Source organism: Nonomuraea sp. NPDC051191 (genome assembly GCF_044455665.1).
GTDB lineage: Bacteria > Actinomycetota > Actinomycetes > Streptosporangiales > Streptosporangiaceae > Nonomuraea.
The window spans coordinates 163,422-218,692 of sequence record NZ_JBITEZ010000013.1 but is presented as its reverse complement, the minus strand read 5'-3'; the positions used below and the strand labels follow the sequence as shown (position 1 = coordinate 218,692).

The window sequence follows — 55,271 nt, the reverse complement described above, 5'->3', positions numbered from 1 at the left end:
CACGCGGTAGACCACGCTGTTCGAGGTGTCGGTGACGTAGAGCGCGTCGTCCGGGCCGAAGGCGAGGCCGTTGGCGAAGCCGATCGGCAGCGCGGCGTAGAGCTCGGCCTCGCCGTACGAGGTGATCCGCCAGATGCCGTTGGTGGCGGCCTGGCCGGAGTTGAGCGCGGCGTAGACGTTGCCGCGCCGGTCGGTGGCCAGGCCGTTCAGCTTGCCTTCGCCGATGGGCAGGGCGGCCAGCAGGCTGTCGGTGCCCGTGCTGTCGACCTTCCTGATCTCGCCCTTGGTCAGCAGCCCGACGTAGATCGTGCCGTCCGGCGCGACGGTGACGCCCTCGGTGAGGTCGGCGTAGGGCTGCACGACGATCGGGCGGAGCGCGGCGGCCTGGGCCGGCGTGGCGACCAGCGTCAACAGCGCGACGGTGGACAGAAAGAGGGGGATGCGCTTCATGGTGTGATCCTGTCGCCGCAAGATCGCCATGACGTCACCGCCACTTCCGCGAATCATCATGTGATCGGCACACCACGCGAGCCGACGGCCTCCTCGCTCCACTCGAAGTCGGTGAGGTCGCGCAGGCGCCGGACCGGCGACGCCAGCAGGACCAGCGGCACGCAGACGGCCGCGACGACGAAGATCAACAGGGTGGCCCGGGCGCCGAGCAACCCGGCGACCACTCCGGCGACCAGCCCGCCGACCGGGATCGCGCCCCAGGAGACGAAGCGGACCGTGGCCATCACCCGGGCCAGCAGCTCGGGCGGGCTGGCGAGCTGCCGGTACGTCCGGGTCACCACGCTGAGCACCACGACCCCCGCCGCGAACACCACGTTGCCGACGGCGAACGCGGCGAAGCCCTGCCAGCCGCTGCCGAGAGGGATGACGAGCGCCCCGGCCACCGACACGAAGCCCGCGGCGACCAGCGTGCGGGCGGTGCCGAACCTGGACGTGAACCGGCTCGTCAACGCCGCGCCGATCAGCGTGCCGACGCCCTCCACCGCCAGCAGCAGGCCGACGAGGCCGGGCTCGGCGTGCAGCTCGCGTACCAGGTAGAGGGCGTAGAGCGCGTGCTGCGCCCCGCAGACCGTGTTCACCGCGGTGGCGGCCCACATGCACGGGCCCATGACCGGGTGGCGGACGACGAACCGCCAACCTTCGCGGATCATCTCGCGCATCGGCGGCCGGCGGTCGGCGGTCTCGGGGCGGCGTTCGGGCAGGGTCCGCAGCAGCAGGGCCGAGACGAGGTAACTGGCCGCGTCCACGAGGAGGGTGGGCACCGCACCGAGCACCTGGACGACGAGACCCCCGACCGACGGCCCGCCGAGCTGCGTGGTGGCGTGCGTGCCGGACGTCAGGCTGTTGCGCGACTGCAGTTGCTCCTTGCTCACGATCGACGGCAGGAAGGTCGAGTTGGCGACGTCGAAGAGCACGTTCGCGAAGCTGGTCACCAGCGCCACGATCACGAGCTGGGCGACCGTCAGCCGGTCCAGCCACCAGGCCAGCGGGACGGAGGCGACCGCCGCCGCGCGGGCCAGGTCGGCGGCGACCTGCACCGTTCGCATGGGGAGCCGCTGCACCAGCACCCCGGCGGGCAGGCCGATCACGATCCAGGCGACGTACCCGGCGGCGGCGATCAGGCCCATCTCGAACGCGGAGGCGTCGAGCACCGTCAGGGCCGTCAGCGGCAGCGCCACCGCGCTGACCGCCGAGCCGACCGCGCTGGTCGTGCCGGCCGTCCACCACCGCCAGAAGACGGCCGCGCCACCTCCGCTGTCGATCCCCATCCTGGCGCTCCTCACCGAGTAAGTTCCAAACTGGAACGCACTATACTGGAGCCTGTGAAGCGCGCCGATCTCCACGACTCCGACTGCGGCATCGCGCAGGCCCTCGGCGTCATCGGCGACTGGTGGACTTTCCTGGTCGTCCGTGACATCGCCGGCGGCACCACCCGCTTCGACGGCCTGCAGCGCGAGCTCGGCGTCAGCCGCCGGGCCCTGGCCGAACGCCTGGCCAAGCTCGTCGAACACGGCGTGCTCGAACGGCGGCCCTACTCCACCCGCCCGCCGCGCCACGACTACGTCCTGACGGCGAAGGGCGAGGGTCTGCTGCCCACGCTGATCGCCCTGCAGGATTGGGGCACCCGGCACGTGATGGGCGACGGCGCCCTCACCGCGACCAGCGAGGACGGCTCCGCCGAGAGCCGCCGCGTGCACGACCTGGTCGACCGGAGGCTGCCGGACGTCGTGCTGGAACGCCACGACGGCGAGCCGGTCGCGCCCAACGCGCCGGGCGGCGTCTGGACCGTGCTCTACTTCTTCCCCGGCGCCTTCGCCCCCGACGCCCACGACTACCCGCCCGGCTGGGCCGACATCCCGGGCACGAAGGGCTGCACCCTGGAAGCCCTCACCTACGCGTCACGGTTCGCCGACTTCGAGGCGGCGGGCGCCGCGATCCGGGGCGTGAGCACCCAGCGCCCCGACCAGTTGGCGGCCTTCGTCACGCATGCCCGGTTGCCCTATCCCCTCCTGTCCGACCAGGACGACAGGCTCGCCGCCGGGCTGCTGCTGCCCACCTTCCGCACGGCCGGCGTCGACCGCTTCAAGCGCCTCACCCTGCTGGTCGATCCCGACGCGGTCATCCGGGCGGTGCAGTTCCCGATCAGCGATCCGGCCGGGTCGGTGGACGAGATGCTCGCCCTCGTCCGCAGCCGCTGACGGCCGTCAGCCGAGGGAACCGTCTCCCAGGAGGCGGATGTCCCGATCGCGGAAAATCACCCCAGAGGGGGACACCGCGTCAAAGGTTGCTTTGACGACCAGAAACGGGATGACTTCTACCGTTCTGTCCATGGTCATCAACACGAACTCGTTCCGCCGCACGGCCGCCGGCCTCGGTCTCGTCCTCACCGCCCTCGCCTTCCCCGCCGCCACCCAGGCCGCCGCCCAGGCCGCCACGGCGCAGGCCGCCACCACCCCGGTCATGGTCGGCGTCTACCCGACGTCGGACGCGTGCGCGCGTGCGGCCGCCCCGTACACCGCCGCCGGGAAGACCGCTTCCTGCCGTCCGAGCAGCATCTACGCCAGGCCCCCCTACTGGATGCTGTACGTCTCCTGAACCGGCCGCGTCACCGGGCCTGGCGGGCGTACAACGTGGTGAGCTGGGCGGCGAGCTTCGCCAGCTCGTCCTGGACGGTCTGCGGGCCCTCCACGACGACGAGGTCGCCCCAGCCCGCGAGCTGGCGGGCGATGTCCAGCGCGGTCGGCGCCGTGAGCGCGACCCGGACCCGCTCGCCCTGGCCCTCGGTGGGGAGCACCTCGCAGTGGCGGCCGAAGCGGTCGCGCAGAACGCGCAGGTAGCGGGCCTCGATGGTGGCGGTGGCGGTGGTCGTCGCGCGCCGCGCCTCCATCGCGGTGACGACGGCGTCCCAGGCCGCCGCGAGGTCGAAGTTCGCCGGACGGTCGGCCGGTTCCTCCGTGACCTCGGCGTCGGTGACCCGGTCGACGCGGAAGGTCCGCTGCCCGTCGGGGGTTCCGGCGATCAGGTACCAGGTGTCGTCCTTGTCGACGAGGCCGTACGGGGCGACGACACGCTCCCGTCCCGAGTAGGTGAGCCGGACCGCCCGGCGCCGGACCACCGCGTCCTCCAGCAGATTGACGAGCGCGGGACGCGTGCGGCGATGCTCGCCCCAGCGGGCCGGATCGACCACGACCGCGTCCGCCGCCGCCTCGGCCTCCTGCCGGAACGTCGACGGCAGCGCGCGCACGAGCTTGCGCAGCGCCGCCTTGGCCTCCGGCGCGATCGCGGCGGCCGGGCCGAGCAGCAGGAACAGCGCCCTGGCCTCGGAGGCCTTGAGCCCGGACAGGTCGGTACGGGCGCCGCCGAGCAGGGCCCAGCCGCCGCCCCGCCCGGCCTGCGGGTAGACGGGGATGCCCGCGGCCGACAGGGCCTCCAGGTCACGGCGGGCCGTCGCGACCGAGACCTCCATCTCGGCGGCGATGTCCGCCGCCGTCACCCGCCCGCGCGCCTGCATCAGCAGCAGGACGGCCACCAGTCGATCCGCTCTCATGTTTCCCACGATGTCAGAAAAAGTGCTCATTCGATGAGCACTTTGGCTGGCAGCATGGTTCTCACAAGCCACCGACCGGAAGGCGCAGAGAACATGCTCCGCGGACTCACCACCATCAGCTTCTACGCCCAGAACGTCGCCGCCGCCCGCGACTGGTACGCCGACCTCCTCGGCATGCGGGCCTACTTCCAGCGTCCCGAGCAGGGCGACCCGGTCTACGTGGAGTTCCGCGTCGGCGACTACCAGCACGAGCTCGGCATCATCGACGCCCGGTTCGCTCCGGAGGGCTGGAGCGCCGAGGACGGCGGCGCGATCGTCTACTGGGCCGTCGACGACCTTGAGGCGACCTGGGAGCGGCTGCTGGAGATGGGCGCCACCCCGTTCGACAAGCCGACCGAGCGCGGCCCCGGGTTCGTCACCGCCTCGGTGCGCGACCCGTTCGGCAACATCCTCGGCATCATGATCAACCACCACTACATGGACGTCCTCGCGGGCCGGAAGGGCTGACCCGATGACCGACGACGCCCTGCTCCTGGACGACGCCACCGCCTGGAAGTCCTGGCTCGCCGAGCATCACGGGACGGCCCCCGACGTCTGGCTGCTGATCGCCAAGAAGAACAGCGACGCCACCAGCGTCACCCTCGACGAGGCCCTCGACGAGGCGCTGTGCCACGGCTGGATCGACAGCCACCGCAGGGCCTTCGACGGCGACTACTACCTCCAGCGCTACTCGCCCCGCACCCGCCGCAGCCCCTGGTCCCGCATCAACGTCGCCAGGGCCGAGGCGCTCACGGCCGCCGGGCGCATGCGCCCGGCCGGCCACGCCGCGATCGAGGCCGCCAAGACCACCGGCCGCTGGCCCGCGAGCCTGCCCGCCTGAACCATCTTCGACCCCGACGACTCCCACAACGTATGGAGAAGCGGTTACGAACCCGGACCATGGTGCGGCGGTTGGCCCCATTGGCCGGTGTCCTCTTGCTCGCGGCCTGCGCGACGGTCAGGCCCGTGCCACCGGCGTCCACGGCCACCCCGTCCCCGTCCGCGTCCCCCAAGCTGGACGTGCTGACCGACCGGCTGGGACCGCCGATGACCAACCTCACGGGCACCTGCCCGTCCCCCGGCAGAACGGTCGACCAGCTGAACCCCGCCACCCTGCCCCGCTCGACCTGGCGACTGGCCTCGGCGGGAACGGAAGAGGGCGAACTCGACCAGGCGACGGTCACCCCGGACGGCACGCTCTGGGCCCTCCGAGGGAGAGGCCCCACCCAGAGGCCGGTGCGGTGGACCGGCTCGTCCTGGCAGGACCTCCCCGCGTTCCCGGCCGGAAAGGATCCCCTGGTCAGGCTGGGGGCCGCGGCGGCCGACCTGGCCTGGGTGATCGTCCAGAGCGGGTCCCCCGACGACTCACCGGCGAACTACGTCGTGTCCACCTGGGACGGCCGGGCGTGGCGGAGCCGGCCGGTGGACCTGGGCGTGCCGCCCGTCAGCGGCGAGGAGCTGGCGGCGCAGGGAGCCTGGGTGCTGCTCGGCGACCGCGCGATGCGCTGGAGCGGCACGGCCTGGCAGACCGCGCCCCTGCACTCCTACAGCGACAAACTGTCGGGCAGCACCGAGGATCCATGGGTGATCGCCTCCCCCGACCCGGACGAGGAGATGAAGATCCAGCTGTCGAGATGGACGGACCAGGGCTGGCAGGCCGTCCCCTTTCCCGACGGGATGACCCTGCCTCCGGGCACCGAGGCCATCCACCCCGACAAACCCTCCACGCGGATCGCGGGTGTGGCGCGGACCGGGCCGGAGGAGTTCTGGGTCGTGGGCACGTACAGCTGGGGCGAGCACGAACCCGTGGACCAGGAGGACGTCATGGTCTCCAGGAGCGTGCTGATGCGCAACGTCGCCGGCCGGTGGAGCTGCTGGTGGGGGCCGGCGGGCGACCAGCCGGACCCGTTCGTGGACGCGGTGGCCGACGGCCGCGGCGGGCTGTGGGCGGCCACCGGGCTCGGCATGTTGTGGCACCTGTCGGACGGACGCTGGACCCGCGAGCGGGCGCCCGTCGACAAGGGGGTGCCGGTGATCAGGGATCTGGCCGGCTCACCGGGCGGCGCCATCTACGCGCTCGGCGGCATCGGCTCCGGGCCATGGGACGAGGACATCAGACCCGCACTGTGGCGGCTCGAACCGTGAGCGCCTCCTCCGCCACCCCCTTGTGACCTGTGCCTTTCACGGCACCCGAAGCCGTGTCAGAACGATGTCAGTGCCGTGTCGGGCCGCCCGGCCACGATTGCCGGCATGGACACAGCAACGCGGCCCCCGGCCGGCGCACACCCGACAGGCTTCGTCGCGAAGCTCCTCGCGGACCGTCACTCCGTCCCGCTCTCCATCGCACTGCACCTGGTGCCCGGCGCGGCCATCGTCGCCGTGTACGCGTTCGTCGCCGCCCCGCTGGTGCGGGCGATGGGGGCGCCGATCTTCGCGGCCTGGGCCATGGCCCTCGCGATCGTGCTCTTCCCGATCCAGCTGTTCCTGCTGTGGCTGGGCAAGAAGCAGACCGGCCGCTTCACGATGAAGGGCGTCGTCCGCTACCGCGACAAGCCGCTCTCGCGCGGCAAGGTCATGTGGCTCGGGGGCGCGTGCCTCGTGTGGATGACCGTCGTCTCGCTCTCGCTGACCCCGCTGGACAACCTCGTCTACGACTGGTTCTTCACCTGGGTGGACTACCAGGGCGCCGGCCCCGGTGGCACCACCTACCTCCAGGGCTACCCGCAGGCGGTCGTGCTCACCACGCTGCTCGTCTGCGGGCCGTTCACCGGCTTCACCCTGCCGCTGATCGAGGAGTACTACTTCCGCGGCTTCCTGCTGCCCCGCCTGCCGCAGCTCGGCAAGTGGGCCCCGATCTTCAACACCCTCCTCTTCTCCGTGTACCACTTCTGGGCCCCCTGGACCGTCCTGTCGAAGCTCGTCTTCCTCTACCCGGGCGTCTGGCTCGCCTGGAAGAAGCAGGACATCCGCATCTCGATCACCATGCACCCCGGCACGACGCTCCTGATGACCGTCGTCGGCATCGTCGCCCTCGCCTCCGGCGCCGCCTCGACGTGAGACGCACCCCTCCCTGGAACGACTACGGCCACGACCCCACCCAACACCGTGGGGCCGTGGCCGAACGATTTCCCCTACTGGATGAACACGCTGGTGCCGACGATCTCCTGGCCCTCGTTCGGCGGCACCGTGCCGGTCACCGGCCCCCGGCAGTTCGGCCCGAGGAACGCGATGGCCACGCCGTCGGTCCGGTTGTAGACGAAGGGGTTCGCGCTGTCGGAGGTGTAGCAGCCGCTGGGGTCGTCGTACTGCGCCCGGTTGATGTAGAGGGTGCCGGTCGCGGCCGAGGCGGGGGTCGCCAGGCTCAGGACGAGTGCGGCGGCGGTGGCGAGGCCGGTCAGGCTGGTCGTGGTACGGAGCATGAGCGCGTTCCTGTCCCTTGAGGTACGGCGCCGTGGCGCCGGCGTCCTCACTCATCTTTCACGCTTTGCAGTCGTTCAACTACTATCCGTGACGACAGGGTCGGTGCTGCTCGACGAGCGGCTACTCGGGACGCAGCAGTTCCCCGCGCCTGGTCAGCAGCCGCGACTGCTCGTCCAGCAACTGGGCCCGCCGCCCCCTCAGATGCGCCCTGGTCTGGCGCACCCACTGCGCCAGCTTCCGCACCTCGGCCCTGGTCTTCTCGATGCGCTGATGCTTGAGCACGTCGCTGATGACGTTGTCGAAGAAGGCGTCCACGAACCACCGCGTGTCCACCTTGGGCATCACCGGCCGGGCCGCGATCCCGGTGTCGGCCAGCTCACGGGAGAAGACGTCCAGAGCCCTTTGGGCGTGCCAGGCGGCCTTGTCGGCGCTGGTCAGCCTGTCGTGCTCGAAGGCGTCGGCGATCAGGCCGCCGCCGAACACGTCGAAGGTGGAGGCCGTCCTGGCGGAGTCGAGCAGGCGCAGCACGACGGCGAGCGCCTCGTGCGCGCCCTGCCCCGCCTGGTGGGCCTCGTCGCACTCCCGCACCTCGGCGCTCAGCCGGTCGAGCGCGGCGGCGAGGTCGGCCAGCTCCCGCGCCCGCGGATCGCCGCTCCGGATGAGCTGCTGCTCCTTCTCGACCAGCAGCCGCGCGTACTCGCGGGAGGCGGGGTCGAGCACGGCCAGCTCGGCGTCGGCCGCGGCGACGTCGGCTTCGAGCTGCGCGAGCCGGGCGCGGTGCCCGTCCACGCGTTCCCTGGCCACCACCACCTCGGCGCGCTCGCGCGCCAGCCGCTCCTCCCGGTTGCCCAGCATGCGGGACAGGACGGCGGACAGCCCGCCCTCCAGCCGGGCGACGTCGCGCTCCTCGTCGGCCAGCTCGGACTCCAGGCCCTTCAGGGTGCCGCGGACGTCCGTGATCTGCTGCGCGGCGTTCCTGCGCAGGCGCCGGACGTGTTCGGCGCGGTGCATCCTGGCGGACGCCTCGCGCAGCCGTTCGTCGAGTTCCGGGGAGAGGGGCACGCAATGACGACGAACGGCCCGAACCAGACGTTCCTCGGACCGTTCAGCCTCGCGATCCGGAACCCCACCGGCTTGACCTTGACGCGACGGCAGGGGAACAGGGTCTGACATGGTCTGAAGGAGTCAGACGGGGAGCCTTCCACCTGCCTCATCGTCACTGCCGGTCTCGTGATGTCGCTCTTGGTCGGCGGGCGTTGGCTCCCTTCTCTGGCTCCCCGAACCACTGTCCGTTGCCCGTCCCAGCGCGTCCGAGAATCAACGAGCAGGAGATTCGTCCGCTACCGATCTGCGGGCCCATTCGCTGGGTGGGGCATGCGAAGGCAGCCATCATGCGAGCACCTCATAACTTTCCTCTGCCTGCCACCCGCGCCTCGGGATCCTCCCCACGTGCGCGGGGAGCACCGCAGAGCGGCGTACGCGGCCGTAGGGTTCCGGGGACCATCCCCGCGTGCGCGGGGGGCACTCTGTCAGCGTGTCGCGGTCGGGTGCGACGTCGGGACCATCCCCGCGTGCGCGGGGAGCACCACACCATTACAGGGGCGCGCGTGCCCACGTTGGGACCATCCCCGCGTGCGCGGGGAGCACAGGGACGGCGCCACATTGGCCATGAGCCAGTCGGGACCATCCCCGCGTGCGCGGGGAGCACCTCGTACTCGTTGAGTTCGTGGCGGCCCATCAGGGACCATCCCCGCGTGCGCGGGGAGCACCCGGGGTTGTGGGCGCGGGCGAACTGGTTGCCGGGACCATCCCCGCGTGCGCGGGGAACACCGGTACCAGAGGCCGGTGTACTCGGCCTTCAAGGGACCATCCCCGCGTGCGCGGGGAGCACACCAGCTTGAACGCCAGTTGAAACCACTCTTCGGGACCATCCCCGCGTGCGCGGGGAGCACGGGCTGAACCCTCCGATGGCTTCGCGGTACTGGGGACCATCCCCGCGTGCGCGGGGAGCACACCCCGTCACGGTGCTTGACCAGGTCACGAGCGGGACCATCCCCGCGTGCGCGGGGAGCACCTTCGCCAGGTCCCGCGGGTCGTACGTGTGCATGGGACCATCCCCGCGTGCGCGGGGAGCAAGGGGCGACAGCCAACTACGCCGGCTATGTGGAGGGACCATCCCCGTGTGCGCGGGGAGCACACAGCCGGAGGGCAGGCTCTCACCGTCGCCTCGGGACCATCCCCGCGTGCGCGGGGAGCACACTGGAAGCGACTACAGCCTGGTTCCGCCCACGGGACCATCCCCGCGTGCGCGGGGAGCACTGCTCACGCCTCACCCCCGAATGTAGCCAGCGGGGACCATCCCCGCGTGCGCGGGGAGCACACTTCCTGACCTTGAGCGCTGTTGACGAACTCGGGACCATCCCCGCGTGCGCGGGGAGCACCGCTTAGGCGTCTTGGGGATCGCCTCGTCAGCGGGACCATCCCCGCGTGCGCGGGGAGCACTGTACTCGCTGTCCCACGCGTTGCGGAGTGTGGGGACCATCCCCGCGTGCGCGGGGAGCACCTGACGGAGGTCGCCAAGTACCTTGCGCAGGCGGGACCATCCCCGCGTGCGCGGGGAGCACCCGCGGGTCTTGGCCTGGACGAACTCGTGCACGGGACCATCCCCGCGTGCGCGGGGAGCACGGACGGGGGCTTCATTGCGTTGTGCGGGGAGCGGGACCATCCCCGCGTGCGCGGGGAGCACACGCCGTTTTTCCGCGGCCAGCTCGCCGCGGTGGGACCATCCCCGCGTGCGCGGGGAGCACAGAAGACGACCGAAGTCGACCGGTTGAAGTCGGGGACCATCCCCGCGTGCGCGGGGAGCACAGGTCGGGCCAGTATTCGATAGCCCATTCCAGGGGACCATCCCCGCGTGCGCGGGGAGCACCGGTCGGCACCTGGTACTACGTCGGCGTCGCAGGGACCATCCCCGCGTGCGCGGGGAGCACCAGGTCGGGACGTCGGAGCGCTTCACGCACGGGGGACCATCCCCGCGTGCGCGGGGAGCACGCGAACCGGGGCAGGCCGGTCGAGTTGGAGCCGGGACCATCCCCGCGTGCGCGGGGAGCACCCGATGACGCCGCCCCGGTACTGCGACGGCCGGGGACCATCCCCGCGTGCGCGGGGAGCACCTGGACATGGTCATGATGCCGGGCGTGACTTCGGGACCATCCCCGCGTGCGCGGGGAGCACATCGCCTCCTCGAAGTCGAGCATCGCCCTCTTGGGACCATCCCCGCGTGCGCGGGGAGCACGACTTGAGGACATTGCCCACCGCGTACTCGCGGGGACCATCCCCGCGTGCGCGGGGAGCACTTGGCCCGGCGCCGGCGCTGACGCTCCGCCTCGGGACCATCCCCGCGTGCGCGGGGAGCACGGAGGAGCGGGATCAACGTCGTGCCGGGTCACGGGACCATCCCCGCGTGCGCGGGGAGCACTTGGTGTAGGAGGGATCGGTAGAAGGAGCTTCGGGACCATCCCCGCGTGCGCGGGGAGCACTTGAAGCCGGACTTGATGGCGATGTTCACCTTGGGACCATCCCCGCGTGCGCGGGGAGCACACTCGATGACCTGCATCGTTAACCGTCACGAACACCCAGATTGAGCACTTCTAAGGATTCGGACATTTAAGACATCTACCGGCCTGGCGTGCGGAGAACAAGAACACTGCCATGACGCTGCATCAAGCCGCCAGACGGAATGCCGTCGATCAACGCTGCCCATAGCGTCGTCGTTTTGATGCGTTGCTCCATCCGGCCGGAGGTGTAGATGACGAAGTGGTGGGCCGATCCTTCGGCCGGCGTATCAGGACAAGGCCATCGTGATCGATGGGATGCCACTTGTGGTCGTGGGTCTCGAAGGCGAACCCCTGCTCGTTGTTGGTGCTGTAGGCCAGTAGTGCCCGGCCGGTATCCGCGTACTGCTGAACCTCCAGCCACAACGCTTCCCGGATGCGCGCAGTCGGACCGCCGATGAACACCCCAGGCGAGATTTCCATCAGCCAACGCGTCAGGAGGCCGCGCAGCCCAGCGGGACAACGCGTGAGCACGATGACCATCACCAGGGCACCTCGTCGACGAAGTCGTTGGCGAAGTTGTGCCCCGATTCCAATTCGAGCCCGTGGTCACTCTGCAAGGTGACGCGATCCTGATCCTCCGGCACGGCATCAGTGACACCATCGCTCAGCAGCAGGTGCTTGATGTCCTCAACGCATCGCTTCAACAGGCCGACTTTGTTGACGTGATCGCGGATTGCCCTGCGAGTACGAGATCCGACATCCTCCGGATCTTCGGCGGCCACGTCGAAGGCGATGGGGATGGCGATTTCCGTTTTGTAGAGGTCCGCGATATCGAGCACGAAGGCCAGTTCATGTCCAGAATGAATGAACCCGAGGCCAGGGGCACACCCCAAGGCAGTGACCGTAGTCTGCGCGATGCCGTACATGCACTGAGCAGCCGCAGTGATTGCTTGGTTGAGCGGGTCCGTGGCGCTGAAATCTCCAGGCACGTAGACCCTGCCGTTCCAGGGGAGATCCACCCTGGCTGCGTGTCTGCGGTAGCACTCCTTGACCCTGTGCCCTTCCCGGCCAAGGAGTTCGTGCCGCGTGAAGCGATCCGGATCTTCACCTGGGAAGCGCATGCGGTACATCTCCCGCGCCACCTCAAGTCGAGCGCGGCGGTTCGCCCACTTGGTCGCCTGCGCCTCGACCATGGAGGAAGAGCGGTTGAGGGACCGACCACCGGAGTAGAAGCGGACGCCCTGCTCCCCTACCCACACCACTCCCGCGCCACATTCGCCCAGCACGCTCATCGCCTGATGGGTCACGCGTGTGCCGGGGCCTAGCAGCAGCGTGCCGATCGTGGCGGACGGTATGTGTGTGATGCCCTGAGCGTCTTCGGCGGTGATCGCGTTGTCTTCCCGGTGCAGAATGCAGCGCTCCAAGTAGATGAACGAGATCCGGTCCCCCATGCGGGTGAGTTCGCGGGGTGAGGAGGCGCCGCGCTGCCCCACGGTGGCCATGGCTATGCCTCCGCCAGCGTCATGAGGCCACACCCATACGCCTTTGCTCTACCGAGCCCCATGGTGAGGGTCCGTCGTAGCGCGTCCGGATCAGTGACTTCCAGGCGCCCGTCAAAGGTCACGGTGACCAGCGTGACGGGTTTCTGTTGCCCGCTCTTCTTGAAGGCGAGTTGCCGGCGATCATGGACGATCGCCTCATGCTGATCCTGGCCGGGGACGAGTTGCCGTTCGACGGGCTTTTCCAGCACCTTGAATCCCGCGCTGTCCTGGCGCTTCAGGAGCCAGCCCAATTGGTGCCGAAGCCCGACGTGAGCCGTGACCTTGGTGGGCTCCTCATCATTACGACGGGCAGTGTGGACCGGGTTGGCGGTGAGCCGAAATGCCCACCGATCCCCCGCTGCCAGACGTGCCAGGAAGGGCTCGTAGTCGTAGGTCTGCCACCGTCCAGTCTCTGGCCAACCCGCCTGCTCGACCAGGTGAGTGAGATCAGGTTTGTCGGGCCCGACGATGTAGAGGCAGGTCTCGGCTTTGCTGTTACGGTCGACCCTCCACAGCACCCGAGGTGCGTGCTCCCCCGCCGGAGGCAATTCGGCGAATGAGGACAACACCCCTGCGTGCAACATCTGCGGGGAGGACAACAGGCGACGAGCGCCTAGACGTGCCGTATTCAGACGAAAACGGGTCAGGTACATCAGGCACCTCCCAGCACGGAGGTTGGGTCATGGTCAGGGCGCGTGGCAGCCGGGTTGGCCACCCTCTCACTGGTACGACGGACTCCGCGTAGTGCATACCTGCGGTGCAGCGGGTCGAAGCTGACCGGTTGGTCGCGCAGGCTGTCGACCGGACCGTCCTCGGGCGTCGCCTCAAGGAAAATCTCCAGCTCGATCTGCTGTTCCTTGCGTCTGCGACGCTGATACCAACCAGCTGCCTGCCATTCCTGCCGCCGAAGGACCTGCTCCAGCGCGTGGTCATGGTCGACGCCCATCGCTATCGAGCGAGCGGGTGGACATGAACGTCGCCCCAGGTAGGGCAAGAAGACAGGGGCGAGCAGCGCGTGGTGCAGTTGGTCGATCAGGTCTCCGTCGCCTTCCACTCCGGCCACGAAGACTGCATCAGCCAGGTAGAACCGCTCCGAGACCGGCATCGCCTCTCCCCCCACGAAGTGATGTGCCGTCTGAAAGTCGCGCAGCACCGTGCCGGGCTGATCTATGCGGACCCCGAAGCGCAATGCACCGAGGTCGGCGAGATCGTCGGTCCGCTCGCGTCCCTGCGCCGCGGCGAGCAGCCCCACCACGGCGCTCTTGGTGGGCGCCGCCTCGGTGGAACGGCGCGCGAAACGAGAGGAGGCCCCCCAAGACTGCAGAGGGCCGGCCAACTGCATCAGCAGGACGCTCATGCCCCGTCCTGCCGGCGCATGATCTCCTCGCCGATAGCCGGAACGAGTTCGGGTAGCGACACCTCGACGCCGAGGGCCGACAGCGCCTCGGTGTTCTTACCGACACGCAGCACCCAGCTGGGGGCGTCGGAGTGGAGGCCGTACGCCTGCTCGACCTCGGGAATGTAGGCAGCCAATGCTTGCGATGCCTGCAACAGGTGCCCGCCGGTCTCCGGCTCGGCCCGGCACGGTTCCTCGAAGGCGCCGACGAAATTGATGGGGCGGGCTGAACGCACCTTGACCACTACTGCGTCGGGGAGGGTGTGGTTACCGAAGGTGTTGATCTTCCCGGTCGGCAGAGAGGTGAGGAAGCTCTGCACGAACGCCTCCACGGCGCGGCGGACGGGCTGTGTGAGAGGTTCGTCATCGCGAAGTCCCTTGCCAAGGTTCCTGCGAAGCAGATCGACATCGACGGCGGCGTAGCGGTAAAGAGTGGCGGAGTTGAACTCCACTGTGCCGATCATTCCGGCGCGCAGGTCGTCGGTCTCTCTGCTCTTGTAGTCGTCGACCGCCGTGTAGTAGTCGGACTCGTTCTCCACCTGATGGACGCTGATGGCGTGCGCGACCTGCGCCGCGGCGTCGACGTTGATGTCTGCGCCATCGGCGACCATGCGGCCGAACAGCGCGATGTCGACCGAGTGCCGACCGTTGGCAATCTGCTTGGCCTGCTCCTTGACCGCCCTGTCCTTGAAGAAGTCCTTGCCCGCACCGCGCGCCTTGACCGCGAGCTCAGCCAGACCGTCCAGCTGGTGGGCGCTGAGGAACATCAAGTACTTCGACTCCGGCGCAGGCTCGGCCTCCGACTTGCTCTTGGCGTTGCGCTTGGGCGTCTCGATCTTGGAGCCGGTCGCGACCTGGATGGTCTCGGCGGCCAGCGTCCACGCCTCTGCCTGCTCGATCGTTCCGTCCAACCGGTTAATCCGCTCCGCGAGCAGCTCGGCCACCTTGCGCGTGCGTACCCCAAGCTCGCTGGGGTCGAGCAGGTCGTGAAAGCTGCGTCGAGTGGCGCGCTTCCACGCCTGGCTCGAGACTCGGGCGCGACGTACGCCGCCGTAGACGGCGGTCTTCGGTGTCCCGGTGTCGTCGCGGTTGAGGCAGCTCGGCGGAACGGTCTGCAGGACATGGAGCTCGAGGACGGTTCGGGTCATCAGCTGTCCTTCTCGGGGGATGCAGGGTGAACTGGGCTGGTGTCGGAGGGCTGGTCAGCGGGACGGTAGGCGTGGAAGCTACGGCCCCATCTCTGACGTACCTGGCGCATTCCATCCGGAAGCTGCGCGCGGTAGAGCTGTTGGGCGAGGAGCGCGTAATCAAGAGGGATCGACTGCCCGCGAAGCAGCATGATGACCTCGCGCAGCCGATAGGCGAGTGCCTGACGGGTGCCAGCGGTTCCGACTCGAACGAAACGGCGCCTGATCGGCTCGTCCAGAGCACCACCGGGCATGAGCCGGCGCACGGCGGCGCCCAGTTCGACACCGCTACGGTGCATGCCCTGCTTGGGACGCGACTGCTGGTGCAAGGCGTAAAGGGTGACTGCTAGAAACAGCCCGGCCTCGGCCATCTCGGACTCTCTAGATGACAGCTCCTGCTCGGCATACAGGCGCTCCGTGCCGGCCATGCCCCACAGCTCGGGTACTTCCTCCGGAAGCTTGCCCGCACCGCGTCTGAGCTGTGCCAGAGTGGCGACAGCTTGGCTGCGCTCGGCGAGATATCCCCGTTGCAGCTCACTGATGTACTCCTCAGCGATCTCTGCGACAAGATCGGCCACTGCACGCCGGTTGGAGGAAGGAGCTGAAATCATGAGTGCGCCTCCACGTCTTCGAGCTGATCGCCATGGGAGAGATCGGGCACCGGTTCTTCCACTCCGGCCAACGGCAACGCCGAACGCAGCCGGCCGCGAAAAATCAGACGAGCTTGGGAATCGGTCAGCCAGAACTCCTGACCTTTCCTCGTTTCGATCACACGCCCTTGCCAGGCCGCATCTCCGGCCTCACGCAGGAGGTCGTCCCCCAGCTGGCTGATGATCTGATGGGCTTGTCGCTGCCACGCTGACCGCTGCCCTTCGGCATCATCGCCGTCCCGGAGGCGCCCCAGCCACGTGCGGAACGGTCCGTCGAGGGAGCTGAAGCCGAGATGGCGGGCCTCGGCCTTTGCTGACTCGGTTTCCGCGCCGGAGGCCCGCGCCAGGTCGAACGCCAGATCCCCCAGTGCGGCCACCGCGCCCTCGGCATCACTGGCTGCATCGATCGCGCACTGGCCAAGACCATGGTGTCGGTCGTACAACAGGACGACCGGCATGGTCACAGCGTCATCAATGAGCTCGTCAATGACGGACTGCTGCGTGCCGTAAACCGCGCCGAACAGCCGAGCGCGGATCAGGAAGTCCGGTAGCAACTCGCTTTCCACTGTCAGACGGGCCACCCAGTCGAGAATGCGTGGCCGTACGAACTCCGCCGCCTCCCCCCGCTGATCGGCTCCAGCAGCGCGACCGGCGATCAATGCACCGAGCCCTCGCCAGGCGCTCCGACTGGAATCGTGTTCCCGAGGCATATATGCCTGGGCCAGGCCGAGCTTCTTCTCTTGGGCAGGGCTACGGCGCCAGCCGGTCATCGGCTCGTGCTGGTGCCTGTTGACGGGAGAGAGCGGATCGCCGTAAGTGAGCACCACCCCAAGGACACTGTCGCCGTCGTGGACGAGCCGGGCACGCCGTGATTGCCAGGTGTAGAGGTCGCGTAGCCCGGCCGGCCGCGTGCTCAGTTTCAGTGCGTCCATCTGTCCGGGTCCATCCGGCTGCCGCCGCCACGCGGGCACATCCTTCTCAGGGACAGTACGCAAGTTGTGGGTGTCAAAGGCGATCAGGTTGAGTAGTAGGGTCTCTCGCAGGTTGTGCCCCTCCACCAGGACGCCTCCCAGTGTTCCCGCCCATGCCACTCCTTGCGGATATGCCCGGCCGCCCTTGACTCGCGGATCGCCGACCACGCCCGTCTTGATGCCGGACGTGTCGAAAGCGTGGGCGTGCACCAGCCAACGGGCCGCCTCAGCGAAGCTGAGCCTCTCAGCGCCACGTGCGCGCATCGTGAAGTACGGTGCTCCGTTCGGCACATCTGCTACCAGCCGATCCAGGCTGGCGATCTCGCCTGAGGTCGCGCGCAGGCCGGGAGTCTGGAAGAAGGGCTGCTCGGGGTGCAGCAGATCCAACCGTTCACGGTGCTGATTCAGATAGTCGGTGATGCGATCGAGCGGCAGCCCCCCGTCCCACATCTCCTGCCACTCTTCAATGTCCTGTGGTCCGTCGATGGCATCGTGAACGATCGCCAGCAGCAGACGTAGGAGCCCGAACTCCTGCGTCGGAACGTCTCCCACCAATCGCCGGAGGTCAGCGGCCTGGGCGAACACTTCGCGCAGGGACAGTTCCTCCTCGCTACCGTCGACATGCTGCACCGGCAGCCACTGCCGGCATGTCAGATCGAACGACGGAATCGCGGAGTCACTCGGCACGGGCTACCTCCAGGCCATCTTCCGGCGTGTAGTGCAGGTCGTAGCCTGCCAACCGGGTACGACAGTTCTCGTCCAGCACCAAGATCAGCTCTCCCGCCAGCCAGTGGCAGTCTTTGTTCTGCCAGGCAGCGACATATTCCTTCTCCAACTCATCGATCGCCCGGTCCAGAACCCTGGGGAAGGAGAAGTGGAAGGGCAGGCGCAAACTGCAGGAAGCGACGATGCGCGCGAGGTTGGGCTCCGGCGTCGAATCTGTCGGCAACTCCAATCCGCCGCGCCCGTTGCTCAGATGACGCAGTGTCGCCAGGGTGCCGTCTGCGAGTCGCTGAACGACCAGTACCTCCAGCGTCTCGGGACTGTCCCGGACCTGAGCATGACCGCGGCGTGAGTCATCGGCGTCCCCAACCCCGGCGTCGATCCACCCGACCAAGGCGCGCCCCGCCTTCCCGACAGCATTGATCTGGAAGTCGTGTGCCTTGCCATCCTGTGTCGCCTGATACACGTCGTGTTCCCTCCCTGCTCTCTGCAGCGCCTCCTGCCACTGCGGCGGTCCCACCGGACCGCCCCCGTATGCGGCTTGCACGAGCGGGTTGATGTCCTGAGGCAACCGCACCACATGCCCTGTGCCAGCAGTTCCGGATAGGTACGGCTCCAAAACGGCGGCCGACCGCAGCAAGGGATACATCCGATAGACCCGCTTGGCGCCTTCTACTGGCTCAACTGGAGTGGAGTCCCAATCGGCGCCCATCAAAAGACATTGAGGTGTCCGCAACCTGGATGGGCGATCCTCCTGTCCTTCGCCTCGCACATGTCGATGTAGGCGCCCCATTCGCTGAAGCAGCAGGTCGATCGGACACAGGTCTGAAACCAGGAGATCGAAATCAATATCAAGCGACTGCTCAGCGACCTGACTGGCCACCACGATATGCATGTCCCTAGGGCGATGAGCCGCGCTCGCCTCGGGCGGGCCGAAGCGTGCCAGCAGATCAGCGTCCTTATCCGCACGATCGAGGTCGACGAAACGAGCATGGGCTACGCTGACCCTGCCCTCGCCGAACCGCTGTCTTAAATACGCTGCTGTTTCCATGACGCGATCAACGGTGTTGCGGACGATCAGGGCACATCCACCCTCTACAAGCTTTTCTTCCAGCGTGTCACCGAGTTCGTTCAGGTCATCGTTCAGCTGCTCAAGATGCACTCTGGTCTCACGGCCGGATGGGGCAACCACTTCGGTCAGGACCGGTCGACCAGGTTCGACCGCTGTCAGCAGCGGATACCCCTGAGCGTTCTCGACCGAGGCGAGCTCTTCACTGCTACCCACCGCTCCCGCATACGCCTCGACAAGCTCACGGCGGCGTCCGGCGGGCAGCGTCGCCGACAACACCACAACGGGAACGCGGTAGGCGCCCAGCCACGACAACGCCCTGTCCAGGTAGGAGTTCATGTAGGTGTCATATGCGTGGGCCTCGTCAATGACGACGACCTTTCCTGCCAGAGCGAGATGACGCAACGCCAAGTGGCGGCTCTTCAACCCCATGAATAGCAACTGATCGATCGTCCCCACAACGAACGACGACAACATGCCTTTTTTGCGCCCTCGCAGCCATCGATGGGCGACCAGCTCAGCTGATGCAGCTCTATGGTCGCCTCGATGACGGTATTCGTCCCTGTTGCCGTCCACCTCGATCGCACGCACTCCGTGCCGGCCCGCACGGATCAACTGGGCGTAGTCCTCGTTCAGCGCCGCTTTGGAGTGCGCAAGCAGCACAGAGCGTCGATGCGACCGCTTGCGAGCGTCAGGAAGTCGGCCAAGCCATTTCAACAAGCGTGGAAACATAGCGTTGCCTGTCGCCATTGTCGGCAACGCCACGAAGCAGCCGCCCGCCCCGGAAAGAGCAGCGAAAATCTCCGCAACGGCCAAGGCTGCCTCAGTCTTGCCCTCACCCATAGGTGCCTCGATTATCATCAATCCAGCCGAGGACATGCGCTGCGCCACCTGAACTGCACACTTTTGCACCGGCCGGATGCGACTACCGACCGGCAGCCGGAAACGCGAAGCGAACAGCTCTTGAGGGGGACCGTCGACAGCACACGCTTCCCACGGCTCCGGAAGGTCAAGACCTTGCCAGGCCGCTTCAACCCGCTCCTTGTCGCTCTGACGGGGCGCTTGAGGAAAGTACGGGAACAGGTCGGGATTGCTCGCGATCCAGTCTGCGACGATGACCAATCCCGTGAGTAGGGCCTGTGCGGGCTGCGAAAGCTTGGCCTCTCGCCAACTTTGCAGGGTCACCACGACGTCGCAAGCTTGCGCGCAACGATCCATGAGTTCCCACTGCACGCTCCGCCACAGCGCTGCACATCCTGGCGTACGCAACAGCCGCCCATGAACAGCCAACGCCTGGATATCAGAATGGGTCGGCGGCACTCCATGATGACCACCCACGATGATGCCAAATTGCACCGTGGCCGATCGCGGCCATCCATACCTATCCGACAGCCACTCCTGCAATAACATCTGGCCCGCAAGTCCGTGAGGGGCGAGTTTGCGGTCAGGGAATTGACTGTATGACGGCATATCTAGCCCAGCTGCTCGCATGAGGTCAGCAAGTGACTCCACCTGGCACGCGAAGGCCGGTGTTGCCTTGCCGACATCGTGGGCTGCCGCTAACCACACCGCAAGCCGACGTCCGTCATCCAGCCCGCCCGGCAGCGCGTCGGCGATCACCCTCTTCACCTGCAGGGGCAGCCAACTGTCCCACAGCAACCCAGCCACCGCGCTACTGTCCGCGAGGTGTCGCCACAACGGCAGCCATCCACCAGTTGCTTGATCATGCTTGGCCCAAACACTGCGAGCAGCAGCAGTCAACCCCGTCCCCCACAGGGTGACGGATGGCTCTTCATCGAGCATGAAGCCATTAAAGAGCATCACCTCGGACAACAGCTCAATAACTGGGGATTTCTTCCGCCTACCTCGAGGTGAACACCCCTTCGATCATTTGTCCGCTACATCCGCTTTGCCCCATATCCCCGCATACGCGGGGAGCATTTGACCGTTGGCGCGGTTGTCCCGCCTCCCGTGGGGCCATCCCCACCTGTGTGGGGAGCACATCGCGCCTGCAGGCTACCAACCTGCAGGCGACGCATCTAACGGTCATGCTCGCGACTGACAGGAGAGGCGCTCCTCAGAGATCAGCCTCTTCCCCTCACCATCACCATCGCCAAAAGAAGTCCCGTGCCAGCCGCCGCCCCAGCAGCCATCAGGGCCTGCGGAATTGTTGCATCCGACATCCAAGTCAGGATGCCTGCCGCACTGCCCACCATGGCCGCGAACAGCAGCAGCACGAAGGCTTCTAGATCCAGTAAGGGCCGGGGCTCCTTATTCATGGAGACCTCTCTCTGTTGGACGATGAGGCTGTTCCGCCTCCCGTGTTCGTGGAAGCGCTGGGACGCGACGATATCAGCCCAACCGTCGCCTCGATGGGAGTTCCTGTATGCATGGCAAGAAGCCATGCATAGCTGAGACTCGCTCAGCGCGTGATAACGGACGTACGCCGTGCATCAGTGCCATTCCACGCGATTAGGGAGTACCAGATACAGCAGTTCACTTGCATGGACAGTAAGGACCATCCCCGCGTGCGCGGGGAGCACGTCCTCGCGGTGATCTCGAACGTGGCGGCGTCGGGACCATCCCCGCGTGCGCGGCGAGCACCCCGTGCCGTGGCTGGCCTGGGTGTCGATGGCGGGACCATCCCCGCGTGCGCGGGGAGCACGCGTCGCGAAGCTTCGCCTTCCCTCTTGCATAGGGACCATCCCCGCGTGCGCAGGGAGCACGGCGTGACCGCCCTCGAACCCTTCAACGTCACGGGACCATCCCCGCGTGCGCAGGGAGCACAAAGCAGCGTGACCTTGACGCTGGGGCCCAAGGGGACCATCCCCGCGTGCGCGGGGAGCACTCCTCGCCGGCCTCATAAGCCGGAGACCACTGGGGACCATCCCCGCGTGCGCGGGGAGCACTCGGGCTTTCGGCCGGTTCATGCCGCGGTCCCGGGACCATCCCCGCGTGCGCGGGGAGCACCCTCCCGATACGGCGGCGACCCCGACGTACGCGGGACCATCCCCGCGTGCGCGGGAGCACCGCCGGTCTACCTCATGGATGTTCGCGCTTTGTGGACCATCCCCGCGTGCGCGGGGAGCACGACTGGCACACCACGTTCGCGCCGTGGGGCACGGGACCATCCCCGCGTGCGCGGGGAGCACAGATCAACGCGCTAGCCGTGGCGATCGGCCTGGGGACCATCCCCGCGTGCGCGGGGAGCACTGCTTCCTCGACATGGCCTGTTCGAGTCCCGTGGGACCATCCCCGCGTGCGCGGGGAGCACTCGTAGGTGCCATGGCCTGTTGACCTGGTGACGGGACCATCCCCGCGTGCGCGGGGAGCACAGCGCGACCACGGCGGCCTGCCCGGCCTCGCTGGGACCATCCCCGCGTGCGCGGGGAGCACAGTCGCTGACCCCGCAGCTTGTTCGGGATCTTGGGACCATCCCCGCGTGCGCGGGGAGCAGGGGCGTCAGGGGTGGAGTGGCCCAACCTGGGCGGGACCATCCCCGCGTGCGCGGGGAGCACGTCCACTCGACCTGCTCGCTGCTGCCGCAGCCGGGACCATCCCCGCGTGCGCGGGGAGCACAGGCCGCCAGAGCCTGATCAGGTGTCGAGGTCGGGACCATCCCCGCGTGCGCGGGGAGCACGGAGTTCGAGCAGGACGCGGCTGACTACTTCGGGGACCATCCCCGCGTGCGCGGGGAGCACGACCCAAGCTGCTTAATGAGCTTGGATACCTCGGGACCATCCCCGCGTGCGCGGGGAGCACTTCTCGAATTGCGGATCATTCCACCCTAGGTAGGGACCATCCCCGCGTGCGCGGGGAGCACGCAGAGACACCGCAGGGCGAGCCGTACGGCTTGGGACCATCCCCGCGTGCGCGGGGAGCACTAACGAGGACGCTCCAAAGAGCAAGACGTTTGAGGGACCATCCCCGCGTGCGCGGGGAGCACACTCAATGACCTGCATCGTTAGCGTTCACGGATGCCAGAATCGAGCACTTAAGAATTGAGACATTGGCGACACAGGAAAGGACCAACGCCGGCGCGGCGAACTTAGCTCGAGGACGGCGGTGTGGACCGTACGCCAAGTTCGGTTACAAAGCTGCCCATGCCGGGTTCCGTCCTGATGAATCCGTCCTTGCGCAACGCTCTGTGGACCTTCTGGCCAGTCGCCGTGGCGATCCCGTAGAGCTGCTGGAGTCTCAAGACAGACGGCACCTGGTCTCCAGGCGCAAGCTCGCCACTCTCGATCTTGCCTTTGAGGTCGTCGTACACCTGAACCCAGCGGGGAATGCCGGGCTTCCACTCCAACTCGTGATCAGCCACAAGCACACGCTAGGCAGGGCATAGCGTGGCAAGCGAGATACACCATGCCTGGTGAGCTATAGCATGGTGTAGTACAGTGGCGCTCATGAACGGTCCGCAGGCTCGACCGCACATGCCCTCCATGCTCAGCCGAGCGCCAGTGCTGGACACACGCCTCACCGGCCGCGTCAACCACTGCGCCCCTGGCGGTCACTTCTGGGCGGGACGCCAGCCATGAAGCCCATCTCACGAGTGCTGCTGAATGACATTGCCGGCCTGCGCGCCAAGGGACTGAGTCCGGGCCAAATAGCCAGGGAAATTGGCGCAAATATCGACACCATCACCGAGGCCATCAAACGCATCGACCGAAGGGTCTCGCCGAAGCGGGCAAAGCCGACGGCATTGCCGCAGCAGCCGCCGGGGCGTGACGTGGCGGACCGCTTGGGAAAGCACGATGCAGCCCAGCCAGCGTTGTCGCGAGTCGAGTTCCTCGACCGTTTCGATCTGAATGTTGATGACATACGTGACGGACACAACGCTACCGCGCTGTGGCACATCTATTTGGATTCTCGCGCTCGGGCGCGCGGATATTGATCACAGAAGTAGAGGAGATTAGATCAATTGAACGACAAAGACGATTCTTCCAGAGAGCGGCACCCGGAGCTTGTTGCAGTGAGACGTGCCTACGAGAAGGCTGATGCGGCGCTCCAAGATATAGGAGACGCCGAGCAGGCATACCAGATGGCAACGCAACTAGCAGACTGCCTACGAGAACTGGCCGATGCTGCCGCTTTAGCACGTGCCAAGTCGGCCGCACGACTGCGCCGCTCGGGCAACCTGTCGATTGCTGGCCTGGCAACCAAGCTTGGCCTATCCAAGTCCCGTGCCGGCCAGCTTCTTCGGGCAGCGAGTGAATGCATGGAGGGGAAGACAAATGGGAATCACCGCTAGGCGCGAATACATCACCAGCAACACGTCACCGGTAACCGCGTATCACCTGGGCTGCGATGTCTGGGCTGTCTCCGATATCCCTCATACCACTCTCGACGGGATATCAGCTTTGCGATATATGCTGCTCTACGAGTCGCAGAAGAGCCTGTACCGCGAGGACTGCCTACTTGCTGACGCGCACAAAATAATGCTCGAGCTGCGAGCGACTCTCATACAGACGGCACAGAAGGCCAGCAACCGCGAGCTTGCCACGCATGTCGAACAAGTAGGATTCCTTCTCGCCATGGCACAGCTGATATTGAATGACGCACCACACAACGACTTTCCCAGCAGCCATACCTGTGCACAACAAGAAGGCAGCAATTCGGTTTTTACATGTGCGAAGTGTCTACGCTACTTGCTACAGGGATTGGGAGCGGCAGCCTTCATGCAGCGAGATGCCCACCAGTAAATTTGAGGAGCGCCCCCACTGCCAGCATCCTACGGACATCCTCCTGCCGTGGGCGCTTGATTGCCCGATCTCTGGCACAGAGAGTACTCATCGCCCGGTCCAGCGCCTTCATGCTGGTCCGATGTCAGACCTGAGGACCTCACCTGTCAGTCGACAAGCCTTCCCACCTGCCGTGACTCAGATGTCGGCGACAAGGGAAATGTGAAGCTCCAGGTAATTGTCTGTAACCGCGGCACGTACCGTTGTGACACCCTGGCTCGTTGTTTCGGCCGGTAGCGATGTGGCGTTGAGAGCCTCACTCCACGCCTCGAAGTCTCTGCGTCGCTGATCACGGTCTTCAGCGTCACAAGTGCCGGTGAGGGCTTCGCTTGCGGGGTCGCTGTGGATGGCCCAGCTGATCACCGGCAGATCTTCATTCAGTGTTCGCGCCAGCAGCCCTTTCAGAGCTTCTATAGCTCTCTGCTGCAGATACAAATGATCCTTACGAGCTTTCTCGGCTTGCGCCTGCAGGCCAAGGTTTTCTAGCCTCTCCTCATCTTGCACTCCTCTTACCTCCGTTTCTGCCTAGTTCGTTAGCGAGCGCTTTGCCCTTCAGGGAGCGTTATTGGCTCCTGTCCATGCTCGTGGTCATACATCCCTGCGAGTGCTGGCCGGAACGCCGAAAGATGGTCCGGCCACCTTCCACACAGCGCCGACCGGGCGGCAGAGTCCGTTTGCAGAAGGAACTGCAAGTGTCGAAGCCCATGCATGAGTACATCGATGTACCGCGGGATGGGTGCTTCCGTCGCTTCAACCGGGATCGGCTTGCCTACCGCGTCCGGCAAGGCCGGACTGATGGGCGCTGCACTCTTCCACTTATCCCGGACGAACGCGTTGCACCCGATCACGGCGACATAGGTGAGAACTACTGCGGTATCTTCCGCTCGCCATGAAGTCGAATGCAGCAGCTTGACTCCATCTGCAGCGTCGTTCGCGGACAGAAGGTCGGTGACGGCAGTATGCGGATCGCTGTCCTGTCGAACGGCGTCGGAACGCCATGCGTCCTTTCCGCTTACCAGCCACAGCCCGATGTCGTCTGCCGATACCGGCCAGACTTCAACGATTACCTCTGTCCGCTCGCTCACCCTAGTTTCCCTTCGTTGTTCCGTCTTGGGTGTCGGAGTCTTCGGCCTTTTTTGCGGCAATCCGGGATGCATGCGCCGCTGATATCGCAACTTTCGTTAGACCGAGCGAGACGCGTTCATCTCGTTCGTTTCGAGCCCTGGTGTCCTTGGCTGTTTTGATCAGCTGAGCTGCACGTGCTTTCGATACCCCGATGCGGTCGGCAAGTCCAGCCAACGACATCTCCTCTTGCTCGAAAATGCGGGCCGCTGAAAGTGCTCTTTGGTTGCCAGAGGTCTCAAAGAGACGTCTCAGCGTTTCCACCAGCTCCGTTGCGCCGTTGTACGCCCGGTTGTGGTCGGTATCCGCATCAATCGCCATAAGCGCTGCATCGAAAGCGCGTTCGAGGTCAGCCAGCGCGGACAGTACCGCCTCGCTCACGCCTTCCTTAGCCATGCGCGCCAGCGTACGCGGTTCGGACAGGGGGGACTATACCCAACTCGTACAGGCCCCCCTTGACGGTCGTGCAGGGGGGCCTGTACGGTGCTTCGTATAGGGCCCCCTACACGACGCTTCGGCCAGGGGGTCAGCAGATGAAGCCACCGATGACGTACAGGAGGTGATCAACAGTGATCGGTCTCGAAGAGGCACGACTCTCCCGCTTGATCACGCTTCTCCGCGCCGTGGCGGAACTGCTGGACAACGCCACGGACGGGCTGAACTCCGGTGTTCTCATCGCCACGGTGCTGCTGCTGGTGGTCATCGCACTTCACGCTATGGCCGACGCGCTGGAGACCTGCCCGGACGCGCTCACTGTCTGCCGCGCACGATTCGAAAGGAGCTGATCTCCGATGATGTACGGCACGTTTCCCGACGGTCACCGGGCTCGCCTCATCGAAGGGCTTCACGCTCTGGCGAGCTATCTGGAAGCTCGACCGGAGCTGCCCGTCCCGCACGCGTCTAAGGTCGCCGTCAGTGTCCTGTTCGGCACCGATGAGGAGAAGAAGGCCGAGATCCAGCACATCGCGCGCTTGATCGGTTCGGACCTCCACCTCAGCGACCCGGACCACGGCCACTACAGCGCCGCGACGTGTTTCGGCCCGGTCGAGTACAGCGTCACCGCAATCATGGACGCCGGCATGGCGCGGTGGGATGCCTGGTGGTCCTACCGCGACTCCATCAGCCCCGATCCCCCTCCACCGGGGGCCTGAGTGGACATCCCACTCCTGATCATCACCCTCGCGCTGGCGTCGGCGCTGGTCGTGCTCATGGTGTTCGTGGTCCTGGCGTGCGGTATCCGCCGCGCTGACCGCCGGCAGGACCCGTTCAGCGATCCCCGTTCGGAAGTCGAGCACGCGGCTCGGTCCGTGCTCATCTACGCCCGCCGCAAGGAGGGCCCTCAGAGGGCCACGCCCCTCCCCCACCAGGACAGATCTGGAAGGAGGTGATCACTGCTGCGCACGATCCCGATGACCCGTGGGTGCCCCTGTGGTGCCGTGCTGGAGTCCGGTAGCAAGCGTTGCGTCAAGTGCCGCGCCCGTTCCCGCTGGCGCCGCCGCAAGGCCCGCCACGACGGCATCTGATCCGGTGTTCGTCCACATCCAACGCCTTGGCCTGGAAGGGGGTGATGACACTTTGACCGTCTCGATTCCCCTGGTGGTGCTGCTCGGTGTGGCCGTGGTGCTGGCCGTGCGTTACCTGAAGCTGCGCCTGTGGATGGCCCTCGTCTGCGCGGTGTTCGGCTTTCTGCTGGCCGCGACCACGCTGGCCCCTGAGATCGACCGCGCCCTACGCGCGTTCCTGGGCTGGATCACATCCGGTTCCTGACCTGTTCATCGACCGAAGAAGGTGATGCCTCAGTGACCTACCGACTTCCCTACCCTGACTCCGATCTTCAGGAGGTCCTGGACCGCAACGACACCGCCCACGAACTTCTCGCCAACTTCGCCCGTTCCACCTCCACCCTCGCCGACCTCTGGCAGCTCATCTCCGCTGCCCTTCAGGACACGCCCGTTCTGGTCGCGGAGATCTCTCGGCTCCGAACCGACATCAGCAGGAGGCGACTACGCCGCGCGAACCTGATCGCGGCCATGCGAGCCGCCCTCAGCGCCGCCGCGGACGGCGAGCCCGACCCGCTGTCCTACCTGCGTGACGAGCTTGCCGAGCAGGCCGGCCCTCTCGCGCCAACCAGGAAGGACGGCGGCTCATGACACAGCCGCAGTCCGGCCCCGACCGCACGCCTGATCACTCCTTCACCGCCCCGCTCTCGGGGTTCATCTGGACAGGTCCGCCCGACCAAGACTCGGCCAGTAGTGCCGGCGCTCCTCCCAGACAGGACGACGACCAGGGCGCGGAAGAGGACGCGTTCTTCGATCGAGAGTCGGTTCCCGAAGATCAGTCAGCGACCGGACCACCGGTTGATCCGCCCGACGATGGCATGCCCTCCGACCGGTCACAGACCGGTCGGGGGCGCGCCCCCATCGTCCCGCCATGGATGCGCACGAGTGCCGGTCGACGCGCGATGCTCGCCTGGTGGGCAAGGGATGTCGCCTACGTGCTCGGGTACCACTCGATTCGCCTGCCCAAGTACGCCATCAAGGCGGGGGTGTATGCGCCGGTCGGGTTCGTTTCCGGAATTGCCCGCGTGCTGCGGTGGGCAAGCGCTGAAGAGGGCAATCACGCGCTGCGGCAGGCCGCCGCAGACCGCAACGACCCTGCGACGTGGCTGAAGCTGGACAAGCAACGAGAGCGGCAAGCGCGCTGGCGCTGGTCGATCCTGCTGCTGGTGTGCCTGCTGACGGGGGCGTCGGTGGCGACCCTGCTCGCACTGGACGTGACGGTGCCGGACTGGGCATGGCCGGCGGTGCTGGCCACATTGATGCCCATCCTGGCGCGTGCCGGACGCCCGGCCGACAAGCCGATCACTGACCACGTCACCCACGGGCCGCGCTATCGCAAGCTCACCGCCGATCTGGTCAGGCGTGGCCTGCTCAGCACCGGCATATCCGCGATCAATCAGGCTGTCGCCAAGGACCAGCATGCGATCAGCTTCCCGGAGGAGATCCATCGGGACGGACCCGGGCATCTGGCCATCGTGGATCTGCCCTTCGGGGTGGAGGCCGCCGACGTCGTGGCTCGCCGGGGCAAGCTGGCGTCCGGGATGCGGCTGCCGCTGGACCAAGTGTGGCCTGAGCCTGCCCAGGGCCATCCTGGACGGCTGGCGCTGTGGGTCGGCTACCAACCCGCCGGCCAGATGCAGACGCCGTCCTGGCCCCTGCTGAAGGGCGGCAGCGTGGACGTGTTCAAGTCGTTCCCACTGTTCATCACGCCACGCATGGAGATCGTCAACGCTGTACTGATCTTCCGGAACTGGCTGGTCGGCGGGCAGCCCGGTTCGGGTAAGACGAACCTTCTGCGACTGCTGGTGCTGGCCGCCGCCCTCGACCCTCGCGCCGAGCTGCGCGGCTATGAGTTCAAGGGGGTCGGCGACTTCAGCGCCGTCGAGCCTGTCTGCGCCGAGTACGGGAACGGCCAGGACGACGAGACCATCGGTAAGGCCGCCGCCCTGATCGGGTGGCTGTATCACACCGAGTGCCAGCAGCGAGCAGCGAAGATCGCCCACTATCACGTGCTCGGCATGGCTCCGGAGAACAAGGTCACCCCCGAGCTGGCCGCCCGCAAGGACAGTGGCCTGCATCCGCTGGTGGTGTTCCTGAACGAGGCGCAAGAGCTCTTCCAGCACAAGGACCACGGCGCGGAGGCGGGGGAACTGTGCGAAAAGGTGATCAAGCTAGGGCGTGCGCTGGGTGTGATCCTGCTCCTGGACACCCAGATCCCGGACAAGGACAGCTTGCCCACGGGGATCACTCGCAACATCAACACCCGTGTGTGCATGTCGGTACGCGATCAAGTCGCCAACGACATGATCCTCGGCACCGGCATGTACAAGGCGGGATACCGGGCAACCGTGTTCGAGCCGGGAGACGATGCCGATCCGCGCGATGCCGGCTGGGGCGTGGTCGTCGGCGTGGGCAAGCCTGGTGCCCGTCGAAGCTTCGAGGTCAACGGCGACCAGGCCAAACAGGTGATCGCACGCGCGATCGAGATGCGGGTGAAGGCGGGCACCATGCCCGAACCCGACACCCAGCCCCGGCCCGAACCGCCAGCCTATGACCTGCTTGCCGATCTCGCGCGGGTCTGGCCGGCCGGGGACGACGCTGCGTGGAACGCCATCCTGTGTGAGCGGTTGGCCGAGTTGAGGCCAGAGGTCTACGGCGGGTGGCGCTCCGAACAGCTCACCAGCGCCCTGAAGCCCCACAAGGTCAAGGTCGGCCCCATCGGCCGCCGCATCGACGGCAAGAAGCACACCAGACGCGGCATCTACCGCGCTGACCTCGCTCTAGCCATTGCGGACCGTAACCAAAGCCGCTCCGCCGAGTAGGTCGAGGGGTGCTTCCGGAAGCAGATGCGCCTGCTTCCGGAAGCACCCTCGCTAGCACCCCGAAAGGACATCCGACCAGGCGTGTAGCAGGTAGCAGCCTGCCCGCCGGCTAGCTCCAAAGCCCCCACAGGAGGTGGTTTCTTGCCCACAGACATGCTGATCGCTTCCGCAGCAATCGCCCTCCCGACCTTACTCACTCTCCGTTACGTCATCCTCTGCTATATCCGCCCATTCCGTGAACACCGGCGCTGCCGCGGCACCGGCCGTATCCCTTACCCCTTCGGGCTGTCTGGCTGGCGTTTCTGCTCTCGCTGCAACAGCACTGGCCTACGCCTCAGGCTTGGCCGCCGCCTATGGAATCACGCCCGCCGACTCCACCGCGACGGCACCCAGTCGCATTGAGGTGAACTCCCACCGAAGAAGTCAGAGCCGACAAAGGGAGGTGAAGCACCTGAAGGCATACAAAGTCGAGGAGATAGCCGAACTACTAGGTGTAGGCCGAGACAAGATCTATCAGCTCATCAGAACCCGCCAACTTCACAGCATAAAGATCGGGCGGTCTAGAAGGATCACCGATCAGCATCTGGCCGACTTCATCACATCGCTCGAACAGATCGATCAAGACTGATTATGGAAATTGCATTGCAGTGCAATGCAGTCCGGCTCACACTCTCGGACAGGATCGAGACGTGGCCCATGTCATCCGTAAGGCCATCGATGAATACATAGAACGCTACAAGAAGAGTCCCGGTCACCACGGAACGGGTGGTACGCCTCGATAGCCGGCCGGGACACGCCCCGCCAAGTAGCCCCGCGAAAGGAGAGCGGATGGCAACAGTCTACATAGGCAAATATCAAGCGAGTATCTATCGAGAAGGGAACGGGTACACGGGAGCCCTGTCGCTCGGATTCGACGCGAAGGGCAAGCGTCAACGGCCCAAGCGGAAGGGCAGGACCAAGGCTGAGGTCAAAGACAAGCTCATCGAACTGGTCCAGGAGCTAGAGGCAGGCATCAAGACAGAGCAGGGCTACACCGTGGAGGACTGCATCAACGACTGGCTGGAGAAGGGGCTGAAGGGAAGAGCTGAGTCCACGGTCAAGAGCTACCGCTCACTGGTTGTGCACCAGATAACTCCCTACATCGGCCGCATCAAGCTCAAGAAGCTCACCGCCGATGAGCTTGATGACTGGCTGGACGAAAGAGCAGAAGAGCTCTCGACCCGCACGCTACGTCTCATCCATCAGATCGTTAAATGGGCGATACGTCACGCCCAGAAGAGAGAGAAGGTTCAGCGAAACGTCGCGAGCCTCGTCGATGTTCCGGAAGGGCAACAAGGCCGCCCGTCGAAAGCCTTGAACCTCGCACAGGCACGGGCTGTCATTCACGCAGCACTCACAAGCCCGATCAAGGCTTATGTAATCCTGTGCCTGCTCTGCGGGATACGCACCGAGGAAGCCCGCGCACTCAGGTGGACGGAGGTAGACATAAAAGCAGGAACCGTCGCGGTTTACCGCGCCGAACGAGTCAACGGAGACACGAAGACACCGAAATCCCGCCGCGTCCTCAAAGTCCCCAAGTGGGGTGTCCAAGTGCTGACCGAGCTGCACAAGGCCAGGGCAGCAGAACGCCTCGCGACGGGAGAACGAGGAGAAGACACCGCACACGTGTTCCGTCGAGAAGACGGAACACCGATGAACCGCTACTACATCTGGCGGGAGTTCCGACTCATCGCAGATGCAGCAGGGATCGGCACCAACTGGTGCCCGCGTGAGCTTCGGCACAGTTTCGTGTCCTTGCTGTCCGCTCACGACGTGGCGATCGAGGAGATCGCCCGCATCGTCGGTCATTCGTCAACGCACGTGACCGAGACCGTCTACCGGCAAGAGATCCGGCCGGCCCTGACCAGGGGCGCGGTCGTGATGGACAAGATCTTCAAACCGCAAGCTGGGTAGAGCAGTGGCTCCCCGTCTGGCTCCCAAAGATCAACACAGACCTCCGAAGCCCCTTCCGACCAGCCAGAGAGCCGGAACCCCAACGGCTTGACCTTGACGCGGCGTCAAACTGTTCAATGAGGGCATGCGGATCGGCGAATTGGCCGCGCTGGTCGGGGTTTCGACCCGTACCGTGCGCTACTACCACCACCTGGGAATCCTGCCCGAGCCTGAACGGCTTCCCAACGGCTATCGCGAGTACCGGCTGCGCGACGCCGTACGGCTGGCGCGGGTGCGGCATCTGGCCGGGCTCGGGCTGTCGCTGGAGGAGTTGCGGGACGCGCTGGCCGACGAGCGGGGCGTGGACTTCCGGGAGGCGTTGCAGGAGCTGGACGCCGACCTGGCCAGGCAGCAGGAGGCCATCGCGGCGCGGCGGGCCCGGCTGGCGGCACTGCTGGCCCAGCCCGACCTGAGCCCGGAGTCGATGATGTCCCCCGACGCGGCGGCCGTGCTGCGTGACCTGGGCGGCGACGGGTCGGCCTTCGGGACGTTCGACCACGAGCTGCTGACCCTGGCCACCATGTTGTCCGACGAGCAGGGCCAGACAGGGCTGGCCGAGCTGATGCGCCCGATGACCGAGCCGGGCGCGCTCGCCGCCGGGCGCGAGCTGTACCGGCGGCTCGACGAGCTGGCCGACGCGGAGGCCGGGGACGAGCGGGTCGGGCCGCTCGCCGAGGACATGGCCGCCCACATCCCCGACCAGCTGGCCGCGATGGTGCCGTCCGGGCCCGGGGCCGACCTGTCCTGGATGGAGGCGATGACCGAGGAGCTGTCGCCCGCTCAGGCGGAGGTGCTCCGGCTGCTGTTCACCGAACTGACGGAGATCGGGTCCAAGGAGGGGGCGGGATGATGGGCGTGGTGCGCGCGGTCCTCAGGTTCGAGCTGGTGGGGCTGACCAGCGTGGCCCTGTGGCTGGCCAGGCGGCGGCATGGCGTCCCGGCGGGGGCGACCGCCGTGTCGTACGCCAAGGAGCAGGCGTTCACCCTGGGCCTGTTCATGTTCGCGATGGTCGTCGAGACGGCGGTCGTGGACCTGCTGCTGGTGGTGAACGACGTACCGGCGGCGATCCGCGTGCCGGTGCTGGTCGGCGACCTGTACAGCCTGCTGTTCGTCGTCTTCATGGCCGCCGCCTCCGTCACCAGGCCCCACGTGGTCACCGAGGACGAGCTGCGCGTCCGGTACGCCGCCTACTTCGATCTCCGCGTGCCCCGCGACCTCATCGCCTCCGTCCGGACCGCGCAGAGCTACAACGAGACCGGCCTGATCAGCGTGGACGGCGGGCGGCTGGGCGTCGCGGTCGCGTCCAGGACGAACGTGACGGTGGAGCTGAGCGAGCCGGTCGTCGCGGTGCGGCCGCTCGGAAAGCGGGCCGAGGTCACTTCGATCCGCTTCTTCGCCGACGACCCCGCCGCCCTGCTGGCCGCCCTGCGCTCCCCCACGCACTCCGCCACGCACTCCGCCACGTGAGCGATCCCGGACGGACGGGCCCGCCCGGGATCACCGGATCAGCTTGCCGACTGTGAGGTGACAGCGGCCTTGCTCTTCGCGGCGGCGGTCCGCGGCGGGATGCCGCTCAGGTTGAAGGCGAACCTGGCCGTGGAGTCGGCCACCGCGTCGGCGTCCACGTCGAGCGCGGTCGTGTTGATGTTGGTGAGCGTGTCGCACGCCTGGTGGTAGCAGGCGTCGTAGGGCTGTCCGGCGACGCCGCCGAACAGCGCGGCCTCCTCCGCCGTCTTGATGCCCTCGGCGCCGGTGAAGATCCCGCCCGCGGGGATGCCGACCGCGATGAACGGCCCGTAGTCGGAGCGTCCGTCGAAGTCGGTGCCCACGGTGGGCAGGTGGCGGGAGGTGTAGAAGTCGGCGAGCTGCCGCTCGATCTGCGCCGATCCGGGCGGGCCGGCCGGCGAGCCCTGGCCGTCGGAGTCGTCGCCGTCGTACAGCTTGTACGCGTAGTTGGGCGAGGCGACCATGTCGAAGTTCAGGTAGACCCGGATCTTGTCGCGCTGGGCCTGGGACAGCGACTCGACGTACTGGTCGGAGCCGAGCAGGCCGATCTCCTCAGCCGCCCAGAACGCGAAGCGCACCTTGTTCTTGACCGGGAACAGCGCCATCTCCTCGGCCACCTCAAGGATGGTCGCGCTGCCCGAGCCGTTGTCGTTGATGCCCGGCCCGGCGGTCACGCTGTCGAGGTGCCCGCCGATCATGACGACGTTGCGCGGGTCGCCGAACCGGGACTCGGCGATCACGTTGTCGTTGGTGCCCAGGACGAGGTTGGCGTCGACCTTGAGCCGTACGGTCGGCGTGCCGGTGGCCAGCTCGTTGCCGACGGCGAAGTCGGCGAAGACCATGGGCACGTTCGCCCGCCACTCGCCGATGTCCAGCGGGAAGGCGTCGGTCCGGCCCGGCTGGCCCTCGTTGAACACGATGATCCCGGACGCGCCGGCCCGTCCCGCGTTACGGATCTTCTGGGCGAACGCGCAGGTGCCGCGCTGGATGAGCGCGATGCGCCCGGCGACGAACCCGGCGAAGTCCGACTCCTCGCAGCCGCTGGTCGAGGTGGGCGTCGGGGTCGGGGGCAGGATCAGGTCCACGCCCTGGACCTGTGCGGTCACGTCACCGGCGGGTGAGGGCTGGAAGGAGTAGAAGTCCTCGTTGGGCGCGTACGACTTGGCGTCCGGCGCGGTCCGGTTCAGCGTGGGCGGGCTGTTCTCGGTCCAGCTCTGGACGAAGTTGATCGGCTGGAGCGTGACCTTGTAACCGGCCTTGCGCAGCTTGCCCGCCACGTAGTCGCGGGAGGCGTTGTAGCCGGGCGTGCCGGCGGCGCGGGTGCCGCCGTTGGCGTTGGCGATGGATTGGAGCGCTTCCAGGTGTTTCCGCACGTTCTCGCCCTTGACCTGCTTCACCAGCAGTTTGGCGAAGACGTCGTCGAGCGGGCCCGCGCTCGCCGGTACCGCCATGGCGACGGGTAAGGCGAGAGCGGTGACCAACGCGATGATGATTCTGCGCATGCAGGCTCCCCTAGGAGTGAGATGCGGAGAAATCCCCCGAGCCGCAATGATTCGGAAAGTAACCCGCCGACGCACCCCTGAGAAGGTCTATCGGCCTACGCCAATGCGTCAATATCCGGACACTACGGTGACTCTGCTCGCCGGGCGCGGGCGCGACGCTTGCCCTCGTGCATCGCCTGGACGCGGGCCACCGGGATCGTGTGCCCCTCCGCGACCAGGTCGGCGGGCAGCTCACGCGGCTCCGGCATGAGCTCGGCCCACGGATCGCGGTCGCCGAGCAGCCCGGCCGCGTTGTGGATGGTGAAGTCGGCGGGCGCGACCCGGTCGAGCTCGTCCCACGCGACCGGGAACGACACCGGCACGCCCGGCCGCACCCGCGGGCTGTAGGCCGACACGACCGTCGCGCCACCGGCCCTGGTGGAGTCGACGAACACCTTGCCCGCGCGGTCCTCCCTGATGAACGCCGTCGTGGCCAGCGCCGGGTCGAGCCGCTCGGCGCGGGCGGCCAGGGCCCGGGTGGCGGCGGCCAGGTCGTCCACGGCCGTGCCCGGCGGGACGGGGACGAACACGTGCACCCCTTTGGCCCCGCTGGTCTTGACCGCGCCCGCCAGCCCGGCGTCGTCGAGCGCCTGGCGGACCAGGTGGGCGGCGCGTACGGCGAGCGGGAAGGAGTCGCTGCCCTCGGGCGGGTCGAGGTCGAGGATCATGTGGGTGGGACGGCCGTCCAGGAACAGCGCCGGGTGGTACTCGACGGCTCGCTGGTTGGCGAACCAGAGCAGGGTGCGCCGGTCGTCGCAGAGCGCGTAGGAGATCTGCCTGCGGGACGCCTCGGCCCAGACGGTGACCGTCCTGATCCAGGAAGGGGCGTATTTGGGCAGGTTCTTCTGCATGAACGGTTCCTGGCCGGGCCGCACCCGCAGCACCGACAACGCCCGCCCGCGCAGCGCGGGGACGATGCGGCCGGCGACCGCGTCGAGGTAGTCGACCAGGTCGCGCTTGGTGGCGCCCGACCCGTCGAACAGCGGCTGGTCGAGGTTGGTCAGAGCGACGTCATCGGCGGTCACCCGCCCCACGATGCCCACTGGCCCGCGCCCGGGTCAACCACGGCCGGACCGGGCGAGTTCCCGTGAGGAGCCGATCTCCTGGCGTAGTCGGGCGACCGTGCGGCCGGTCTCCGACTCCGGGTCGGCGGTGTACATGACGATCACCAGGTCGGGCTGGCCGGGCACGGCCAGGGTCTCGTACTCGAAGTCCAGCTCGCCCAGCTCGGGGTGGCGCAGGCGTTTGGTCCCGTACGTCTTCTCGGCGACCCCGTGCGCGGCCCACAGACGGACGAAGTCGGGGGCGGCCGACAGCTCCGCGACCAGCCCGGCCAGCAGCGGGTCCTCGGGGTGACGGCCGGCGTACAGCCGCAGGTAGGCGACCGTCTCGGCGGCCACCTCGGGCCAGTCGCGGTAGAGGGTGCGCGTGTGCGGCGCCAGGAACACCTGGAGGAGCTGGTTGCGCCGGCCGTCCGGGACGCCGGCGAAGCCGCTGACGCGGTCGGCCAGCGCGTTCCAGGCCAGCACGTCCATCCGGGGCCCGAGGACGAAGGCGGGCATGCCGTCGGCCAGGTCCAGCAGCCTGTTCAGTCCGGGCCGCAGGACCGGCCGGCTGACGTGCCTGGCGGGGCGGAGCAGGTCGCGCAGGTGGGCGCGTTCGGTGTCGTCCATGCGCAGGACGCGGGCGACGGCGTCGAGCACGGAGTCGGAGACGTTCTGGACCCGTTCCTGCTCCAGGCGGATGTAGTAGTCGACGCTCACGCCCGCGAGCAGCGCGACCTCCTCGCGCCGCAGGCCGCTGACCCGCCGCCGACCCGACGCGGGCAGCCCGGCGTCCTCCGGCTGGATCCGGGCCCGACGAGAACGGAGAAACTGCCCCAAATCACCTTCCACCGCTTCAGGGTAGTACTGGCTTTACCAGGAAAAGCCGTGCGCTGGGTAAGTCCGTCCGGCTCGGCCAGGGTGAGAGCCATGACGAACTACGAGAACCTCTCGGGCCGCATCGCCGTCGTGACCGGGGCCGCCAGCGGCATGGGCGAGGCCACGGCCCGCCTCCTGGCCGCCAACGGCGTCAAGGTGGCCCTGCTCGCCCGCCGCGCCGACCGGCTGGCCGAGCTGGCGGCCAAGATCGACGCTGACGGCGGCACCGCGCTGCCCGTCACCGTGGACGTCACCGACGACGTGAGCGTGGCCGCCGCCGTGGAGGTCGTCCACACCGGGCTGGGCCGTCCCGACCTGGTCGTCAACGCCGCCGGCGTGATGCTGCCGAACCCCGTCGAGGACGGCCGCCTCGACGAGTGGACGCGCATGCTGGAGACCAACGTCACCGGCGTGCTCCGCGTCACCGGCGCGTTCACGGCCGACCTGCTGGCCGCCGCCGACGCGGGCCGTACGGCCGACCTGGTGAACATCTCCTCGATCGGCGCGCACGTCACGTTCCCGAACTACGCCGTCTACGGCGCGACCAAGGCCGCGCTGACCCACCTGTCGGCCTCGCTGCGCCCGGAGTTCGGGCCGAGGGGCGTACGCGTGACCAACCTCGAACCCGGCCTGACCGCGACCGAGCTCGGCGACCACATCGACAACGCCGAGCTGGGCGCGCAGCTGGCCGGGATGTTCGAGGCGTTCACCCCGCTGACCGCCGAGGAGATCGCCGACCTGATCGGCTACACGGTCAGCCGGGCCCGGCACGTCAACCTGCGCCAGATGGTCGTGCTGCCGACCGCCCAGGCATAACCGGGAAGCCCGCACGCGCCCGGCGTGTTGACACCGGCATGGACGATCGTTTCGCGGATCAGCGCGTGATCAGGCACCTGCTACACGATGCGGGGACGTGGGTGTTCGTGGGGCTGAGCGACGCCCCGGGGCGCACGGCCTACGACCAGGCCCAGCGCATCCAGGCGCGCGGCAAGAAGATCATCCCGGTGCACCCCGGGGGCAGGCCGGTCCTGGGCGAGCCGGGCTACACGTCGCTGGCCGAGGTGCCGGTCAAGCCCGACGTGGTGGCGATCTACCGGCGTTCGGAGTTCGCCGGCCAGGTCGTGGACGAGGCCATCGCGGCCGGCGCGGGCGCCGTCTGGCTGCCCCTCGGCGTGATCGACGAGGCGGCCGCGCAGCGCGCCCTCGACGCCGGGCTCGACGTCGTGATGGACCGCTGCCCCGCGGTCGAGTGGGCGTTGCGCCGCAATCCCTGACCGCGAGGTACGGTGCGGTGAAAGGAGGGCGGATTCATGGAAGACGACCACATCACCACGATCGGCACCTGCTTCGCATGCAAGCGCACGTTCCCCTACACCGCGGCGAACGTCACCATGATGACCATCGACCCTGAGACCGGCCTGCCTCCGGACCGGACGGTGCTGGGCACCCGGCGCGAGCCGACGCCGGAGGCGCTGGCCCGGTCGGTGCCCGAGCCCGTCTGCCCCGACTGCCTGACCAGGGCCCGGGAGTTCAAGGACCGCATGAACTCCCCCGCGCCGTTCGAGACCTGGCGCCGGCCCGACCCCAACTGACCTCGCACCGGCCTCATCCGGCCGGCGGCCGGATGCTCTCGGCGGACAGCGCCTGGTAGGCCAGGGCCAGCAGCGTGACCATCGCCGTGCCCGCGGCGGGCCCCACGACGAGCGCCGCCGACAGCTCGGCCGCGTGCCATTCCGCCGCCATGATCGCCGCCGACGTCAGCACCGTGACGCCGAACGTGCCCGCCCATAGCGGCAGCAGCCGCAGGTAGGCGAACACCAGCGGGAACGCCGTCCACACGAACGGCACCGCCGCCACCGCCAGGACGGCCCAGCACGCGGTCACCAGCCCCAGCCACACCCGCCCGAGCACCGGCCGCGCCGCGCCGGCGAAGTGCGGCGGGGCGCCTTCGAGCAGCTGGCCGACGCCGTAGAGCACGCCGAGCAGCACGCCGCCGGCGGCCTCGGCCGACCGCCCCTCGCCCAGCACGTCCGTCAGGGCGGTCGCCAGCAGCGCCCAGAAGGTGCCGTGGACGGACCATCTGAGCAACCGCAATACGGAAGACAACCACGGAAAGTCCATAACTGCTCACCAACAGTAATGGAAGCTTCCCTGTCCTGAGAAGGTCAGCGGCGGCGCAGGGTGAGGACGAAGTAGAGCGCCCCCGCCACGACCAGCGCGATCACCACGCCGATGTTGGCCGCCCCGAACGTGCTGCTCCTCAGCTCGTCGCTCATCAGGAACCCGACGACCGCCGCGATGTGCTCGTCCGCGGACGTGATCAGGCCGACGCCCACGACCGAGGCCACCACCAGGGAGACCAGCCCGGCCGGGTTGAGCGCGGGCGCGCCCGGACGCAGCAGCCGTTCGTCGTAGGCCCGGCCGCCGTCCCGCAGCCGCCACATGTCCACCAGGAAGATCGCCACCCAGGCGGCCATCACGACGCCGATGATCGCCAGGAACGCCTGGAAGGTGCCGAAGAAGTTGTCCGAGACGAACAGCAGGTAGTAGCCGCCGAGCACCATGAGGGCGCCGTCGATCAGCACCGCCAGATGCCGCCTGACCGGCACGCCGAGCGCCAGCATCGACAGCCCGGACGAGTAGATGTCCATGATCGCCCCGGCCAGGAAGCCGCCGATCGCGGTCAGCAGGTACGGCAGCAGGAACCAGGTCGGCAGCGCCGCGGCCAGCGCGCCCACCGGGTCGCCGCCCGCCGCCTCGGCCAGCTTCGGGTCGCCGCCGGCCAGCAGCACGCCGAACACCAGCAGCACCATCGGCGGCAGCGCGCCGCCGAGCGTCGTCCACAGGGCCACAGACCTGGGCCGGGAACCGGCGGGCAGGTAGCGGGAGTAGTCGGCGCCGCAGTTGACCCAGCCCAGGCCGAGCAGCGTCATGGCCAGGATGACGCCGCCCAGCCAGCCGCCGGGGCCCGCCGTCGTCTCCAGCGAGGCGCCCAGCTTGGGGGCCATGAGGATCATGTAGACGACGGTCAGCACGACGAACGCGTACGTCAGGTAACGCTGGACGACCATGATCATGGCGTGGCCGTACACGCCGACGGCGATCACGACCAGCGCGGAGACGGCGAAGCAGCCGGCGGTGGCGGTCGTCTCGGGGATGCCGGGCGCCACGCGCCGCAGGATGGCCGCGCCGCTCTGCGCCGAGAGCGTGACGAGCACGATCTCCCAGCCCACGTTCGAGACGTACGACAGCAGCGCGGGCAGCTTGTTGCCCTGGTACCCGAAGGGCGCCCGGCCCAGCGTCATCGTCGGCACGCCGGACCGGCTGCCCGCGACGGCGACCAGGCCGACCAGCAGGAACGATAAGGCGTACCCGACGGCACCGGTCACGACGGCGGGGATGACGCCGAGGCCCAGCCCGACCACGTACACCCCGAACGCCACCCCGAACAGGGACAGGTTCGCCCCCGCCCAGGGCCAGAAGAGATCGGACGGCTTACCGTGCCGCTCACCGTCGGGGACGGCGTTGATGCCGTTCCGCTCCACGGCCATCGTGTCCATGATCACTTGCTCCTTCACGTGGACCCGGCAAAGAAATCATTGTCCGCCATGGACGATATTTCCCACCCTGGGGGGAATCCTGATCGCGGCCGCTTTCCCGCAGAGAGGTCGCGATGCAGGCATCCGGTTCCGACACGCGCCGGCGGGCGCTGGGCGTGTGCCTGGTGGCGGCGTTCATGTCGGGCCTGGACGTGAGCATCGTCAACGTGGCCCTGCCCTCGATCCGCTCGGGCCTGCACGCCTCCGACGACGGGCTGCAGTGGACGCTGTCGGGCTACGCGCTCACGTTCGGCCTGCTGCTGGTCCCGGCCGGGCGGATGGGCGACGCCAGAAGCCGCAGGGCGCTCTTCATGTGGGGTGTGGTGCTGTTCACGGCGGCCAGCGCGGCCTGCGGGTTCGCCTGGAGCATGCCGGTGCTGATCGCGGCCAGGCTCGTGCAGGGCATGGCCGCCGGGACGCTGAACCCGCAGGTGTCCGGGCTGATCCAGCAGATGTTCCTGGGCCACGAACGCGGACGGGCCTTCGGCGCGCTCGGCGCGACCATCGGCGTGTCCACCGCCGCCGGGCCGCTGATCGGCGGCGCGCTGGTCACCGGGTTCGGGGCCGAGCAGGGCTGGCGGTGGGTGTTCCTGGTCAACCTGCCCATCGGAATCGCGCTGCTGCCGCTGGCCTGGAAGTGGCTGCCCGCGCCCGCACCCGGGCCGGTGCGGACCGGGCGGCGGGAGAGCATGGACCCGGTCGGCGTGCTGCTGCTCGGCGTGGGCGTGGCGACCCTGCTGCTGCCGTTCATCCAGCAGCACCAGTGGAAGGGCGAGGCCAAGTGGCTGCTCGTGCCGGCCGCGCTACTGGTGCTGGCCGGGTTCGTGCTCTGGGAACGGCTGTATCCCAGAGAGCCGCTGGTGAACCTGGCGCTGTTCTCCCGGCGCTCCTACAGCCTCGGGTCGGCCATCGCCCTGTTCTACTTCGCCGGGTTCACCGGGATCTTCTTCGCCTTCACCCTGTACCTGCAGAGCGGCGAGGGCTACAGCGCGCTGCTGGCCGGCCTGTCGATCACGCCCTTCGCGCTCGGGTCCGCCGGGTCGTCGGTGGTCGGCGGCAGGCTCGTCGGGCGGGCGGGCAGGAAGCTGGTCGCGGTGGGGCTCGGGACGGTGATCGCGGGCCTGCTGGGGACCATGGTGGCCACCCTGCTGGTGCCGGGGACCGGCGTGGGGGCGGCGACCGCGCTGCCGCTGCTGGTCGCGGGCATCGGCAGCGGCCTGGTGATCTCGCCCAACCAGGCGATCACGCTGTCGGAGGTGCCGCCCGAGGGCGGCGGCAGCGCCGCCGGGGTGCTGCAGACCGGCCAGCGGCTCGGCTCGGCGATCGGCATCGCGGCGGCGGGCTCGGCGTTCTTCGGCTCGCTGCCGCAGGGCTGGCCGACGGCCTTCCGGCACGGCCTGCTGGTGGTGCTGGGGTTCGTGCTCATGGCCCTGGCCGCCGCGCTCTACGACCTCCTCCGTTCCCGCGCCGCCCGCTGACCGGACGGCTACAGGTCGGCGGGGTCGGGTTCGTCCAGGTCGTCGCCGTACTCGGAGGGGGTGAGCGGGCCGCGCGCCCTCACGGGCTCGCGGTCGGGGACGGCCCGCCGGACGGGCTCTGGCGTCCCCGGCACCCGGACGGTGAGCCCCGTGGCCGACGACTCGACCTCGACGTTCTCAGGAGCGCGCCGTCGCAGCCAGGACGTCGCCAGGGCGAGGGCGAGCAGCAGGCCCGCCGCGTCGCCGCCGTGGTGGAGGATCTCCGCCGCGCCCCTGAGCTGGTCGGACGGCACCGGCAGACTCAGCCGGCCGGCGTCCATGATCCGGGACAGGGCCACGGGCACGGCGATCGACATCGCGAGCGCGGCCAGCCGTACGGGCATCGGCGGGCGGCGCGGCGCGGGGTCCGGCCCGGCGACGACCCAGGCGAACAGGCAACCGGCCGGCAGGAAGTACGCGTGCGCCAGCGGGGCGGGGACGAGCCCGTACAGGGGCGTGCAGTACAGGGCCGCCATGCCGCCGGCGCTCAGGGCCAGCGCCGTCCCCAGGTTGGCCAGCAGGTGCGCGGCGGGCCCGCGCAGCGCCCAGGTCACCCGGCGGGCTCGCGCGGCCGTCAGCGAACGCAGCAGCAGCGTGACCGGCGCCCCCATGACCAGGACCGGGGGCGCGAGCAGGCCGATCAGCACGTGTTGCAGCATGCGGCCGCGGAAGTCGGCCGCGGCCAGCGAGGCCACGGGATCGGTGAACGCCACGGTCACCAGCGCGCAGCCGGTGACGAAGCTCGCGGTACGCCGGCGGCTCCACGTCGTCCGCCCGGCCAGCACCACGTACGTGACCAGCACGACGAGCGCCGGAGCGGCCCAGGCCGCGCTCAGATGGTGGTGGTGCGGCACAGATCGATCACCTTGCCCATGCGTCGCGGCGGCCGCCCGCCGAGGACCGGCGGCGTGCCCAGGATGAGGAGCCCGCGTCCCACCAGCCCTGACCGGCTCCGGCGCGGACGTGGTGGATGGCCTGGAGCGCCCCCGGCGGGGCGATCCGCTGTCGCGCTCCGGCGCCTCCCACGTGAGCCACTATTCGAGCGGGACGCCGGGCCGGCCCGGCGGGACACCCCTCTTTGCGGGCCGCTTACCGAATCTCGATCCGCCGTTTTCCCCGTCCGGGTCCCTATGGGTAGGTCTAAGGGGATGGCGACAAGGCTCTTTCCCCGCTCGATCCGGGGACGCCTGACCACACTCGCGACATTGGTGGCGGCGGTGGTCCTGGCCGTCATGGGCACGCTCGCCCTCACCCTCGGGCCGGACAACCTGCACGGGCTCGTGGAGACCCGGGTGGAGCTGGCCGTCCGCAGGGTCGCCAGCGAGGCGCGCGCCGGGCAACTCCCCCCGACACTGGAGGCCCCGGCCCGCGTGCAGCTCCTGCAGGTGATCGACGCCAACGGACACGTCCTCGCCACCAGCCCCGGGCTGCACCACGGCCAGCGGCTGTCGGGCATGCGGGTGGAGAAGCCGGAGACCCTCTACAGCGCCGAGAGCACGCTCACCGGCCTCAGGGACGAGAAGGAGGCCCAATACCTGATCATGGCGCTCCAGGTGCGCACCCCCGAAGGCGCACCGGTCACCGTGTACGGCGCCTCCTCGCTCAGCGACGTCAACCGGGCGCTGTCCTGGCTGAACGCCATGGTGTTCCTCGGCACGCCCCTGACCCTGGTGATCGTCGCCGGCATCACCTGGGTCGTGGTCGCCTCCGCGCTGCGCCCGGTGGAACGCATCCGCGCCGAGCTCGCCGAGATCACCGGCCGCGACCTCAGCAGGCGCGTCCCCGTCCCCGACACCGGCGACGAGATCACCGACCTGGCCGCCACCACCAACCACACCCTCGACCGCCTCGAACGCTCCGCCGAGACCCAGCGCCGCTTCGTCGCCGACGCCTCCCACGAGCTGCGCAGCCCCATCTCCGCCCTGCGCACCCAGCTGGAGGTCGCCAACTCCTACCCCGACGAGACCGACTGGCCCGCCACCGGCGCCCGCGCCCTGGCCGCCGCCGAACGCCTCACCGGGATCATCGACGAGCTGCTCCTGCTGGCCCGCCTGGACGCCGGCGCCATCCCCGACCGCCGCGTCGTCGACGTGTGCCGCCTGGCCGAGGAGCAGGTACGCCGCCGCGAGGGCGGCCCGATCCCCATCGTCGTGGACATGTGCGCCCAGGCCCCCGTGCTCGGCTCCCCCGTCCAGCTCGACCGGCTGCTGACCAACCTGCTGGACAACGCCACCCGGCACGCGGCCTCCCGGATCGACCTCAAGGTCTGGGTGGAGGGGGACGACGTCTGCATCTCGGTCACCGACGACGGCGACGGCATCCCGCCGGCCGACCGCGAGCGCGTCTTCGAACGGTTCACCCGGCTTGAGGCCGCCCGCCGGAAGGAGAAGGGCGGCAGCGGGCTGGGCCTGCCGCTGTCGCGCGAGATCTGCGCCTCGCACGGCGGCACCCTCAAGGTCGCCGACCACGGGCCGGGCGCCCGTCTCATCGCCTGCCTGCCGCTGTACCGCGGCTGAGACCACCCCTCGGCGGAGGCGTCCGCCTAGACTCGGCGGATGGATCTGCGGCGGCTGGGCCGTGACGTCGAACGCGTCTCCGACCGCTACGCCGCGCTGCTCGGGATCGTCCGCGACGACGCCTGGTACCTGCTCAAGCTCCAGGAGGAGGTCGGCGAGCTGACCCAGGCGTACCTCATGCGCGCCGGTCAGGCGCGCACCAGGGGGATGACCCCGGAGGAGATCGACGCCGGCTTCCGCGCGGAGCTGGCCGACGTGCTGTGTCACGTGCTGCTCATGGCCCGCCACCACGGCGTGGACCTGGCGGCGGAGGTCGAGCGCAAGTGGCTGGTGCGGTCGTGGGAGGAGCCGGAGGCCCCGCGCGGCGGGACCCCCGGCCCGGGGATCACTTGACGAGCGTGATGCGGTCGGCCGCCGACGGGGTGATCGGCGAGTGCGCGGTCAGGTACGCCGTGAACGCGTCCAGGTCGATCGGCCCGCTCCAGGTGTCCGTGCTCTGCGTGAACACCGAGAAGCCGTCGCCGCCGCCCATCAGGAAGTTGTTCGCGGCGATCTTGATCGACTGGGTGTCGGTGACGGGCGTGCCGTTGAGCTTGACGTCCGACACGCGCGAGCCCACCGGCTTGGTGGTGTCGAAGGTGTAGGTCAGCGACGACGACACCTGCAACATCCGGTGGTTGATCGCGCCCGTCGTCGGGTTGGGCGTCCAGACCTGCTGCTCCAGCAGGGCCTTGAGCTGCGCGCCGGTGTACGTCCGCACCTGCACGAGGTTGCTGAACGGCTGGACGGCGAACGCCTCCCCGTAGGTGACGACGCCGTCGCCCTCCGACCCCGACTGCGCGTACGTCAGCGAGGTGCGGATGCCGCCCGGGTTCATCAGCGCGATCTCGGCGCCGCCCGCCTTGGCCGCCTCCAGCTGGGAGTCGGCGATGAGGTCGCCGAGAGGCGTCTCCGGCCGGGTGGTCGCGGCCGAGGTGTTGTTGACGACGTTGGTGACGTCACCGGTGATCGTGCCGATCTTGCGGTTTGCCACCTCGGCGCTGCGCGTCCGCCATGCCTGGACCTGCGCCTCGACCTGCGGGTCCGGCGTGACCGTACGGGCGACGACCTTGTTGTCCGCGGTGACCGAGGAGCGGATCACGTCCTTGGTGCGCTTGTCGACCCGCAGGTCGATCTGGGTCAGCACGCGGCCGAACGACGAGCCCTGCGTGTAGAAGCGGTCCTGGCCGGCCGGGTCCTTGGTCTTGCAGACGTACGCCTGGTGGGAGTGGCCGCTGATGACCAGGTCGATCTGCGGGTTCAGCTCCCGGGCGATGCGCGAGCCGGCGTTGGCGGTGTTCACCGAGCAGGCGTCCGGGCTCTGGTTCGGGGTGATCGAGTCACCCTCGTGCATGAGGACGACCTGCGCCTTGACGCCCCTGCTCGCCAGGTAGGCCGAGGCCCGGTTCGCCGCGGCGACCTCCTCGGTGAACCGCAGGCCCTTGATGCCCTCGGCGGTGACGATGGTCGGCGTGGTCGCCGTCACCAGGCCGATGAAGCCCACCTGCACGCCGTTGATCTTCTTGACGTAGAACGGCGGCAGGGCGTACCGGTCGCTGCCCTCCTTGAGGACGTTGGCGGCGAGGAAGTCGAAGTCCGTGCCCTTCCACTGGCCGGCGGGCGAGCAGCCGTCCACCGGGTGGCAGCCGCCGTTCATGAGACGCTGCAGCTCGGCGTACCCCTCGTCGAACTCGTGGTTGCCGGCCGCGGTCGCGCTGAGGCCGAGCGAGCCGAGCACCTCCAGGGTGGGCTCGTCGTGGTAGGCGGCCGAGATCAGCGGGGACGCGCCGATCAGGTCGCCCGCCGCCACGACCAGCGTGTTCTCGGTGCGCGCCTGCTTGACGTACGTCGCCAGGTACGACGCGCCGCCGGCGATCGAGTACTTGCCGCCCGCGAGCCCGGTCAGCGAGCCGTCGGCGTCGACCAGCGGCCCGTCCGGGTCGAGGACGCGGCTGGAGGAGCCGGACGGGGGTTCCAGGTTGCCGTGCAGGTCGTTGATGCTCAGCAGGCGGACCGGGACGGTCGGCCCGCCGTGGCCGTTTCCGGCCGAGCCGCTGGTCGCGGCGACCGCGGGCGCCATGGCCAGGGCGATCCCGGCCGCGGTCGCGACACCGGCCGTGCACAGCCGGAGGAGGGTGCGTGACGTCATGACAGGGACGTTACGACGTCTCCCTATGCAACGAATGTCGCAAAGGTAACGATTGACCGGGACAGCCAATGGCATTGTTCGCCATTGGTACGCCTAGAGTTCCTTGTGTGGGTGCGGACGTGAAGATCTGTGAACGACTCGACGACGAAGAGGTCTCCCAGGTTCTCGGCATCGTCGAGGCGGCGACCGAGGCGGACGGTGTCCGTCCGCTCAACGAGCACGTGATGCTCCATCTCCGCTACGGCGGCGACCCCCGTGCCCGCTCGCTGCTGCTGCACAGCGGCGACGGCACGCCCGTGGCCTACGCGCACGTCGACCTGACCGACGAGGTCGAGGGGCCGAGCGCGGAACTGGTCGTCCATCCCGCCCACCGGCGTCAGGGACACGGCACGCGGCTGCTGCGGGCCGTACTGGAGCTGGCCGGCGGCACGGTGCGGCTGTGGGCGCACGGCGACCACGCGGGCGCCGGGGCGCTGGCCGCGTCGTTCGGCTTCGAGCGCGTGCGCTCGCTGTGGCAGATGCGCCGCTCGCTGTTCGCCCCCCTGTCGCCCTACACGCTTCCTGAAGGCGTGGAACTGCGCACGTTCGTCCCTGGACAGGACGAGCAGGCGTGGCTCACGGTGAACGCCGCCGCCTTCGCCCACCACCCCGAGCAGGGCGCCTGGACGCTCGACGACCTGCTCCGGCGCGAGCACGAGCCCTGGTTCGACCCCGAGGGCTTCTTCCTGGCCATGCGCGGCGACCGGCTCGCCGGCTTCCACTGGACCAAGATCCACGGCTCGTCCGAGCACGGGCACGAGCCGCTCGGCGAGGTCTACGTCGTGGGCGTCGACCCCTCCCAGCAGGGCACCGGCCTGGGCCGGGCACTCACCCTGGCCGGCCTCACCCACCTGCGCTCGCGCGGCCTCGCCCAGGCGATGCTCTACGTGGACGAGGCCAACACGGCGGCGATCAGGCTGTACGAGTCCCTGGGCTTCGCCCGCCGGGACGTGGACGTGATGTACGCGGGCGGATAGCCCCGCCCGCGCCGGGCGGGCCGCCCCTACTCCACCATCAGGTGGAGCACCGCGTAGGCCAGCGACGCCACGAGGGCCGCCGCCGGGATGGTGAGCACCCAGGCGGTCACGATGTTGCCGGCCACGCCCCACCGCACGGCGCTCAGCCGCTTGGTCGCGCCGACGCCCATGATCGCCGTGGTGATGGTGTGGGTGGTGGAGATCGGCGCGCCGAACCCGATCGCGGCACCGTACAGGACGGTGGCCGCGGCCGACTCGGCGGCGAACCCCTGGGGCGGGTCGAGCGCGATGATCCGCCGGCCGAGCGTGCGCATGATGCGCCAGCCACCGGCGTACGTGCCGAGCGAGATCGCACCGGCGGCGCTCAGGATGACCCACTGCGGGATCCCCTCGCCGGGGCTGGCGTACCCGCCGACCGTCAGCGCGAGGAAGATGACGCCCATCGTCTTCTGCGCGTCCTGCAGGCCGTGCCCGAGCGCCATGGCGGCGGCCGAGACGGTCTGCGCGTAGCGGAAGCCGCGGTTGGTCCTGCCCGGCTGGCTGTTGCGGAAGATCCAATAAATTGCGATCATGATCAACGCGGCGAGGCTGAACCCGATCAGCGGCGACAGGATCATCGGGATGACGACCTTCTCGACGACGCCGTCCCAGTGCACCACGCTGGCCGAGGCCAGTGCGGAGCCCACCAGACCGCCGATCAGCGCGTGGCTGGAGGAGGAGGGCAGCCCGAAGTACCAGGTGATCAGGTTCCAGGCGATCGCGCCGATGAGCGCCGCGGCCACGACGACCAGGCCGTGCGGACCGTTGGGAGCGTCGATGATCCCTTTTCCGACTGTCTGGGCGACCTGAGTGCCCAGGTGCGCGCCGATGAAGTTCATCGCCGCGGCCATGAACAGTGCGGCCCTGGGAGTGAGCGCCCGGGTCGAGACGGAGGTCGCGATGGCGTTCGCCGCGTCGTGGAACCCGTTGGTGTAGTCGAAGGCCAGGGAGATGACGACCACGCCGATGACGAGGGCGAGCGTGAGGTCCACTGGGCCTAGCTTTCCTTGACCGCGATCGACTCGACGGTGTTGGCCACGTGCTCGAAGGCGTCGGCGGCCTCCTCCAGGGCGTCGACGACCTCCTTCATCTTCATGACGGTGAGGGCGTCGTACTCGCCGCTGAACAGCTTGGCCAGCAGCCTGCGGTAGACCTGGTCACCCTGGTTCTCCAGGCGGTTGACCTCGATCCAGTACTCGTTGAGGTTCTTCATGGAACGCAGCCGGGGCATCGCCTCGGCGGTCAGCTCGGCGGCACGTTCCAGGACCTCGACCTGCCGGACCACGTCTTTGGGGAGGTGGTCGATCTGGTAGAGGACGATGAGGTCGGAGGCGGCCTCCATGGCGTCCATCACGTCGTCGAGGTTGGAGGCGAGGCGGTAGATGTCCTCGCGGTCGAACGGAGTGATGAAGCTCTCGTTGAGCCGGTTCATGATCGCATGGGTGCGTTCGTCACCGGCGTGCTCGCAGGCGCGCATCTTCTCGGCCAGGGCTTCCCTGTCCGATCCGTCACTGATGATCTCGACCAGCAGACGGGATGCCGTGACCAGGTTGTTCGCCGAGTCGGCGAACAGGTCGTAGTAGCTGTCCTCACGTGGCGTGAGACGCAGGCGCACGTCGTTCTCCAGATGTGCGGGGATGGTCCGTGGAAGAGGGTACGGGTTACCAGGCGAAATGCGAACTTCATGTTCTCTTCGCCTTCTGGCTACCCTGCGTATGTTGTGCGACACCGGGGTCCGGAGTAGTTTGGCCGCTTTTTGCAGGGAAATCTGGCCGCTGACATGGCCTGTTGGCGGGTGCACGAAGGGCTGATCCCGCCACGGCGTTTCCTAAATGTTCACCTGTTGTTCACTCAAATCTTCGTCCGGTGGAAGTTCCGGAACGACCGGGACGGCGTGGGGCCCCGCTGACCCTGATAGCGGGACTCGTACTTGGCCGACCCGTACGGGTGCTCGGCGGGCGAGCTGAGCCGGAACACGCACAACTGCCCGATCTTCATCCCGGGCCACAGCTTGATGGGCAACGTCGCCACGTTGGACAGCTCCAGGGTGACGTGCCCGCTGAACCCCGGATCGATGAAGCCGGCGGTCGAGTGCGTCAGCAGGCCGAGCCGTCCGAGCGAACTCTTCCCCTCCAGCCGCGAGGCCAGATCGTCGGGAAGCGAGATCACTTCGTAGGTGGAGGCCAGGACGAACTCCCCCGGATGCAGAATGAACGGCTCGTCACCGGACGGCTCGACCATCCGCGTGAGATCCGGCTGCTCGATGGAGGGGTCGATATGAGGGTACTTGTGGTTTTCGAAGACACGGAAATAGCGGTCGAGCCGTACGTCGATGCTGGACGGCTGGATCATGTCCTGCTGGAAGGGGTCCAGGGCGAGCCGGCCGGAGTCGATCTCAGCAAGGATGTCACGGTCAGATAGCAACACGGTGAGCCAACTTACCGTCCCGGCCGGAAAAGGTGGGGCGTTGGGTTTGCTGTTGGGGGGCAAGTTTCCGCTACAGTGGGGGACGCGCACTTCGGTTCGTGCGGGTGTAGTTCAATGGCAGAACATCAGCTTCCCAAGCTGACAGCGCGGGTTCGATTCCCGTCACCCGCTCCACCTCCTCAGCACTCCGCCTCTTCGAGGGCTCCCCCGGCAGACGCCACCCACCCGTTGCCCGGTTACCGGGTGGGGCTGCCGATGCCCACCCCTGACCGGCCTCGCTTCGCTCGGACTGCCTTCCTTGAGGCTTCGCCAGATGGCGAGGGGCTACCGCCCCTCGAACTCCCCACCGCGCGGCCTGCGTCCTCGCTTCCTCCACGAGCTTGCTCAGAGGTTGACGATGGGCCCGGCACGCTCCGTCGCAATGCCTTGTCGATCAATGCATGTAGTCCGCGAGAGTGGCCTGACTGCGCAGTGACCAGTCAGGTGCACCAAGCAGAGGGTCGCCGAGTCGGGACTCCGACGCACCCGACCAGGACCCACGGAAGCTACGCCCTGATCGGAAAGACGCCCATGAATGCTTGCATCCTGTAACCCGGATGCCGCCCACGGCCATCTCACCTGCGCATGGCCGTCGCGTACACCTGAGGAGGGCCTTTGCCCGAGTACCGGTTCAGCTCTCCCCCTGGATGGCCGGTTCCACCCAGCGGGTGGAAGCCGCCGCAGGGATGGCAGCCGGATCCGTCGTGGCCACCAGCTCCCGTCGACTGGGAGCACTGGGTCCTCGAGGAGATGCCCACAGGACCTCCGGACACACCGCAGCTGGCCGAACGCAGGAGCGGCGGCCTGTTCGGCAGCAAGAAGCGACTCGAACAGGAGAACGCCCAGCTACGGCAATGGGTGGAGCGCCTGGGCAACCCGACATCGACAGGCCCCCGGTAGCTTGGCGCCCGTGGAGGAAGAACATCCGGGCAGACAACCCGTGCAGTGGCCAGAGCGACGCAAGGACGTGCTCGAATCACTGCGAGCCCTGAGTGACCGCGATTACCAGGACCAACACTGGCGATCCGGGAAAGGACGGCCGGACCTCACCGCTGCCGTGCACTGGCTCATCGACGACACCTTCATCGACCAGCACGGCGCACGAGCCCTGATCCCCCATCTCTTCTTCGATCAACGAGAAGCCGACCTCGTGCAGACGGTGGTCGACGCCCTCTTGCACGTACTCGACGACCTCGGCCCAACCGCTCCGGACAACGCGTATCTCGACCATCCTGAATGGACCAACGTCCAGAACTCGGCTGGCGCCGCCTACCTCGCCTTGTCCTCCGACCAGCACGGCTCGAGCCGAAACTCCGCGCAACGCCCTTGCACATAGGAGCGTCAGGCGGGGGAGGTGCGCGCGGGCCGCAACAAATCTACAGTGGCGGAGCTTCACACCCTACGTACTGAGGTCTTCGCGTGGACAACCTGATCGGAATGCTGTATCAGACAATCCCCCTAACGCTGGGTGGAGTCATCTTCGTCACCTTGTTCTTGGCGTTTCGACGCACGCAGCGGCACGCCCACTATTTCCTGTGGCCGGCAGCCGCCTGGTTCCTGGCTGCGCTGGACGAGTGGTACATGAGTACCTACCAGCCGGAGATGAACATTCGAATCGACGCACTACCCTGCTTAGCGCTGATGGCCATCAGCACATTGACTTGCGTTCCGATGGCCTTCATTCGTCGGCGGGCGTAGTCAAATCGCACCACAGGCCCGGCAGGGCAGGATCGGCAAGCAGGCAGACAGACACACAGGCGGTGAAGCGGGTTGGTGATCGGGAGCTACCGGGAGCTGTTCTCCGCGCTCCGTAATCGGCCACTTATGTTTCTGCCTCGGGCGGATTTCACCAGCGTCGTTGCGTTTGTCGCAGGCTGTGATCAGGGAAACGCCGGCACCCTGCTCACCGGCTTCAGGGAATGGCTGGTGACCCGTGTCGGGTGTGGGGACAACCTGGTCTGGTGGAGCCTCGTTCTGCGTCTGACCGAGCCGGAGGGCCCGAAGAGCACGCGCGACATGGACGCCGACACTGACGTCCGCGCCGTCGAGACGCTGCTGCAATGCCTGGATGACTTTCTGGCATTAAGCGAGGAGCACGACGGACTGCGCAGGATCTACGCCGCTCACCAGGCATGGCGCGACGCTCGTGGCGAATCGCACGAGGCCCAGACGGTGTGTCTTGGACAGCTCGGTGATGGTGGCATCCGCGGAAGACTCCACTGCGGGAAGCTCCGGCGGAGGGTCCTCCACGCCGCCGGCGGGGATGCTCCTGCTCCCAGATGATCGCAGGGTTCGCTGTATGGGCCGTGGGTGGCGGAGGGGGAAGCCGGATCACCTCCGCCGCCATCGCCCTGGACGAGCCGAGCAGACCAGGGCCACGGGGACAAGGTCGTTCCTCCTGTCGGGGCTGCACGTTTGTCTCCGTGACCCCAGGTTCCCGCCGTCGTCCCAACGCGGGTGAACGATCGCGCTGTGGCTTGTCGCCGTACGGGGTTGAGGGCGATCGAAGGGCTGGGCTGCTTGACGTCGGCGAGTGGGCCGGGGCGTCTCATGGCCGCTCGGCGATCAGCAGAGCCCACCTGGCTCCCGGCGGCGCCTTCACCACCAGTTGGCGGGGCATCGCTTCCTGCCTGGGGAAACCGCCGACCTTCACCACATTGAATCCGGTCGAGCACTTGCGGGGGAATGATGAAGAATCGATCGAGAGCTCCAGCTGCCCGACAGCTCCGACGCAGTCGACGGCCACCTGGTAGTTGTTTCCCACCTTTACTGACGTCCGCCATTCGCCATCCTCCTCGCCGACGTGGTGCAGAATTATCCGTTGCTTCACCACCTCGGTCAGATCGGTTAAGAATGACCTCGGGCTCGCTAATCGTGACCCGGCGGGTTTGGCCGGCGTCCTCGTATCAGCGACACTGTGCATCGAGCAGCCTGCCGCGAGCGTCGCGGCCAAGACTGTTGCCGCGAATCTGTGTATCTGTTCTTTTCGAATTGTGCCCACCAGGTGATCGTATGAGCTCCGTCCCCAGCTCGCGTGCGCCGCCAGCGGAGGTGTATGCCGCCGTACGAAAGCAGCCCGCGATCGCCTTTTATGGGCTTGGCCTTCCGCCGTCTGGGGGTGCTCGACGATCTGGATTGCCGCCTGCCCGTACTTTCGGGCGCATCTCCGAACCCCTGGCGTGCCATCAGCCGGATTCACGATCACACCCTCGTCCCAGGAGCGTAGGCATGAGCGCCATGCACGACTACTACCGCGCACCCGATCGCGCCACAGCCACCTGGCGGCCGGGCCAGTTACGGGCACCGGCCAAGCCCCTACCGGACGCTCCAGTGTTCGATGTCGTGGAGACCAGGTGGATCGATCCCACTGGATGCCTCGGCGACCTCGTGGCCGCCATCAGAGAGGTCCCCTACTCCAACGACCTGGTCGAGACCATCACCTTGTACCCTCCGCCGGAAGGGGCGCCAAAGACCGAGGACGAATGGCTGGCGCTGCCGGAGGGCTCTCTCTACCACGACGGACCCGAGATCCAAGAACTGTCGATGAGCGCACGGGACACACTCGCCGAGGTCGATGACACCCGGCTACCCGAAGTGGCCCAGAAATGGCTGAATGAACATCCCTTCGGCCTCGACGATGAGCACGCGCTCGACCTGGTCAGAGAGCTCGTCGCGCTGGCGCGGAGAGCCAAGGAGAGCGACCAACTGCTCTACTGCTGGTGGATCCCCGGCTAGTCGACATCCCGAACAGTGGATCTGGAAACGCCCGGCAGGCCAAGATTCCTGTAATTCCCGGGGTGACAGCAGGATCGAGTGCTCTCATGGATGAGCATCAGGGCTCTGACGCACCCAACGAAAAGATGCGGCTCAGACGAGGCAACCTCCGAACCGCCTCCGTCGGATTTCGGGAACTCCACGAAAGCCCGTGGGATGGGGATCGCTCTGGTCCCTGTGGCCACGCCTTGCCATGGCGTCGTAGACGCCCTCCTGTTCGCCGGTGGCCTCTTCGTAGGCTCCGGCGGCCACGTAGCTCAACGCCTCCCACTCCGGCCACTCACCGGTCCACTCCCGCATGGAGCGCTCTGCCAGTCGTCGGACCTCGGGCACGTCGGCGAGATTGTCGGGATCGGTTACAACGAGGTCGAAGGTGTCGCGGCCGAGCCCGATCAGCCATGCCTGGAAGTACCAGAAGCCATCGGTGGAGCAGTCGCCTCCGAAGATCAGGTTGGCCGCTTCCCACATGTCGTAGGTGTCGGATCGTCGTCGTATCTGGTTGAGAAGGATCTGGAAGTCGACGATCCGGGACAGCGGACTCCGCGCAAGGTGGACGCCGAGCCACCGTAGGCGCTCATCAGGATCACTGGTCACCTCCCGGGACCGCTGAAGGAAGAGCCAGAACTCGTCGACGTCCATGACGCCGCATGGTGCCAGGCTCGGCTGACAACACGGTGTGGAGAAGTCGTGCACATGATGTGTGGGTGTGTCGGTAGATCTGGTCGCGTCTCGCCGGCAGCCACAAACTGCATCCATGCTTCCCGTGATGAAGGAGCCCCTCTGGGCCAAGTGGACAGTCATCATGGCGGTACTCGGATGGCTTGCGCTGACCGTCGCGTCCTACCTGTCGTTGCCGATGTTCCAGACGATCTGGTGGTTCAGCAAGCTGGTGACCACAGCGGCCTGGTTGTGGGCCGCTCTATGGTCCTTCACTGCGGTGATGGCCAACCTGTCGCTCAAGGCGCATGCCCGGTCCTTCGTCATGCTGACGATCACGGTGTTCCTGGGAGCGGTCATCTTCAGGGCCGACTGGCAGACCCTCTACATCGACAGTCAGTTCTGGCTGCACGGGGACGAGTTCGCCGCTCTTGTGGCGGAGAACGAGAACGGCCGACCACTCACGGTGCCATGGTGGATGGAGTACCTGTCGATGGATGGCCAGGTGCGGCAGCAAGGAGAAGTCCTTTACCTGCCGGTGTTCGAGGACTGGCGCGCGGAGAGCGGCCGCGGGATCGCCCATCTACCGGCCCCACCGACCCCGAAGACCATCGTCCAGACCGCCGCCGGTGACCTGGGCGTCCCCGTACGAGATCTGGGCGACGGCTGGTGGTGGGTGGAGTA

General features: G+C 67.8%; 62 protein-coding genes, 1 tRNA gene and 2 CRISPR repeat arrays (2 of these 65 cut by a window edge). Of the genes, 33 read left to right on the top strand and 30 right to left on the bottom strand.

Annotation, left to right across the window (positions count from 1 at the left end; genetic code table 11):
• Both ACIA8R_RS35180 and ACIA8R_RS35175 read right to left on the bottom strand, forming a co-directional pair.
• Positions 1-450, bottom strand: partial view of a hypothetical protein gene (locus tag ACIA8R_RS35180; protein WP_357706182.1) — the 5' portion only. The gene continues 441 nt to the left of window position 1, outside the view; the window shows 450 of its 891 coding nt (coding positions 1-450); its start codon is at positions 448-450; the stop codon falls past the left edge of the window.
• Between the two features lie 56 nt (positions 451-506).
• Positions 507-1,778 carry an MFS transporter gene (locus ACIA8R_RS35175; protein WP_397042181.1) on the bottom strand — a complete coding sequence of 424 codons (1,272 nt, stop codon included), beginning with the start codon at positions 1,776-1,778 and terminating at the stop codon, positions 507-509.
• Between the two features lie 54 nt (positions 1,779-1,832).
• On the opposite strand from ACIA8R_RS35175, the gene ACIA8R_RS35170 reads away from it, so the two are divergent.
• Both ACIA8R_RS35170 and ACIA8R_RS35165 read left to right on the top strand, forming a co-directional pair.
• Positions 1,833-2,708, top strand: coding sequence for a winged helix-turn-helix transcriptional regulator (locus ACIA8R_RS35170; protein ID WP_364096129.1), 876 nt, complete (start codon positions 1,833-1,835; stop codon positions 2,706-2,708).
• Between the two features lie 130 nt (positions 2,709-2,838).
• Positions 2,839-3,105, top strand: a complete 267-nt coding sequence (locus ACIA8R_RS35165; RefSeq protein WP_364096132.1) for a hypothetical protein — start codon at positions 2,839-2,841, stop codon at positions 3,103-3,105.
• 10 nt (positions 3,106-3,115) lie between these two features.
• On the opposite strand, the gene ACIA8R_RS35160 is transcribed toward ACIA8R_RS35165, so the two are convergent.
• A complete protein-coding gene (locus tag ACIA8R_RS35160; protein ID WP_397042180.1) occupies positions 3,116-4,057 on the bottom strand; it encodes a helix-turn-helix transcriptional regulator in 942 nt (313 codons plus the stop codon).
• A gap of 93 nt (positions 4,058-4,150) precedes the next feature.
• On the opposite strand from ACIA8R_RS35160, the gene ACIA8R_RS35155 reads away from it, so the two are divergent.
• The 4 genes from ACIA8R_RS35155 (at position 4,151) to ACIA8R_RS35140 (ending at position 7,153) form a co-directional block, all read left to right on the top strand.
• On the top strand, positions 4,151-4,564 hold the full coding sequence (locus ACIA8R_RS35155; protein ID WP_364096138.1) for a VOC family protein: 414 nt from the start codon (positions 4,151-4,153) through the stop codon (positions 4,562-4,564).
• A 4-nt stretch (positions 4,565-4,568) separates the two neighbouring features.
• Positions 4,569-4,937 (top strand): hypothetical protein, encoded by a 369-nt coding sequence (locus ACIA8R_RS35150; RefSeq protein ID WP_364096141.1) that lies wholly within the window; start codon positions 4,569-4,571, stop codon positions 4,935-4,937.
• Between the two features lie 125 nt (positions 4,938-5,062).
• Positions 5,063-6,241, top strand: a complete 1,179-nt coding sequence (locus tag ACIA8R_RS35145; RefSeq protein WP_397042179.1) for a hypothetical protein — start codon at positions 5,063-5,065, stop codon at positions 6,239-6,241.
• A gap of 105 nt (positions 6,242-6,346) precedes the next feature.
• Complete coding sequence (locus tag ACIA8R_RS35140; protein ID WP_397042178.1) at positions 6,347-7,153, top strand: type II CAAX prenyl endopeptidase Rce1 family protein; 807 nt, start codon at positions 6,347-6,349, stop codon at positions 7,151-7,153.
• Positions 7,154-7,227: 74 nt separating this feature from the next.
• On the opposite strand, the gene ACIA8R_RS35135 is transcribed toward ACIA8R_RS35140, so the two are convergent.
• The 12 genes from ACIA8R_RS35135 to ACIA8R_RS35080 form a co-directional block, all read right to left on the bottom strand.
• Positions 7,228-7,515: a hypothetical protein gene (locus tag ACIA8R_RS35135; protein WP_364096150.1), complete on the bottom strand. Its 288-nt coding sequence runs from the start codon at positions 7,513-7,515 to the stop codon at positions 7,228-7,230.
• A gap of 121 nt (positions 7,516-7,636) precedes the next feature.
• Complete coding sequence (locus tag ACIA8R_RS35130) at positions 7,637-8,578, bottom strand: hypothetical protein (RefSeq protein ID WP_397042177.1); 942 nt, start codon at positions 8,576-8,578, stop codon at positions 7,637-7,639.
• Between the two features lie 373 nt (positions 8,579-8,951).
• Positions 8,952-11,116: a CRISPR direct-repeat array (repeat unit 29 nt; unit sequence GGGACCATCCCCGCGTGCGCGGGGAGCAC).
• 149 nt (positions 11,117-11,265) lie between these two features.
• A complete protein-coding gene (gene cas2e, locus ACIA8R_RS35125; protein ID WP_397042176.1) occupies positions 11,266-11,616 on the bottom strand; it encodes a type I-E CRISPR-associated endoribonuclease Cas2e in 351 nt (116 codons plus the stop codon).
• On the bottom strand, positions 11,613-12,575 hold the full coding sequence (gene cas1e, locus ACIA8R_RS35120) for a type I-E CRISPR-associated endonuclease Cas1e (protein ID WP_397042175.1): 963 nt from the start codon (positions 12,573-12,575) through the stop codon (positions 11,613-11,615). The genes cas2e and cas1e overlap by 4 nt, the downstream gene beginning before the upstream one ends.
• Positions 12,576-12,577: 2 nt before the next feature.
• Positions 12,578-13,267 carry a type I-E CRISPR-associated protein Cas6/Cse3/CasE gene (gene cas6e, locus ACIA8R_RS35115; RefSeq protein WP_397042174.1) on the bottom strand — a complete coding sequence of 230 codons (690 nt, stop codon included), beginning with the start codon at positions 13,265-13,267 and terminating at the stop codon, positions 12,578-12,580.
• Entirely contained in the window at positions 13,267-13,971 is a 705-nt protein-coding gene (cas5e, locus tag ACIA8R_RS35110; RefSeq protein WP_397042173.1) for a type I-E CRISPR-associated protein Cas5/CasD, read from the bottom strand. The genes cas6e and cas5e overlap by 1 nt, the downstream gene beginning before the upstream one ends.
• Positions 13,968-15,158, bottom strand: a complete 1,191-nt coding sequence (cas7e, locus tag ACIA8R_RS35105) for a type I-E CRISPR-associated protein Cas7/Cse4/CasC (RefSeq protein ID WP_397042172.1) — start codon at positions 15,156-15,158, stop codon at positions 13,968-13,970. Before cas7e ends, cas5e begins: the two co-directional genes overlap by 4 nt.
• Positions 15,158-15,808, bottom strand: a complete 651-nt coding sequence (gene casB, locus ACIA8R_RS35100; protein WP_397042171.1) for a type I-E CRISPR-associated protein Cse2/CasB — start codon at positions 15,806-15,808, stop codon at positions 15,158-15,160. The genes cas7e and casB overlap by 1 nt, the downstream gene beginning before the upstream one ends.
• Positions 15,805-17,505, bottom strand: a complete 1,701-nt coding sequence (gene casA, locus ACIA8R_RS35095; RefSeq protein WP_397042170.1) for a type I-E CRISPR-associated protein Cse1/CasA — start codon at positions 17,503-17,505, stop codon at positions 15,805-15,807. The genes casB and casA overlap by 4 nt, the downstream gene beginning before the upstream one ends.
• Positions 17,495-20,413 (bottom strand): CRISPR-associated helicase Cas3', encoded by a 2,919-nt coding sequence (cas3, locus tag ACIA8R_RS35090; protein WP_397042169.1) that lies wholly within the window; start codon positions 20,411-20,413, stop codon positions 17,495-17,497. Before cas3 ends, casA begins: the two co-directional genes overlap by 11 nt.
• 281 nt (positions 20,414-20,694) lie before the next feature.
• On the bottom strand, positions 20,695-20,847 hold the full coding sequence (locus ACIA8R_RS35085) for a hypothetical protein (protein WP_397042168.1): 153 nt from the start codon (positions 20,845-20,847) through the stop codon (positions 20,695-20,697).
• Between the two features lie 277 nt (positions 20,848-21,124).
• A CRISPR array of direct repeats spans positions 21,125-22,556; the repeat unit is 29 nt; unit sequence GGGACCATCCCCGCGTGCGCGGGGAGCAC.
• 102 nt (positions 22,557-22,658) lie between these two features.
• Positions 22,659-22,931 carry a GntR family transcriptional regulator gene (locus ACIA8R_RS35080; protein WP_397042167.1) on the bottom strand — a complete coding sequence of 91 codons (273 nt, stop codon included), beginning with the start codon at positions 22,929-22,931 and terminating at the stop codon, positions 22,659-22,661.
• 213 nt (positions 22,932-23,144) lie between these two features.
• On the opposite strand from ACIA8R_RS35080, the gene ACIA8R_RS35075 reads away from it, so the two are divergent.
• From ACIA8R_RS35075 to ACIA8R_RS35065, 3 genes are read left to right on the top strand one after another with little or no spacing between them, the layout of a single operon-like run.
• Positions 23,145-23,504, top strand: a complete 360-nt coding sequence (locus ACIA8R_RS35075) for a hypothetical protein (RefSeq protein ID WP_397042166.1) — start codon at positions 23,145-23,147, stop codon at positions 23,502-23,504.
• A gap of 27 nt (positions 23,505-23,531) precedes the next feature.
• A complete protein-coding gene (locus ACIA8R_RS35070; RefSeq protein ID WP_397042165.1) occupies positions 23,532-23,861 on the top strand; it encodes a hypothetical protein in 330 nt (109 codons plus the stop codon).
• Positions 23,845-24,312: a hypothetical protein gene (locus ACIA8R_RS35065; RefSeq protein WP_397042164.1), complete on the top strand. Its 468-nt coding sequence runs from the start codon at positions 23,845-23,847 to the stop codon at positions 24,310-24,312. Before ACIA8R_RS35070 ends, ACIA8R_RS35065 begins: the two co-directional genes overlap by 17 nt.
• Positions 24,313-24,489: 177 nt before the next feature.
• Here ACIA8R_RS35065 and ACIA8R_RS35060 read toward each other — a convergent pair whose 3' ends face one another.
• From ACIA8R_RS35060 to ACIA8R_RS35050, 3 genes are read right to left on the bottom strand one after another with little or no spacing between them, the layout of a single operon-like run.
• Complete coding sequence (locus tag ACIA8R_RS35060; RefSeq protein ID WP_397042163.1) at positions 24,490-24,855, bottom strand: hypothetical protein; 366 nt, start codon at positions 24,853-24,855, stop codon at positions 24,490-24,492.
• A gap of 29 nt (positions 24,856-24,884) precedes the next feature.
• The gene (locus tag ACIA8R_RS35055) at positions 24,885-25,436 is read right to left on the bottom strand and encodes a hypothetical protein (protein ID WP_397042162.1); all 552 of its coding nucleotides are present in this window, start codon (positions 25,434-25,436) and stop codon (positions 24,885-24,887) included.
• Between the two features lies 1 nt (position 25,437).
• Complete coding sequence (locus tag ACIA8R_RS35050) at positions 25,438-25,869, bottom strand: hypothetical protein (protein WP_397042161.1); 432 nt, start codon at positions 25,867-25,869, stop codon at positions 25,438-25,440.
• Between the two features lie 173 nt (positions 25,870-26,042).
• Here ACIA8R_RS35050 and ACIA8R_RS35045 point away from each other — a divergent pair, with 173 nt between their 5' ends.
• The 10 genes from ACIA8R_RS35045 (at position 26,043) to ACIA8R_RS35000 (ending at position 33,313) form a co-directional block, all read left to right on the top strand.
• Positions 26,043-26,258, top strand: coding sequence for a hypothetical protein (locus ACIA8R_RS35045; RefSeq protein WP_397042160.1), 216 nt, complete (start codon positions 26,043-26,045; stop codon positions 26,256-26,258).
• A 6-nt stretch (positions 26,259-26,264) separates the two neighbouring features.
• Complete coding sequence (locus tag ACIA8R_RS35040) at positions 26,265-26,624, top strand: hypothetical protein (RefSeq protein WP_397042159.1); 360 nt, start codon at positions 26,265-26,267, stop codon at positions 26,622-26,624.
• A complete protein-coding gene (locus tag ACIA8R_RS35035; protein WP_397042158.1) occupies positions 26,625-26,861 on the top strand; it encodes a hypothetical protein in 237 nt (78 codons plus the stop codon).
• A gap of 139 nt (positions 26,862-27,000) precedes the next feature.
• Positions 27,001-27,240 (top strand): hypothetical protein, encoded by a 240-nt coding sequence (locus ACIA8R_RS35030; protein ID WP_397042157.1) that lies wholly within the window; start codon positions 27,001-27,003, stop codon positions 27,238-27,240.
• A gap of 32 nt (positions 27,241-27,272) precedes the next feature.
• Entirely contained in the window at positions 27,273-27,623 is a 351-nt protein-coding gene (locus tag ACIA8R_RS35025) for a hypothetical protein (RefSeq protein WP_397042156.1), read from the top strand.
• Positions 27,620-29,854: an FtsK/SpoIIIE domain-containing protein gene (locus ACIA8R_RS35020; RefSeq protein ID WP_397042155.1), complete on the top strand. Its 2,235-nt coding sequence runs from the start codon at positions 27,620-27,622 to the stop codon at positions 29,852-29,854. Before ACIA8R_RS35025 ends, ACIA8R_RS35020 begins: the two co-directional genes overlap by 4 nt.
• A gap of 235 nt (positions 29,855-30,089) precedes the next feature.
• Positions 30,090-30,482, top strand: a complete 393-nt coding sequence (locus ACIA8R_RS35015) for a helix-turn-helix domain-containing protein (RefSeq protein ID WP_397042154.1) — start codon at positions 30,090-30,092, stop codon at positions 30,480-30,482.
• A 200-nt stretch (positions 30,483-30,682) separates the two neighbouring features.
• The gene (locus ACIA8R_RS35010) at positions 30,683-31,807 is read left to right on the top strand and encodes a tyrosine-type recombinase/integrase (protein WP_397042153.1); all 1,125 of its coding nucleotides are present in this window, start codon (positions 30,683-30,685) and stop codon (positions 31,805-31,807) included.
• Between the two features lie 124 nt (positions 31,808-31,931).
• The gene (locus tag ACIA8R_RS35005) at positions 31,932-32,696 is read left to right on the top strand and encodes a MerR family transcriptional regulator (protein WP_397042152.1); all 765 of its coding nucleotides are present in this window, start codon (positions 31,932-31,934) and stop codon (positions 32,694-32,696) included.
• Positions 32,693-33,313: a hypothetical protein gene (locus ACIA8R_RS35000; protein WP_397042151.1), complete on the top strand. Its 621-nt coding sequence runs from the start codon at positions 32,693-32,695 to the stop codon at positions 33,311-33,313. Before ACIA8R_RS35005 ends, ACIA8R_RS35000 begins: the two co-directional genes overlap by 4 nt.
• Before the next feature lie 38 nt (positions 33,314-33,351).
• Here ACIA8R_RS35000 and ACIA8R_RS34995 read toward each other — a convergent pair whose 3' ends face one another.
• The 3 genes from ACIA8R_RS34995 to ACIA8R_RS34985 all read right to left on the bottom strand — a co-directional run bounded on the left by ACIA8R_RS34995 (position 33,352) and on the right by ACIA8R_RS34985 (position 36,788).
• Entirely contained in the window at positions 33,352-34,854 is a 1,503-nt protein-coding gene (locus ACIA8R_RS34995; protein ID WP_397042150.1) for a M28 family metallopeptidase, read from the bottom strand.
• Positions 34,855-34,976: 122 nt separating this feature from the next.
• Positions 34,977-35,918 carry an ATP-dependent DNA ligase gene (locus ACIA8R_RS34990; RefSeq protein ID WP_357706170.1) on the bottom strand — a complete coding sequence of 314 codons (942 nt, stop codon included), beginning with the start codon at positions 35,916-35,918 and terminating at the stop codon, positions 34,977-34,979.
• 33 nt (positions 35,919-35,951) lie between these two features.
• Positions 35,952-36,788, bottom strand: a complete 837-nt coding sequence (locus ACIA8R_RS34985; protein ID WP_397042149.1) for a helix-turn-helix transcriptional regulator — start codon at positions 36,786-36,788, stop codon at positions 35,952-35,954.
• 78 nt (positions 36,789-36,866) lie between these two features.
• Here ACIA8R_RS34985 and ACIA8R_RS34980 point away from each other — a divergent pair, with 78 nt between their 5' ends.
• From ACIA8R_RS34980 to ACIA8R_RS34970, 3 genes are all read left to right on the top strand, one after another.
• Positions 36,867-37,631: an SDR family oxidoreductase gene (locus ACIA8R_RS34980; RefSeq protein ID WP_397042148.1), complete on the top strand. Its 765-nt coding sequence runs from the start codon at positions 36,867-36,869 to the stop codon at positions 37,629-37,631.
• Between the two features lie 65 nt (positions 37,632-37,696).
• Entirely contained in the window at positions 37,697-38,089 is a 393-nt protein-coding gene (locus ACIA8R_RS34975; protein WP_397042147.1) for a CoA-binding protein, read from the top strand.
• 36 nt (positions 38,090-38,125) lie between these two features.
• Positions 38,126-38,407 carry a hypothetical protein gene (locus ACIA8R_RS34970; protein ID WP_357706166.1) on the top strand — a complete coding sequence of 94 codons (282 nt, stop codon included), beginning with the start codon at positions 38,126-38,128 and terminating at the stop codon, positions 38,405-38,407.
• A 13-nt stretch (positions 38,408-38,420) separates the two neighbouring features.
• On the opposite strand, the gene ACIA8R_RS34965 is transcribed toward ACIA8R_RS34970, so the two are convergent.
• Together ACIA8R_RS34965 and ACIA8R_RS34960 are read right to left on the bottom strand one after the other, a co-directional pair.
• Positions 38,421-38,903: a hypothetical protein gene (locus ACIA8R_RS34965; protein ID WP_397042146.1), complete on the bottom strand. Its 483-nt coding sequence runs from the start codon at positions 38,901-38,903 to the stop codon at positions 38,421-38,423.
• A gap of 77 nt (positions 38,904-38,980) precedes the next feature.
• Positions 38,981-40,375, bottom strand: coding sequence for a purine-cytosine permease family protein (locus ACIA8R_RS34960; RefSeq protein WP_397042145.1), 1,395 nt, complete (start codon positions 40,373-40,375; stop codon positions 38,981-38,983).
• 113 nt (positions 40,376-40,488) lie between these two features.
• Here ACIA8R_RS34960 and ACIA8R_RS34955 point away from each other — a divergent pair, with 113 nt between their 5' ends.
• Positions 40,489-41,892 (top strand): MFS transporter, encoded by a 1,404-nt coding sequence (locus ACIA8R_RS34955; protein ID WP_357706163.1) that lies wholly within the window; start codon positions 40,489-40,491, stop codon positions 41,890-41,892.
• 8 nt (positions 41,893-41,900) lie between these two features.
• On the opposite strand, the gene ACIA8R_RS34950 is transcribed toward ACIA8R_RS34955, so the two are convergent.
• Positions 41,901-42,785, bottom strand: coding sequence for a cytochrome c oxidase assembly protein (locus ACIA8R_RS34950; RefSeq protein ID WP_397042144.1), 885 nt, complete (start codon positions 42,783-42,785; stop codon positions 41,901-41,903).
• Between the two features lie 294 nt (positions 42,786-43,079).
• Here ACIA8R_RS34950 and ACIA8R_RS34945 point away from each other — a divergent pair, with 294 nt between their 5' ends.
• Together ACIA8R_RS34945 and ACIA8R_RS34940 are read left to right on the top strand one after the other, a co-directional pair.
• Complete coding sequence (locus ACIA8R_RS34945; RefSeq protein WP_364096178.1) at positions 43,080-44,447, top strand: ATP-binding protein; 1,368 nt, start codon at positions 43,080-43,082, stop codon at positions 44,445-44,447.
• Between the two features lie 39 nt (positions 44,448-44,486).
• A complete protein-coding gene (locus ACIA8R_RS34940; RefSeq protein ID WP_397042143.1) occupies positions 44,487-44,840 on the top strand; it encodes a pyrophosphatase in 354 nt (117 codons plus the stop codon).
• On the opposite strand, the gene ACIA8R_RS34935 is transcribed toward ACIA8R_RS34940, so the two are convergent.
• Positions 44,833-46,635 carry a bifunctional metallophosphatase/5'-nucleotidase gene (locus tag ACIA8R_RS34935; RefSeq protein WP_364096184.1) on the bottom strand — a complete coding sequence of 601 codons (1,803 nt, stop codon included), beginning with the start codon at positions 46,633-46,635 and terminating at the stop codon, positions 44,833-44,835. The two genes, ACIA8R_RS34940 and ACIA8R_RS34935, sit on opposite strands and share 8 nt — an antisense overlap.
• Positions 46,636-46,742: 107 nt before the next feature.
• Between ACIA8R_RS34935 and mshD the strand changes: the two genes are divergently transcribed.
• Positions 46,743-47,651: a mycothiol synthase gene (gene mshD, locus ACIA8R_RS34930; RefSeq protein ID WP_397042142.1), complete on the top strand. Its 909-nt coding sequence runs from the start codon at positions 46,743-46,745 to the stop codon at positions 47,649-47,651.
• Positions 47,652-47,677: 26 nt separating this feature from the next.
• Here the strand turns inward: mshD and ACIA8R_RS34925 are convergent, their stop codons facing one another.
• The 3 genes from ACIA8R_RS34925 to dcd all read right to left on the bottom strand — a co-directional run bounded on the left by ACIA8R_RS34925 (position 47,678) and on the right by dcd (position 50,117).
• Positions 47,678-48,682 carry an inorganic phosphate transporter gene (locus ACIA8R_RS34925; RefSeq protein WP_357706157.1) on the bottom strand — a complete coding sequence of 335 codons (1,005 nt, stop codon included), beginning with the start codon at positions 48,680-48,682 and terminating at the stop codon, positions 47,678-47,680.
• A gap of 5 nt (positions 48,683-48,687) precedes the next feature.
• Positions 48,688-49,305, bottom strand: coding sequence for a DUF47 domain-containing protein (locus ACIA8R_RS34920; RefSeq protein ID WP_106243913.1), 618 nt, complete (start codon positions 49,303-49,305; stop codon positions 48,688-48,690).
• Positions 49,306-49,541: 236 nt separating this feature from the next.
• The gene (gene dcd / locus ACIA8R_RS34915; RefSeq protein WP_357706156.1) at positions 49,542-50,117 is read right to left on the bottom strand and encodes a dCTP deaminase; all 576 of its coding nucleotides are present in this window, start codon (positions 50,115-50,117) and stop codon (positions 49,542-49,544) included.
• Between the two features lie 100 nt (positions 50,118-50,217).
• Here dcd and ACIA8R_RS34910 point away from each other — a divergent pair.
• The 5 genes from ACIA8R_RS34910 (at position 50,218) to ACIA8R_RS34890 (ending at position 52,439) form a co-directional block, all read left to right on the top strand.
• A tRNA-Gly gene (locus tag ACIA8R_RS34910) sits at positions 50,218-50,291 on the top strand.
• 615 nt (positions 50,292-50,906) lie between these two features.
• The gene (locus ACIA8R_RS34905; protein WP_397042141.1) at positions 50,907-51,056 is read left to right on the top strand and encodes a hypothetical protein; all 150 of its coding nucleotides are present in this window, start codon (positions 50,907-50,909) and stop codon (positions 51,054-51,056) included.
• 10 nt (positions 51,057-51,066) lie between these two features.
• Positions 51,067-51,492, top strand: a complete 426-nt coding sequence (locus ACIA8R_RS34900; protein ID WP_397042140.1) for a hypothetical protein — start codon at positions 51,067-51,069, stop codon at positions 51,490-51,492.
• An 83-nt stretch (positions 51,493-51,575) separates the two neighbouring features.
• Positions 51,576-51,854, top strand: a complete 279-nt coding sequence (locus ACIA8R_RS34895; RefSeq protein WP_397042139.1) for a hypothetical protein — start codon at positions 51,576-51,578, stop codon at positions 51,852-51,854.
• Between the two features lie 75 nt (positions 51,855-51,929).
• Entirely contained in the window at positions 51,930-52,439 is a 510-nt protein-coding gene (locus tag ACIA8R_RS34890) for a hypothetical protein (protein ID WP_397042138.1), read from the top strand.
• A gap of 265 nt (positions 52,440-52,704) precedes the next feature.
• Here the strand turns inward: ACIA8R_RS34890 and ACIA8R_RS34885 are convergent, their stop codons facing one another.
• On the bottom strand, positions 52,705-53,157 hold the full coding sequence (locus ACIA8R_RS34885) for a hypothetical protein (protein WP_397042137.1): 453 nt from the start codon (positions 53,155-53,157) through the stop codon (positions 52,705-52,707).
• A 227-nt stretch (positions 53,158-53,384) separates the two neighbouring features.
• On the opposite strand from ACIA8R_RS34885, the gene ACIA8R_RS34880 reads away from it, so the two are divergent.
• On the top strand, positions 53,385-53,891 hold the full coding sequence (locus ACIA8R_RS34880) for a hypothetical protein (protein WP_397042136.1): 507 nt from the start codon (positions 53,385-53,387) through the stop codon (positions 53,889-53,891).
• 132 nt (positions 53,892-54,023) lie between these two features.
• Here ACIA8R_RS34880 and ACIA8R_RS34875 read toward each other — a convergent pair whose 3' ends face one another.
• On the bottom strand, positions 54,024-54,569 hold the full coding sequence (locus ACIA8R_RS34875; RefSeq protein WP_397042135.1) for a DUF4240 domain-containing protein: 546 nt from the start codon (positions 54,567-54,569) through the stop codon (positions 54,024-54,026).
• A 127-nt stretch (positions 54,570-54,696) separates the two neighbouring features.
• Here ACIA8R_RS34875 and ACIA8R_RS34870 point away from each other — a divergent pair, with 127 nt between their 5' ends.
• On the top strand, positions 54,697-55,271 hold the 5' portion of the coding sequence (locus tag ACIA8R_RS34870) for a hypothetical protein (protein WP_397042134.1). Its footprint extends 1 nt past the window's final position; 575 of the gene's 576 nt are visible here — the first part of the coding sequence; the start codon lies at positions 54,697-54,699; its stop codon straddles the right edge of the window (only 2 of its three bases are visible, at positions 55,270-55,271).

Excerpts from the sequence above, each read along its gene's own strand:
- ACIA8R_RS35175 (WP_397042181.1), bottom strand. The coding sequence starts at position 1,778 with ATGGGGATCGACAGCGGAGGTGGCGCGGCCGTCTTCTGGCGGTGGTGG.
- ACIA8R_RS35165 (WP_364096132.1), top strand. The coding sequence starts at position 2,839 with ATGGTCATCAACACGAACTCGTTCCGCCGCACGGCCGCCGGCCTCGGT.
- ACIA8R_RS35160 (WP_397042180.1), bottom strand. The coding sequence starts at position 4,057 with ATGAGAGCGGATCGACTGGTGGCCGTCCTGCTGCTGATGCAGGCGCGC.
- ACIA8R_RS35155 (WP_364096138.1), top strand. The coding sequence starts at position 4,151 with ATGCTCCGCGGACTCACCACCATCAGCTTCTACGCCCAGAACGTCGCC.
- ACIA8R_RS35150 (WP_364096141.1), top strand. The coding sequence starts at position 4,569 with ATGACCGACGACGCCCTGCTCCTGGACGACGCCACCGCCTGGAAGTCC.
- ACIA8R_RS35140 (WP_397042178.1), top strand. The coding sequence starts at position 6,347 with ATGGACACAGCAACGCGGCCCCCGGCCGGCGCACACCCGACAGGCTTC.
- ACIA8R_RS35135 (WP_364096150.1), bottom strand. The coding sequence starts at position 7,515 with ATGCTCCGTACCACGACCAGCCTGACCGGCCTCGCCACCGCCGCCGCA.
- cas1e (WP_397042175.1), bottom strand. The coding sequence starts at position 12,575 with ATGGCCACCGTGGGGCAGCGCGGCGCCTCCTCACCCCGCGAACTCACC.
- cas6e (WP_397042174.1), bottom strand. The coding sequence starts at position 13,267 with ATGTACCTGACCCGTTTTCGTCTGAATACGGCACGTCTAGGCGCTCGT.
- cas5e (WP_397042173.1), bottom strand. The coding sequence starts at position 13,971 with ATGAGCGTCCTGCTGATGCAGTTGGCCGGCCCTCTGCAGTCTTGGGGG.
- cas7e (WP_397042172.1), bottom strand. The coding sequence starts at position 15,158 with ATGACCCGAACCGTCCTCGAGCTCCATGTCCTGCAGACCGTTCCGCCG.
- casB (WP_397042171.1), bottom strand. The coding sequence starts at position 15,808 with ATGATTTCAGCTCCTTCCTCCAACCGGCGTGCAGTGGCCGATCTTGTC.
- cas3 (WP_397042169.1), bottom strand. The coding sequence starts at position 20,413 with ATGCTCGATGAAGAGCCATCCGTCACCCTGTGGGGGACGGGGTTGACT.
- ACIA8R_RS35075 (WP_397042166.1), top strand. The coding sequence starts at position 23,145 with ATGAAGCCCATCTCACGAGTGCTGCTGAATGACATTGCCGGCCTGCGC.
- ACIA8R_RS35065 (WP_397042164.1), top strand. The coding sequence starts at position 23,845 with ATGGGAATCACCGCTAGGCGCGAATACATCACCAGCAACACGTCACCG.
- ACIA8R_RS35050 (WP_397042161.1), bottom strand. The coding sequence starts at position 25,869 with ATGGCTAAGGAAGGCGTGAGCGAGGCGGTACTGTCCGCGCTGGCTGAC.
- ACIA8R_RS35040 (WP_397042159.1), top strand. The coding sequence starts at position 26,265 with ATGATGTACGGCACGTTTCCCGACGGTCACCGGGCTCGCCTCATCGAA.
- ACIA8R_RS35020 (WP_397042155.1), top strand. The coding sequence starts at position 27,620 with ATGACACAGCCGCAGTCCGGCCCCGACCGCACGCCTGATCACTCCTTC.
- ACIA8R_RS35010 (WP_397042153.1), top strand. The coding sequence starts at position 30,683 with ATGGCAACAGTCTACATAGGCAAATATCAAGCGAGTATCTATCGAGAA.
- ACIA8R_RS35005 (WP_397042152.1), top strand. The coding sequence starts at position 31,932 with ATGCGGATCGGCGAATTGGCCGCGCTGGTCGGGGTTTCGACCCGTACC.
- ACIA8R_RS35000 (WP_397042151.1), top strand. The coding sequence starts at position 32,693 with ATGATGGGCGTGGTGCGCGCGGTCCTCAGGTTCGAGCTGGTGGGGCTG.
- ACIA8R_RS34995 (WP_397042150.1), bottom strand. The coding sequence starts at position 34,854 with ATGCGCAGAATCATCATCGCGTTGGTCACCGCTCTCGCCTTACCCGTC.
- ACIA8R_RS34980 (WP_397042148.1), top strand. The coding sequence starts at position 36,867 with ATGACGAACTACGAGAACCTCTCGGGCCGCATCGCCGTCGTGACCGGG.
- ACIA8R_RS34970 (WP_357706166.1), top strand. The coding sequence starts at position 38,126 with ATGGAAGACGACCACATCACCACGATCGGCACCTGCTTCGCATGCAAG.
- ACIA8R_RS34960 (WP_397042145.1), bottom strand. The coding sequence starts at position 40,375 with ATGGACACGATGGCCGTGGAGCGGAACGGCATCAACGCCGTCCCCGAC.
- ACIA8R_RS34955 (WP_357706163.1), top strand. The coding sequence starts at position 40,489 with ATGCAGGCATCCGGTTCCGACACGCGCCGGCGGGCGCTGGGCGTGTGC.
- ACIA8R_RS34945 (WP_364096178.1), top strand. The coding sequence starts at position 43,080 with ATGGCGACAAGGCTCTTTCCCCGCTCGATCCGGGGACGCCTGACCACA.
- ACIA8R_RS34940 (WP_397042143.1), top strand. The coding sequence starts at position 44,487 with ATGGATCTGCGGCGGCTGGGCCGTGACGTCGAACGCGTCTCCGACCGC.
- ACIA8R_RS34935 (WP_364096184.1), bottom strand. The coding sequence starts at position 46,635 with ATGACGTCACGCACCCTCCTCCGGCTGTGCACGGCCGGTGTCGCGACC.
- ACIA8R_RS34905 (WP_397042141.1), top strand. The coding sequence starts at position 50,907 with ATGCCCACAGGACCTCCGGACACACCGCAGCTGGCCGAACGCAGGAGC.
- ACIA8R_RS34880 (WP_397042136.1), top strand. The coding sequence starts at position 53,385 with ATGAGCGCCATGCACGACTACTACCGCGCACCCGATCGCGCCACAGCC.
- ACIA8R_RS34875 (WP_397042135.1), bottom strand. The coding sequence starts at position 54,569 with ATGGACGTCGACGAGTTCTGGCTCTTCCTTCAGCGGTCCCGGGAGGTG.